General features: G+C 67.7%; 52 protein-coding genes, 1 rRNA gene and 1 pseudogene (2 of these 54 only partly in view). 24 read left to right on the top strand and 30 right to left on the bottom strand.

What is annotated here, in order from left to right; all coding sequences use genetic code 11:
- The 3 genes from I4484_RS18490 to ilvC all read right to left on the bottom strand — a co-directional run.
- Positions 1–1,467, bottom strand: a 16S ribosomal RNA gene (locus tag I4484_RS18490); it reaches 73 nt to the left of the window's first position.
- A 706-nt stretch (positions 1,468–2,173) separates the two neighbouring features.
- On the bottom strand, positions 2,174–3,052 hold the full coding sequence (pssA, locus tag I4484_RS18495) for a CDP-diacylglycerol--serine O-phosphatidyltransferase (RefSeq protein ID WP_197448644.1): 879 nt from the start codon (positions 3,050–3,052) through the stop codon (positions 2,174–2,176).
- A 152-nt stretch (positions 3,053–3,204) separates the two neighbouring features.
- Positions 3,205–4,221 carry a ketol-acid reductoisomerase gene (gene ilvC / locus I4484_RS18500; protein ID WP_197448645.1) on the bottom strand — a complete coding sequence of 339 codons (1,017 nt, stop codon included), beginning with the start codon at positions 4,219–4,221 and terminating at the stop codon, positions 3,205–3,207.
- 181 nt (positions 4,222–4,402) lie between these two features.
- Here ilvC and ilvY point away from each other — a divergent pair, with 181 nt between their 5' ends.
- Positions 4,403–5,290 (top strand): HTH-type transcriptional activator IlvY, encoded by an 888-nt coding sequence (gene ilvY, locus I4484_RS18505; protein WP_197448646.1) that lies wholly within the window; start codon positions 4,403–4,405, stop codon positions 5,288–5,290.
- A 75-nt stretch (positions 5,291–5,365) separates the two neighbouring features.
- Here ilvY and ilvN read toward each other — a convergent pair whose 3' ends face one another.
- The 5 genes from ilvN to rluD all read right to left on the bottom strand — a co-directional run bounded on the left by ilvN (position 5,366) and on the right by rluD (position 12,497).
- The gene (ilvN, locus tag I4484_RS18510; protein ID WP_111415356.1) at positions 5,366–5,857 is read right to left on the bottom strand and encodes an acetolactate synthase small subunit; all 492 of its coding nucleotides are present in this window, start codon (positions 5,855–5,857) and stop codon (positions 5,366–5,368) included.
- Positions 5,857–7,581: an acetolactate synthase 3 large subunit gene (locus I4484_RS18515; RefSeq protein ID WP_197448647.1), complete on the bottom strand. Its 1,725-nt coding sequence runs from the start codon at positions 7,579–7,581 to the stop codon at positions 5,857–5,859. The genes ilvN and I4484_RS18515 overlap by 1 nt, the downstream gene beginning before the upstream one ends.
- Positions 7,582–8,054: 473 nt before the next feature.
- Entirely contained in the window at positions 8,055–10,634 is a 2,580-nt protein-coding gene (gene clpB, locus I4484_RS18520) for an ATP-dependent chaperone ClpB (RefSeq protein ID WP_197448648.1), read from the bottom strand.
- Positions 10,635–10,773: 139 nt separating this feature from the next.
- Positions 10,774–11,529, bottom strand: coding sequence for a peptidoglycan editing factor PgeF (gene pgeF, locus I4484_RS18525; RefSeq protein WP_197448649.1), 756 nt, complete (start codon positions 11,527–11,529; stop codon positions 10,774–10,776).
- 8 nt (positions 11,530–11,537) lie between these two features.
- Entirely contained in the window at positions 11,538–12,497 is a 960-nt protein-coding gene (gene rluD, locus I4484_RS18530) for a 23S rRNA pseudouridine(1911/1915/1917) synthase RluD (RefSeq protein WP_197448650.1), read from the bottom strand.
- A gap of 117 nt (positions 12,498–12,614) precedes the next feature.
- Between rluD and I4484_RS18535 the strand changes: the two genes are divergently transcribed.
- Positions 12,615–13,439 carry an outer membrane protein assembly factor BamD gene (locus tag I4484_RS18535; protein ID WP_197448651.1) on the top strand — a complete coding sequence of 275 codons (825 nt, stop codon included), beginning with the start codon at positions 12,615–12,617 and terminating at the stop codon, positions 13,437–13,439.
- 72 nt (positions 13,440–13,511) lie between these two features.
- Here the strand turns inward: I4484_RS18535 and I4484_RS18540 are convergent, their stop codons facing one another.
- Positions 13,512–15,143: an NAD+ synthase gene (locus tag I4484_RS18540; protein WP_197448652.1), complete on the bottom strand. Its 1,632-nt coding sequence runs from the start codon at positions 15,141–15,143 to the stop codon at positions 13,512–13,514.
- Positions 15,144–15,241: 98 nt separating this feature from the next.
- On the opposite strand from I4484_RS18540, the gene I4484_RS18545 reads away from it, so the two are divergent.
- The 3 genes and pseudogenes from I4484_RS18545 to I4484_RS18555 all read left to right on the top strand — a co-directional run.
- The gene (locus I4484_RS18545) at positions 15,242–15,505 is read left to right on the top strand and encodes a PP0621 family protein (RefSeq protein WP_197448653.1); all 264 of its coding nucleotides are present in this window, start codon (positions 15,242–15,244) and stop codon (positions 15,503–15,505) included.
- Between the two features lie 119 nt (positions 15,506–15,624).
- Positions 15,625–16,152 (top strand): GspH/FimT family pseudopilin, encoded by a 528-nt coding sequence (locus I4484_RS18550; protein ID WP_197448654.1) that lies wholly within the window; start codon positions 15,625–15,627, stop codon positions 16,150–16,152.
- Positions 16,153–16,183: 31 nt separating this feature from the next.
- A pseudogene (locus I4484_RS18555) lies at positions 16,184–16,372 on the top strand (DUF3565 domain-containing protein); the annotation flags it as partial.
- A gap of 24 nt (positions 16,373–16,396) precedes the next feature.
- Here I4484_RS18555 and I4484_RS18560 read toward each other — a convergent pair.
- From I4484_RS18560 to I4484_RS18585, 6 genes are all read right to left on the bottom strand, one after another.
- Positions 16,397–16,576, bottom strand: coding sequence for a PLDc N-terminal domain-containing protein (locus I4484_RS18560; RefSeq protein ID WP_159554855.1), 180 nt, complete (start codon positions 16,574–16,576; stop codon positions 16,397–16,399).
- Between the two features lie 105 nt (positions 16,577–16,681).
- Positions 16,682–19,000 (bottom strand): ATP-dependent DNA helicase, encoded by a 2,319-nt coding sequence (locus tag I4484_RS18565; protein ID WP_197451115.1) that lies wholly within the window; start codon positions 18,998–19,000, stop codon positions 16,682–16,684.
- A gap of 8 nt (positions 19,001–19,008) precedes the next feature.
- On the bottom strand, positions 19,009–20,730 hold the full coding sequence (locus I4484_RS18570; protein ID WP_197448655.1) for a VRR-NUC domain-containing protein: 1,722 nt from the start codon (positions 20,728–20,730) through the stop codon (positions 19,009–19,011).
- Positions 20,731–20,773: 43 nt separating this feature from the next.
- On the bottom strand, positions 20,774–21,814 hold the full coding sequence (locus tag I4484_RS18575) for a nitronate monooxygenase family protein (RefSeq protein WP_197448656.1): 1,041 nt from the start codon (positions 21,812–21,814) through the stop codon (positions 20,774–20,776).
- Positions 21,811–22,797, bottom strand: a complete 987-nt coding sequence (locus I4484_RS18580) for a YihY/virulence factor BrkB family protein (protein ID WP_197448657.1) — start codon at positions 22,795–22,797, stop codon at positions 21,811–21,813. Before I4484_RS18580 ends, I4484_RS18575 begins: the two co-directional genes overlap by 4 nt.
- Complete coding sequence (locus I4484_RS18585; protein WP_197448658.1) at positions 22,794–23,333, bottom strand: TIGR02281 family clan AA aspartic protease; 540 nt, start codon at positions 23,331–23,333, stop codon at positions 22,794–22,796. Before I4484_RS18585 ends, I4484_RS18580 begins: the two co-directional genes overlap by 4 nt.
- A gap of 156 nt (positions 23,334–23,489) precedes the next feature.
- Between I4484_RS18585 and I4484_RS18590 the strand changes: the two genes are divergently transcribed.
- Positions 23,490–24,725, top strand: a complete 1,236-nt coding sequence (locus tag I4484_RS18590; RefSeq protein WP_197448659.1) for a homoserine O-acetyltransferase — start codon at positions 23,490–23,492, stop codon at positions 24,723–24,725.
- A gap of 17 nt (positions 24,726–24,742) precedes the next feature.
- Here I4484_RS18590 and I4484_RS18595 read toward each other — a convergent pair whose 3' ends face one another.
- Positions 24,743–25,492, bottom strand: a complete 750-nt coding sequence (locus I4484_RS18595; RefSeq protein WP_197448660.1) for a sulfite exporter TauE/SafE family protein — start codon at positions 25,490–25,492, stop codon at positions 24,743–24,745.
- A complete protein-coding gene (locus tag I4484_RS18600; protein WP_197448661.1) occupies positions 25,489–26,874 on the bottom strand; it encodes an MFS transporter in 1,386 nt (461 codons plus the stop codon). The genes I4484_RS18595 and I4484_RS18600 overlap by 4 nt, the downstream gene beginning before the upstream one ends.
- Before the next feature lie 126 nt (positions 26,875–27,000).
- Between I4484_RS18600 and I4484_RS18605 the strand changes: the two genes are divergently transcribed.
- The 4 genes from I4484_RS18605 to I4484_RS18625 all read left to right on the top strand — a co-directional run bounded on the left by I4484_RS18605 (position 27,001) and on the right by I4484_RS18625 (position 31,418).
- Entirely contained in the window at positions 27,001–28,113 is a 1,113-nt protein-coding gene (locus tag I4484_RS18605) for a PQQ-dependent sugar dehydrogenase (protein WP_197448662.1), read from the top strand.
- Between the two features lie 267 nt (positions 28,114–28,380).
- Entirely contained in the window at positions 28,381–29,742 is a 1,362-nt protein-coding gene (locus tag I4484_RS20935; protein ID WP_234283756.1) for an ABC transporter substrate-binding protein, read from the top strand.
- Positions 29,739–31,001, top strand: coding sequence for a GGDEF domain-containing protein (locus tag I4484_RS18620; protein ID WP_197448663.1), 1,263 nt, complete (start codon positions 29,739–29,741; stop codon positions 30,999–31,001). The genes I4484_RS20935 and I4484_RS18620 overlap by 4 nt, the downstream gene beginning before the upstream one ends.
- Before the next feature lie 69 nt (positions 31,002–31,070).
- Positions 31,071–31,418 carry a hypothetical protein gene (locus I4484_RS18625; RefSeq protein ID WP_197448664.1) on the top strand — a complete coding sequence of 116 codons (348 nt, stop codon included), beginning with the start codon at positions 31,071–31,073 and terminating at the stop codon, positions 31,416–31,418.
- Here I4484_RS18625 and I4484_RS18630 read toward each other — a convergent pair.
- From I4484_RS18630 to I4484_RS18650, 5 genes are all read right to left on the bottom strand, one after another.
- On the bottom strand, positions 31,415–32,647 hold the full coding sequence (locus I4484_RS18630) for a toxic anion resistance protein (protein WP_234283757.1): 1,233 nt from the start codon (positions 32,645–32,647) through the stop codon (positions 31,415–31,417). The genes I4484_RS18625 and I4484_RS18630 overlap by 4 nt on opposite strands.
- Before the next feature lie 79 nt (positions 32,648–32,726).
- Entirely contained in the window at positions 32,727–33,674 is a 948-nt protein-coding gene (locus I4484_RS18635; RefSeq protein ID WP_197448665.1) for a cobyrinic acid a,c-diamide synthase, read from the bottom strand.
- A 72-nt stretch (positions 33,675–33,746) separates the two neighbouring features.
- Positions 33,747–34,445 (bottom strand): extensin family protein, encoded by a 699-nt coding sequence (locus I4484_RS18640; RefSeq protein WP_197448666.1) that lies wholly within the window; start codon positions 34,443–34,445, stop codon positions 33,747–33,749.
- Between the two features lie 12 nt (positions 34,446–34,457).
- Complete coding sequence (locus I4484_RS18645; RefSeq protein ID WP_197448667.1) at positions 34,458–34,634, bottom strand: hypothetical protein; 177 nt, start codon at positions 34,632–34,634, stop codon at positions 34,458–34,460.
- Between the two features lie 100 nt (positions 34,635–34,734).
- Positions 34,735–36,369, bottom strand: a complete 1,635-nt coding sequence (locus I4484_RS18650) for a BCCT family transporter (RefSeq protein ID WP_197448668.1) — start codon at positions 36,367–36,369, stop codon at positions 34,735–34,737.
- Between the two features lie 170 nt (positions 36,370–36,539).
- Here I4484_RS18650 and I4484_RS18655 point away from each other — a divergent pair, with 170 nt between their 5' ends.
- From I4484_RS18655 to I4484_RS18680, 6 genes are all read left to right on the top strand, one after another.
- Positions 36,540–37,535 carry an LLM class flavin-dependent oxidoreductase gene (locus I4484_RS18655; protein ID WP_197448669.1) on the top strand — a complete coding sequence of 332 codons (996 nt, stop codon included), beginning with the start codon at positions 36,540–36,542 and terminating at the stop codon, positions 37,533–37,535.
- Positions 37,532–38,257: an AzlC family ABC transporter permease gene (locus I4484_RS18660; RefSeq protein WP_197448670.1), complete on the top strand. Its 726-nt coding sequence runs from the start codon at positions 37,532–37,534 to the stop codon at positions 38,255–38,257. The genes I4484_RS18655 and I4484_RS18660 overlap by 4 nt, the downstream gene beginning before the upstream one ends.
- Entirely contained in the window at positions 38,254–38,565 is a 312-nt protein-coding gene (locus I4484_RS18665; protein ID WP_197448671.1) for an AzlD family protein, read from the top strand. The genes I4484_RS18660 and I4484_RS18665 overlap by 4 nt, the downstream gene beginning before the upstream one ends.
- A 73-nt stretch (positions 38,566–38,638) precedes the next feature.
- Complete coding sequence (locus I4484_RS18670) at positions 38,639–39,028, top strand: hypothetical protein (RefSeq protein WP_197448672.1); 390 nt, start codon at positions 38,639–38,641, stop codon at positions 39,026–39,028.
- 110 nt (positions 39,029–39,138) lie between these two features.
- Positions 39,139–39,501 (top strand): hypothetical protein, encoded by a 363-nt coding sequence (locus I4484_RS18675; protein ID WP_197448673.1) that lies wholly within the window; start codon positions 39,139–39,141, stop codon positions 39,499–39,501.
- Positions 39,502–39,507: 6 nt separating this feature from the next.
- A complete protein-coding gene (locus tag I4484_RS18680) occupies positions 39,508–39,900 on the top strand; it encodes a cytochrome c family protein (protein ID WP_197448674.1) in 393 nt (130 codons plus the stop codon).
- Positions 39,901–39,905: 5 nt separating this feature from the next.
- Here I4484_RS18680 and I4484_RS18685 read toward each other — a convergent pair whose 3' ends face one another.
- From I4484_RS18685 to I4484_RS18720, 8 genes are all read right to left on the bottom strand, one after another.
- Complete coding sequence (locus I4484_RS18685) at positions 39,906–40,715, bottom strand: ABC transporter permease (protein WP_330932874.1); 810 nt, start codon at positions 40,713–40,715, stop codon at positions 39,906–39,908.
- A complete protein-coding gene (locus I4484_RS18690; protein WP_234283758.1) occupies positions 40,706–41,479 on the bottom strand; it encodes an ABC transporter ATP-binding protein in 774 nt (257 codons plus the stop codon). Before I4484_RS18690 ends, I4484_RS18685 begins: the two co-directional genes overlap by 10 nt.
- Entirely contained in the window at positions 41,476–42,477 is a 1,002-nt protein-coding gene (locus tag I4484_RS18695; RefSeq protein ID WP_197448675.1) for a PQQ-dependent catabolism-associated beta-propeller protein, read from the bottom strand. Before I4484_RS18695 ends, I4484_RS18690 begins: the two co-directional genes overlap by 4 nt.
- Positions 42,465–43,676, bottom strand: a complete 1,212-nt coding sequence (locus I4484_RS18700; RefSeq protein WP_197448676.1) for an ABC transporter substrate-binding protein — start codon at positions 43,674–43,676, stop codon at positions 42,465–42,467. The genes I4484_RS18695 and I4484_RS18700 overlap by 13 nt, the downstream gene beginning before the upstream one ends.
- A 35-nt stretch (positions 43,677–43,711) precedes the next feature.
- Complete coding sequence (locus tag I4484_RS18705; RefSeq protein WP_197448677.1) at positions 43,712–44,389, bottom strand: hypothetical protein; 678 nt, start codon at positions 44,387–44,389, stop codon at positions 43,712–43,714.
- A complete protein-coding gene (locus tag I4484_RS18710; protein ID WP_197448678.1) occupies positions 44,386–45,228 on the bottom strand; it encodes a substrate-binding domain-containing protein in 843 nt (280 codons plus the stop codon). Before I4484_RS18710 ends, I4484_RS18705 begins: the two co-directional genes overlap by 4 nt.
- Positions 45,229–45,271: 43 nt before the next feature.
- On the bottom strand, positions 45,272–45,799 hold the full coding sequence (locus tag I4484_RS18715) for a c-type cytochrome (RefSeq protein WP_197448679.1): 528 nt from the start codon (positions 45,797–45,799) through the stop codon (positions 45,272–45,274).
- Positions 45,800–45,900: 101 nt separating this feature from the next.
- Positions 45,901–47,724, bottom strand: coding sequence for a methanol/ethanol family PQQ-dependent dehydrogenase (locus tag I4484_RS18720; protein WP_197448680.1), 1,824 nt, complete (start codon positions 47,722–47,724; stop codon positions 45,901–45,903).
- Positions 47,725–48,059: 335 nt separating this feature from the next.
- Between I4484_RS18720 and pqqA the strand changes: the two genes are divergently transcribed.
- From pqqA to gfa, 8 genes are all read left to right on the top strand, one after another.
- Positions 48,060–48,131 carry a pyrroloquinoline quinone precursor peptide PqqA gene (gene pqqA / locus I4484_RS18725; protein ID WP_081786101.1) on the top strand — a complete coding sequence of 24 codons (72 nt, stop codon included), beginning with the start codon at positions 48,060–48,062 and terminating at the stop codon, positions 48,129–48,131.
- A gap of 85 nt (positions 48,132–48,216) precedes the next feature.
- Entirely contained in the window at positions 48,217–49,143 is a 927-nt protein-coding gene (gene pqqB, locus I4484_RS18730; protein ID WP_197448681.1) for a pyrroloquinoline quinone biosynthesis protein PqqB, read from the top strand.
- 67 nt (positions 49,144–49,210) lie between these two features.
- The gene (gene pqqC, locus I4484_RS18735) at positions 49,211–49,999 is read left to right on the top strand and encodes a pyrroloquinoline-quinone synthase PqqC (protein WP_197448682.1); all 789 of its coding nucleotides are present in this window, start codon (positions 49,211–49,213) and stop codon (positions 49,997–49,999) included.
- Positions 49,999–50,283, top strand: a complete 285-nt coding sequence (gene pqqD / locus I4484_RS18740; RefSeq protein ID WP_197448683.1) for a pyrroloquinoline quinone biosynthesis peptide chaperone PqqD — start codon at positions 49,999–50,001, stop codon at positions 50,281–50,283. Before pqqC ends, pqqD begins: the two co-directional genes overlap by 1 nt.
- Positions 50,276–51,427 (top strand): pyrroloquinoline quinone biosynthesis protein PqqE, encoded by a 1,152-nt coding sequence (gene pqqE, locus I4484_RS18745; protein ID WP_197448684.1) that lies wholly within the window; start codon positions 50,276–50,278, stop codon positions 51,425–51,427. Before pqqD ends, pqqE begins: the two co-directional genes overlap by 8 nt.
- Positions 51,424–53,895, top strand: a complete 2,472-nt coding sequence (locus I4484_RS18750) for an insulinase family protein (protein ID WP_197448685.1) — start codon at positions 51,424–51,426, stop codon at positions 53,893–53,895. Before pqqE ends, I4484_RS18750 begins: the two co-directional genes overlap by 4 nt.
- Before the next feature lie 150 nt (positions 53,896–54,045).
- On the top strand, positions 54,046–55,155 hold the full coding sequence (locus I4484_RS18755) for an S-(hydroxymethyl)glutathione dehydrogenase/class III alcohol dehydrogenase (protein ID WP_197448686.1): 1,110 nt from the start codon (positions 54,046–54,048) through the stop codon (positions 55,153–55,155).
- Positions 55,156–55,481: 326 nt separating this feature from the next.
- Positions 55,482–55,741: the 5' end (the start) of an S-(hydroxymethyl)glutathione synthase gene (gfa, locus tag I4484_RS18760; protein WP_197448687.1), read on the top strand. Its footprint extends 316 nt past the window's final position; the window shows 260 of its 576 coding nt (coding positions 1–260); its start codon is at positions 55,482–55,484; its stop codon lies off the right edge, out of view.

Below are 55,741 nucleotides of genomic sequence, written 5' to 3' on the forward strand. Positions count from 1 at the left end.
GTGGTGATCGCCCTCCCGAAGGTTAGGCTAACCACTTCTGGTGCAGTCCACTCCCATGGTGTGACGGGCGGTGTGTACAAGGCCCGGGAACGTATTCACCGTGACATTCTGATTCACGATTACTAGCGATTCCGACTTCACGGAGTCGAGTTGCAGACTCCGATCCGGACTGAGATCAGCTTTCTGGGATTGGCTCACTCTCGCAAGTTCGCAACCCTTTGTACTGACCATTGTAGCACGTGTGTAGCCCTGCCCGTAAGGGCCATGATGACTTGACGTCGTCCCCACCTTCCTCCGGTTTGTCACCGGCAGTCTCCCTAGAGTTCCCGACCGAATCGCTGGCAAATAGGGACAAGGGTTGCGCTCGTTACGGGACTTAACCCAACATTTCACAACACGAGCTGACGACAGCCATGCAGCACCTGTCTCTGCGTTCCCGAAGGCACCCCTTCGTCTCCGAAGGGTTCGCAGGATGTCAAGGGTAGGTAAGGTTCTTCGCGTTGCATCGAATTAAACCACATGCTCCACCGCTTGTGCGGGCCCCCGTCAATTCATTTGAGTTTTAACCTTGCGGCCGTACTCCCCAGGCGGTCGACTTATCGCGTTAACTGCGCCACAAAGTCCGCGAAGGACCCAACGGCTAGTCGACATCGTTTACGGCGTGGACTACCAGGGTATCTAATCCTGTTTGCTACCCACGCTTTCGCACCTCAGCGTCAGTGTCAGTCCAGAAGGCCGCCTTCGCCACTGGTATTCCTCCCGATCTCTACGCATTTCACCGCTACACCGGGAATTCTACCTTCCTCTCCTGCACTCTAGCCTGACAGTTCCGGATGCCGTTCCCAGGTTGAGCCCGGGGCTTTCACAACCGGCTTATCAAGCCGCCTACGCGCGCTTTACGCCCAGTAATTCCGATTAACGCTCGCACCCTCCGTATTACCGCGGCTGCTGGCACGGAGTTAGCCGGTGCTTCTTCTGTGGGTGATGTCTTTCCTCCCGGGTATTAGCCGGAAGGCGTTCTTCCCCACTGAAAGTGCTTTACAACCCGAGGGCCTTCTTCACACACGCGGCATGGCTGGATCAGGCTTGCGCCCATTGTCCAATATTCCCCACTGCTGCCTCCCGTAGGAGTTCGGGCCGTGTCTCAGTCCCGATGTGGCTGATCATCCTCTCAGACCAGCTACGGATCGTCGCCTTGGTGAGCCATTACCTCACCAACCAGCTAATCCGACATAGGCTCATCCGATAGCGCAAGGCCCGAAGGTCCCCTGCTTTCTCCCGTAGGACGTATGCGGTATTAGCCTGGGTTTCCCCAGGTTATCCCCCACTACCGGGCAGATTCCTATGCATTACTCACCCGTCCGCCGCTCGCCACCAGGGAGCAAGCTCCCCGTGCTGCCGCTCGACTTGCATGTGTTAGGCCTGCCGCCAGCGTTCAATCTGAGCCATGATCAAACTCTTCAGTTTCAAATCATTGCGGTTCTTGCTCGCCCCTTCCCGAAGAAACGGACGAAAGCGAACCAAACTCGGCTCAAGGTCAAAGCTTCTCAAAAGACCCGAAGGTCTCGACGAGTCGCTTGCCTTGAAATGGTGTGACTTCTCACCACCTCATCGACAAGCGCCCACATGAATTACCTGATCGATTGTTAAAGAGCAGCTCGCTTGCTGTCGTGGCCGTCGATCCCGTGACCGAGGGGCCTCGCCAGCGCCCTGCGAGGAAGGCGTATTCTACTGAAGCGTCGGAGTTTGTCAACTCTCTTCGAGGCCGTCACCGAGGTGATCCTGACCGCGAAGACCCGCCTGAGCCGGCGACCGCAAGCCCGCTTGCGGACTTGCCTTCGAGTGGGGCGCATTCTACCGAATCCACCGTGGGCGTCAAGCGCGAATCTTGCGAAGCGAGTCGAAAAACTCAAAGCATGACAACCACTTATCACTCTTCCCACCGCTGGCCACGTTGCCCGTCGCCGGCAGCGGATGCGTACTTTACGGTTTTCCCTGCGTCCCTGCAAGAGCCGTTTGTAAAAAAATTTCACGACGATGACGGAGCGATGGCGCCACCTGGGCGAGCGGACTATCCACAGCCGCTCGGCGTCGAGGGGTTGTGGATGGTTTTGCGTGAGCGGCGGAGACGACGACGCCCGCACGGGGCGGGCGCTGGCGTCTTACCGCAGGCTCAGCCCTCCGGAGGCGCATGCCTCATCTTGCGCATGATGGCCAGGGTCGGCCCCGAAGCGACGTAGGCACCGAACAGCAGCAGCAGCATGACGGAGGGTTCGACCGAGATCACCACAAAGCCGAGCACGATGGCTAGCAGCACCACGAAGGGCACCGGCCCCTTGAGGTCGATGTCCTTGAAGCTGTAGTAGCGAATATTGCTGACCATGAGCACCCCCGCTGCCGCCACGACGAACATCATCAGCAGCTTGAAGCCGAAGGCTTCGGCATCGAAGCTGTGGAAGGTCCAGACGCTGGCCGCCACGAAGGCTGCGGCAGAAGGGCTCGGCAAGCCGATAAACCACTTCTTGTCGACGCTGCCGATCTGCACGTTGAAGCGCGCCAGGCGCAGCGCCGCACAGGCGACATAAAGAAAAGCCACGACCCAGCCGGTCTTGCCGATGTCCTGGAGAATCCAGGTGAAAGCCACCAACGCCGGGGCCACGCCGAAGGAGAGCATGTCGGACAAGCTGTCGTACTCGGCACCGAAGGCGCTCTGGGTATTGGTCAAGCGAGCCACGCGGCCATCGAGGCCATCGAGTACCATGGCAATGAAGATCGCCACCGCTGCCGCGGTGAAGTCGCCGTTGATGCCTGCCACTACCGAGAAGAAGCCGGCGAACAGCGCCGACGTGGTAAAGAGGTTGGGCAGCAGGTAGATCCCTCTGCGCCGGACCTTCTTGCCATCCTCGATCGATTCCTCAACCACTTCCGTCTCCCGCACGAAGGCAGCGGCCAGATCCTCCTCGTCCGACCGCTCGTCCTTGCTAGTGGCAGGATCTGCCTGGGCGCCATCACGATGGATGTCGTGTTCGGTATTGCGGGAATCCTGACTCATTCGTCTCATCCGTTGCCAGAATGGGGCCACTCGTAGGTGTTGCCTTCATTCTACACGGTGATGCCGAAGCGAAAAGCGCAGTAGCTATCAACCAGATACGACCAGGGCGCGGAAATCCGCGCCCTGGCCTTCAACGGAACGAGTCCAATGACTCAGTTCTTGCTCTTGTCGACCAGCTGGTTGGCGGCGATCCACGGCATCATGCCGCGCAGTTTGGCGCCGACCTGCTCGATCTCGTGTTCGGCGTTCAGACGCCGGCGCGCCGTCATTGACGGGTAGTTGGAACCGCCTTCCTGGATGAACATCTTGGCGTATTCACCGGTCTGGATGCGCTTGAGCGCATTGCGCATGGCCTGGCGGGACTGCTCGTTGATCACCTCGGGGCCGGTCACGTACTCGCCATACTCCGCGTTGTTGGAGATGGAGTAGTTCATGTTGGCGATACCGCCTTCATACATCAGGTCGACGATCAGCTTGAGCTCGTGCAGGCACTCGAAGTAGGCCATTTCAGGGGCGTAGCCGGCTTCGGTCAGGGTCTCGAAGCCGGCCTTGACCAGCTCCACGGCGCCGCCGCACAGCACGGCCTGCTCGCCGAACAGGTCGGTCTCGGTCTCGTCCTTGAAGGTGGTCTCGATGATGCCGCTGCGGCCGCCGCCGATGGCTGCGGCATAGGAGAGCGCAAGCTCCTTGGCCTTGCCGGAGGCATCCTGGTGGATGGCGATCAGGTCGGGAATGCCGCCGCCCTTGACGAACTCGGAGCGCACGGTGTGGCCCGGCGCCTTGGGGGCGACCATGATCACGTCGAGGTCCTTACGCGGCTCGATCTGGTTGTAGTGGATATTGAAGCCGTGAGCAAAGGCCAAGGTGGCGCCTTGCTTGAGGTTCGGCTCGACCTGGTTCTCGTAGATCGCCTTCTGATTTTCGTCCGGCGCCAGGATCATGACCAGGTCCGCGGACTGACACGCCTCTTCGACGGAAGCGACCTTGAGACCAGCCCCTTCGGCCTTGGCCGCAGAAGAGGAGCCCGAGCGCAGGGCGACGGTGACGTCGACGCCGGATTCCTTGAGATTGTTGGCATGGGCGTGGCCCTGCGAGCCATAACCCACGATGGTGACCTTCTTGCCCTGGATGAGGGAGAGGTCGCAGTCCTTGTCGTAATAGACACGCATGGCATTGCTCCTGAAAGCGAAGTGTGAGGTTTCGATTGATGTCAGCGTTGATGGCCACCCGCGCCGTCTGTCGCGGCACTGGGAGTCGGCTCATTCGATGGCACAACCTTAGCGCCACGCGCTCGTTGCGTAAAACGCGATATTTGCAACATTACGTCCCGCATCATGCAATAATGACGCAATGGATATGCGCCCCCTCAAGCAGTTCCTCGCCCTCGCCGATACGCTGCACTTCGGACGCGCCAGCGAGCTGTGCCACGTCAGCCCCTCGACGCTCTCCCGCACCATCCGCCAGTTGGAAGAGAGCCTGGACGCGCCGCTGTTCGTGCGCGATAACCGCCATGTCGCCCTGACCCGCCAGGGCCGGCAGTTCCACGAGTACGCTCGCGAGGCCCTCGCGCAGTGGGAGCGACTGCAGCACGACCTCAGCAGCGCATCGGGAGAACTCGCCGGGGAGATCAGCATCTATTGCTCGGTCACGGCCAGCTACAGCTTTCTCTACGACCTGCTCAGCGATTTCCGCCTGCGCCACCCGCGCATCGAGCTCAAGCTTCACACCGGCGACCCGGCAGAAGCGATGAACCGCGTGCTCGCCGGCGAAGAGGACATGGCCATCACGCCGCGCCCCCGTAGCGCTCCCGGCGCCCTGGCCTTCAAGTCGCTGACCCGCTCGCCGCTGGTTTTCATCGCTCCCGTGGAGCAGGCAAATTGGGTTCCCGCCACCCCGGAATCGCCCTCCGTCGAGCAGTGGCAGGGGGTGCCCATGATCCTGTCCGAGGCGGGTCTGTCGCGGGATTACGCCAATACCTGGTTTCGCGCCCTGGGGGTGTCGCCCACCATCTACGCCCAAGTGGCGGGGCACGAGGCGATCGTCAGCATGGTGGGCCTGGGCTTCGGCATTGGCGTGGTACCGAAGATCGTGCTCGACAACAGCCCCTTGGCGGAGCGTGTGCGGGTACTGCCGGTCAAGCCCGAGCTGCCCTACTACGATGTCGGCCTTTGCGTGCTCAACCGTCAGCTCAAGAGCCCGCTGATCCAGGCGCTGTGGGAAACGGTCACCGAACGCTAGCGACGAAAAAAGCCGCCCCTCAGGGCGGCCTAACACGCTACAGAGGTAGCTTTACGTCACGGGCGCAGTCGCAAATCAGAGCGAGAGGACCTTGTCGCCACGGGCAATACCCGACACCCCGGTGCGCGCCACCTCAAGCACCCCCACCGGCCCCATGGCCTGCAGGAAGGCATCGAGCTTGGGCGCATCGCCGGTGATCTGCACCGTATAGAGACTCGGCGTGACGTCGACGATCTGTGCGCGGAAGATGTCGACGGTCCGCTTGACCTCGTCGCGGGCCGCTCCCAGCGCCTTGACCTTGACCAGCATCAGCTCGCGCTCGATGTGGTTGCCCTCGGTGAGGTCGACCAGTTTGATCACGTCAATCAGCTTGTTGAGGTGCTTGGTGATCTGCTCGATCACCCGGTCGTCACCCACGGTGGTCACGGTCAGCCGCGACAGCGACGGGTCCTCGGTGGGCGCCACGTTGAGCGTCTCGATGTTGAAGTTGCGCTGCGAGAACAGCCCTACCACGCGAGACAGTGCGCCCGGTTCGTTTTCCATGAGAATCGAGATGATATGGCGCATCAGGTCCGCTCCGTCTTGGAAAGCAGCATGTCACGCATGGAGCCCAGCGGCACCTGCATCGGGTAAACGTGCTCGCGCGGGTCGACGATGACATCGACGAACACCAGCTCGTGCTTGTCGGCGAAGGTACGCTCCAGCGCCGGGCGCAGCTCGTCCATCGTCTCCACCCGCAGCGCGGTGAAGCCGTAGGCCTCGATCAGCTTGGCGAAGTCGGGCAGCGACTCCATGTAGGAGTGCGCATGACGCGACTTGTAGTTGAGGTCCTGCCACTGACGCACCATGCCCAGCGAGGCATTGTTCAGGTTGATGATCTTCACCCCACCGCCAAACTGCTTACAGGTGGAGAGTTCCTGCATCATCATCTGGAAGCTGCCCTCGCCGGTGACGCACACCACCTGCTCCTCGGGGAAGTTCTGCTTGATGCCCATGGCCGCCGGAAAGCCGAAGCCCATGGTGCCGAGCCCGCCCGAGGTGATGAAGCGGTTGGGCTTGTCGAACTTGTAGTACTGGGCAGCGAACATCTGGTGCTGGCCCACGTCGGTGGTGACGTAGGCCTCGCCGCGAGTGACCTCGCACAGCGCCTCGATCACCTCCTGCGGCTTGAGCTGCTCGCCCGGCCTGGAAGGCTCGTAGAGCTTGCCGCGGCGCTCCTCGCGCCAGCCGTCGATCTTGTCCCACCACTCCGCCAATGCCTCGGGATGGGCGATCTCCTTGCCCTGCACCAGGCTGATCATCTCGTCGATCACGCTGGCCGCCGGCCCCACGATGGGGACGTCGGCACGCACCGTCTTCGACACCGAACTGGGGTCGATGTCGACGTGGATAATCTTGGCCGTGGGACAGAACTTGGAGGTGTTGTTGGTCACGCGGTCGTCGAAACGCGCCCCGATGGCGATGATCAGGTCGGCGTGATGCATGGCCATGTTGGATTCATAGGAGCCGTGCATGCCCAGCCAGCCCAGACACTGCCGGTCGCTCTGCGGGTAGGCACCGATGCCCATCAGCGTGGTGGTGATGGGGTAGCCGAGCCGCTTGACCAGGTCGGTCAGCCCCTCGCAGGCACGCCCGGTGATGACCCCGCCGCCGGTGTAGAACACCGGCCGCTTGGCCTTGAGCATCATCTCCACGGCCTTCTTGATCTGACCGGTATGCCCCCGCGCCACCGGATTGTAGGAGCGCATCTTGACCTTCTTCGGGTAGACGTACTCGTAGCGCTCGGTGGGTGCGGTCATGTCCTTGGGAATGTCCACCACCACCGGGCCGGGACGCCCCGTCGAGGCCAGATAGAAGGCCTTCTTCAGAACTTCGGGAATCTCGGTCGGGTGCTTGATCGAGAAGCTGTGCTTCACGATCGGGCGGGTCACGCCGATGATGTCGGTTTCCTGGAAGGCGTCGTCGCCGATCAGGTGGCTCATCACCTGACCACACAGCACCACCATGGGAATCGAATCCATGTAGGCGGTGGCGATGCCGGTGACGGCGTTGGTGGCACCGGGGCCGGAGGTGACCAGCACCACGCCGGGCTTGCCGGAGGCTCGCGCATAGCCGTCAGCGGCGTGGGTGGCCGCCTGTTCGTGGCGCACCAGGATGTGCTTGACCTTGTCCTGACGGAACAGTGCATCGTAGATGTGCAGCGCCGCGCCGCCCGGATAGCCATAGATGTATTCGACGCCTTCATCCTGCAGGAATCGGGCAATCATATCCGCGCCGGAAAGCAATTCCACTTGTGTCTCTCCCCTGGAGGTCTCGAGTGCGATCCGCGCCCTTGTTGGGTGGGCACGGATTCGAGTGCGGCGGTATGCCGCTGTCGGCGAGGCCGACACCTGATGCCAAACCCTGGCATTAGGCCCGGTTGGGGCCTGCACTCTCATCACGGCGGATCGCCGCGTCGGGGCATTGGCCAGAAGCGGCGGTTGACCGCATTCCGGTAGTCCTTCGGCGGGTAGAGGCCAGTCGGCCCACCCTTCGCGCGGGGATGGGGGGTTGCCCGCAGGAGTCCGCGCCCGCAAATCAGGAACGCTCAAGATTCCAACAGCCTAGCGGCAGTGTCAACCGTGTTGCGGCTGCGAACGGAAGCACACCGTAAAAAAGCCCGCCGGCGAAGCCGCGGGCGGGCAAGGGGGTTACAGGACGCAACCTATAAGACAGTGTAGTCGCTCGCCGGGCTCTGTACCGGGTAACGCGTTATGACTGTGTATCAGGCGCGAAACACAAATTTGTCGTCCTTCTCCTCGACGTGAATGACGTCGCCCGGCGCGAATCGACCAGCCAGCAGGTCCTGGGCCAACGGGTTCTCGATACGGCTCTGGATCGCCCGCTTCAGCGGTCGCGCACCGAACACCGGATCGAAGCCCGCCAGCGCGAGTTGCGCCATCGCCTCGTCGCTGACCTCGAGCTGCAGGCCGTGTTCGGCCAGGCGCGCGCGCAGACGGTCGAGCTGTATCCCGGCGATCGCCTCGATCTGCTCCTGGCGCAGGGCATGGAACACCACCACCTCGTCGATGCGGTTGATCAACTCGGGACGGAAGTGCGTGCCGACCACGTCCATGACCGCACGCTTCATCTCATCATAGTGCTCGTCGCCACCCATGCGCTGGATGATGTCCGAGCCCATGTTGGACGTCATCACGATCACGGTGTTGCGGAAGTCCACGGTGCGCCCCTGGCCGTCGGTGAGGCGACCGTCCTCCAGCACCTGCAGCAGGATATTGAAGACGTCCGGATGGGCCTTCTCGACCTCGTCGAGCAGCAGCACCGAGTAGGGCTTGCGCCGCACCGCCTCGGTCAGGTAGCCGCCCTCCTCGTAGCCGACATAGCCAGGGGGTGCGCCGATCAGGCGCGCCACGGAGTGCTTCTCCATGAATTCCGACATGTCGATGCGCACCATCGCCTCCTCGGTGTCGAACAGGAAGCTCGCCAGCGCCTTGCACAGCTCAGTCTTGCCCACCCCGGTCGGGCCGAGGAACAGGAACGAGCCGTTGGGCCGGTTGGGGTCGGCGAGACCGGCACGCGAGCGACGCACGGCGTTGGCCACGGCAGTCACCGCCTCGTCCTGGCCGATCACCCGCTGATGCAGCGCCTCTTCCATGCGCAGCAGTTTGTCGCGCTCGCCCTCGAGCATCTTGGCCACCGGAATGCCGGTCCAGCGTGAGACCACTTCGGCGATTTCCTCCTCGGTAACGTTGGAGCGCAGCAGCTTGTGACTCGAGGTGTCGGCCTCGGCCTCGCTGGTTTCGGCGATCTTCTTCTCCAGTTCAGGTATCACCCCATACTGAAGCTCCGACATTCGGCCGAGATCGCCTTGCCGACGCGCCTGCTCCAAGTCGATGCGGGCACGCTCGAGCTCCTCCTTGAACTGCCCCGCCCCCTGGATGCTGGCCTTCTCGGCCTTCCAGATCTCGTCGAGATCGGCGTACTCGCGCTCGAGCTCGTCGATCTGCTCCTCGAGGCTCTCGAGGCGCTTCTTCGACGCCTCGTCGGTCTCCTTCTTGAGGTGCTCGCGCTCCATCTTGAGCTGGATCAGCCGTCGGTCGAGGCGGTCCATCTCCTCGGGCTTGGAGTCGAGCTCCATGCGGATGCGTGAGGAGGCCTCGTCGATCAGGTCGATGGCCTTGTCGGGCAACTGGCGGTCGGTGATGTAGCGGGTCGAGAGCTTGGCCGCGGCGATGATGGCGCCGTCGGTGATGTCGACCTTGTGGTGCACCTCATAGCGCTCCTTGAGGCCGCGCAGGATCGCCACGGTGTCCTCCTCGGAGGGCTCGTCGACCAGCACCTTCTGGAAGCGCCGCTCGAGTGCGGCATCCTTCTCGATGTACTTGCGGTACTCGTCGAGGGTCGTCGCCCCCACGCAGTGCAGCTCGCCGCGGGCCAGCGCCGGCTTGAGCATGTTGCCGGCGTCCATGGCGCCCTCGGCCTTGCCGGCGCCGACCATGGTGTGCAGCTCGTCGATGAACAGGATCACCCGGCCCTCTTCCTGGGCGAGCTCCTTGAGCACCGCCTTCAGGCGCTCCTCGAACTCGCCGCGGAACTTGGCCCCGGCCAGCAGCGAGCCCATGTCGAGCGACAGCACACGCTTGTCCTTGAGCCCTTCCGGCACCTCGCCGTTGACGATGCGCTGGGCCAGCCCCTCGACGATGGCGGTCTTGCCCACGCCGGGCTCGCCGATCAGCACCGGGTTGTTCTTGGTGCGCCGCTGCAGCACCTGGATGGTGCGACGGATCTCGTCGTCGCGGCCGATCACGGGGTCGAGCTTGCCGTCGGCGGCACGCTCGGTGAGGTCGAGGGTGTATTTCTCCAGCGCCTCGCGGCTCTCCTCGGCGTTGGGATCGTCGACCCGCTCGCCGCCGCGTACGCTATCGATGGCGCTTTCCAGCGCCTTGCGGGTCACCCCGGCCTGGGTCAGCAGCTTGGTCACCGCATGCCCCATCTCCAGGGCAGCCAGCAGCACCAGCTCGCTGGCGATGTACTGGTCGCCGCGCTGCTGGGCCTCGCGGTCGGTCAGGTTAAACAGCTTGACCAAGTCGCGCGAGGGCTGCACCTCGCCGGTGAACTGGCCAACCTTGGGCAGGTCGTCGAGGTGCCCCGCCAAGGTATCGCGCAGCCGCGCGGCGTCGCCGCCGGCCTTCTGAATCAGCGCCTTGATGCCGGTGTCACGGGCATCCAGCAGTGCCAACAGCAGGTGCCCGGGCTCAAGCTGGTTGTGGCCCCGCCCCACGGCCAGGGACTGGGCGTCGGCCACGGCGTTCTGCAGCCTGGCGGTGAACTTGTCGAAACGCATTCGCTTTCCTCCATCGGGGTGGCGGCGCGTTCGGACGCGCCGCTTGGCCCTGTCATATCGTATTGACAGATTCAATGGAGTCAGCTTGGCCGGCTTTCAAGTCACCGGCCAGGGAAAGGATGCGGCAGCTTGACGCGGATCAACGTAGCCAGATCACGCTGGCCAAGCGCCCGGTCCTGCCGTCGTCGCGACGATGGGAATAGAAGCGCGACTCGCAGGCGGTGCAGAAGTGGCCGCCGCTGATGTGGGCGACGCCGAGCCGCTCCAGGCGCAGGCGGGCAAGCTTGTAGAGGTCGGCCATGTGGTGGCCCAGACGATAGGGGCTGGGATCGAATGCGGCGGCGGCCTCCGGATGCACGCCGACGAAGGCCTGCTGCACCTCAGGCCCCACCTCGAACTGGGCGTTGGAGATCGCCGGCCCCAGCCAGGCCATCAGCTCCTCTGGCGGGGCGGCGAGCGCTGCCACCGTGGCCTCGAGCACCCCGCCGGCCAGCCCTCGCCAGCCGGCATGGGCCACGCCGACCCGGCTACCCTGGCGGTCGCAGAAGAACACCGGCAGGCAATCGGCGGTCAGTACCACGCAGGCATGGCCGCGATCGAAGGCCACCGAGGCGTCGGCCTCGGGCATGCCGTCGCTGTAGCCCGACTGCACCCTGGCACCGTGCACCTGCCTGAGCCACAGCAGCGGCCGCTCGTCCTCGAGCTCATTGCCGATCAGACGCCGGCACAGCGCCACGTGAGCGGGATTGTCGCCCAACTGGTCGGCCGGGTTGAAGCAGGCGAACTCGCCTTGACTCGGCCCGGTCTCGCGCGTCGTGACGAAGGCGCCAACGCTGGCAGGCGCCGGCCAGTCGGGCTCGATCAGGGTCGGTTGCAGATGGGGGGCGTCGCTCATGGGACTCCTCAGCGCATGGCCTCGTGGTCGTCACGCAGGTAGTCGATCAACAGCAGCAGGTCGTCGGGCAACGCGGCGCGGAACTCGACCGGCTCGCCGCTGCCGGGGTGCAGGAAGGCCAGCTTCCTGGCATGCAGCGCCTGGCGCGGAAACTCCCGCAGCAACGTCTTGAGCGCCTCGCCGGCCCCCGCCGGCAGCTTGAGCCGCCCACCGTATACCGGATCGCCGATCAGCGGGAAGCGCCGATGCGCCAGGTGCACGCGGATCTGGTGGGTGCGGCCTGTCTCGAGCCGGCAGCGCACGTGGGTATGGGCTCGGAAGCGTTCGACCACGCGATAGTGGGTCACCGCCGGCTTGCCGCTGGCGTGTACCGCCTGGCGCTTGCGGTCCTTCGGGTGCCGGCCGATGGGGGCGTCGACCGTGCCGCCGGAGGTCATCACACCGACGCAGACCGCATCGTACTCGCGCGATACCGTGCGGGCCTGGAGCTGTTCGACCAGGGCGGTCTGGGCGGCCAACGTCTTGGCCACCACCATCAGCCCCGTGGTGTCCTTGTCCAGGCGATGCACGATACCGGCCCGCGGCACCACGGCTAGGCCCGGACAATGGTGCAACAGCGCATTGAGCAGGGTGCCGTCGGGATTGCCCGCAGCCGGGTGCACCACCAGCCCCGCCGGCTTGTCGATGATCAGGAGCTCTTCGTCTTCATGGACCACGTCGAGCGGTATCGCCTCGGGCTCGAAGCGTTTCTCCTCCTCGAGTTCGGCGGCGAGCTGCAGCCATTCGCCGCCGGCCATCTTGTCCTTGGGCTTGCCCGGGCGACCATCGACGGTCAGCGCCCCCTCTTTGATCCACCCCTTGAGGCGCTCGCGGGAATGGTCGGCGAAGAGCTCGGCGGCGGCCTGGTCGAGGCGAGAGCCGGCCAGTGAGACGGGCACGCGTTGCTGGGCTTCCACGGTCTGGGGCATAGGGGGGTATCGCTGTCGGCATCCTCGGACTGCGTTTTCACGCGAGGTGCTTTATAGTGGACGGGTTACGGTCGATTCTACCACGGCCGACACGGCTTGTTAGACACGAGGATCACGATGCGCGTTTCCCCCATCGCCACACGCCTTATCGCTCTGCTCCTGGCCGCCACCCTGGTCAGCGGCTGTGCCGGCAGGTCTGCCACGGAAGAAGAACAGGACGAATTCGAAGGCGTCGCCGAGCAGCAGCTCTACGACGAGGCGCGCGATGCGCTCGAGGACGGACGCTACACCACCGCCATCTCGCGTCTCGAGGCCATCGATACGCGCTATCCGTTTGGCCGCCATGCCGAACAGGCCCAGCTCGAACTGATCTACGCCTACTACGAGACCAGCGACTGGGAAGCCACCCGCGCCGCCGCCAGCCGCTTCATTCGCCTGCACCCGACGCACCCGCAAGCCGACTACGCGCTCTACATGCGCGGGCTGGCCTCATGGCAGGCGGGGCGCTTCAGCCTCGAGCGCCTGCGCCTGATCGACATCTCCAAGCGTGACCTCGGCGCCTCGCGTGACGCTTATACCGACTTCCGCGAGCTGGTGTCGCGCTATCCGGACAGCGAATACGCTCCCGATGCCGAACAGCGTATCGTCTACCTGCGCAACGTGCTGGCACGCCACGAGCTGCATGTCGCCGATTTCTACCTGCGCAAGGGGGCCTATCTGGCCGCCGTCGAGCGCGGCCGCTGGGTGGTCGAGAACTACCCCGAAGCCGAGGCCACCCGCGACGCGCTGGCGGTGATGGTCGAAGGCTACCTGGGACTCGACATGCGCGACCGCGCGCGTGAAGTGCTGCAGGTACTGATTCAGAACGATCCCGGCAACGATCGCCTGCGTGGCCGCACTTTCCAGCCGCAGCACGTGCGCGCGGAGTCGCTCTCCGCCTGATTCACCCATCGGCCCGAGACGAAGAACCCGCGAGCCTGCTCGCGGGTTCTTGCGTTTGGCCTGCCAGTGTCGTCAGTCGCCGGGCTGCCAGCCGTTGACGATGGGGTAGCGGCGGTCGCGACCAAACCCACGCGGCGTCACCCGCACGCCAACCGGCGCCTGGCGTCGCTTGTACTCGTTGCGATCGACCAACCTGACCACCTGGTAGACGTCGTCGCGCTCGAAGCCGGCCGCAATGATCGCCTCGGCGCTCATGTCGCCCTCGATGTAGCGTGCCAGGATGGCGTCGAGGGTGTCGTAGTCGGGCAGCGAGTCGGTGTCCTTCTGGTCGGGTGCCAGCTCGGCGGAGGGCGGGCGCGTGATGACACGTTCGGGGATCGCCGGCGACTGGGTGTTGCGCCAGCGGGCCAGGCGATAGACCCAGGTCTTGTAGACGTCCTTGAGCGCATTGAAGCCGCCCACCATGTCGCCGTAGAGCGTGGCATAGCCCACCGCCATCTCGCTCTTGTTGCCGGTGGTCAGCACCATCAGGCCTTTCTTGTTGGAGATCGCCATCAGCAGCACACCACGACAGCGCGACTGCAGGTTCTCCTCGGTGGTGTCGCGCTCGGTGCCGGCGAAGGTGTCGGCCAGGGTGGCCATGAAGGCGTCGACCATGGGCTCGATCGGCAGCACCTCGTAGTGCACGCCGAGCAGCCGCGCCTGCTCGGCGGCGTCTTCCTGGGAGATGTCGGCGGTGTAGCGATACGGCATCATCACCGCATGCACCCGCTGCGGCCCCAGCGCGTCCACCGCGATGGCAAGCGACAGGGCCGAGTCGATGCCGCCGGAGAGCCCCAGCACCACGCCCTGGAAGCCGCTCTTGTTGACGTAGTCGCGCACGCCGCTGACCAGCGCGCAGTAGAGGCTCTCCTCGGGCGCCTCGGGGGCTTCGATCTCCCCCTCCTGCGGCACCCATCCGTCTGCCTCTTTGACGAACTGCACCGGCATCAGTCCCGCCTGCCAGTAGGGCGCCACTACCCGCACCTGGCCGCTTGCGTCGACGCAGGCCGAGCCGCCGTCGAAGACCAGCTCGTCCTGGCCGCCGATGGTATTGACGTAGACCAGCGGCAGCGCCACCTCGGCGGCTCGCTGCTCGAGCAGGCGCAGGCGCTCGGCCGGCTTGTCCTGGTGATAGGGCGAAGCGTTGAGCGTGACGAGGATGTCCGCTCCGTCATCGCGGGCCGCCCGCACCGGGCCCCCGTCCCAGATGTCTTCGCAGATCAGGATGCCGAGCCTGGCGCCCTTGTGCTCGATCACCAGACTCTGCTCACCGGTACTGAAATAGCGGCGCTCGTCGAAGACCTGGTAGTTGGGCAGCGCCTGCTTGGCGTATTCACCGATCCACTCGCCGTTGTAGAGCAGCCCGGCGAGGTTGTAGCCGAGCCCTTCGCGCCGGCCGGGATAGCCGATGATCACCAGCACGTCGCGGGACATTTTCGCCGCCATGCGGGAACGCGCCTCGCGCAGGCGGGTCTCCATTGAAGGGCGCAGCAGCAGATCCTCGGGGGGATAGCCGCTCAGGAACAGCTCGGGGAACACCACGATGTCGGCACCATGTTCGATGCGCGCCTCGCGAACGGCTTCGATGGCACGATCGGCGTTGCCGGGGATGTCCCCGACCAACGGGTCCAATTGCGCCATCACCAGCGTCAAATCTTGCATGGGCGTAGAAATCTCTTGAGAATCCGAGGTCACTGTATTGTCCCGCAAGGGCGTCCGGCTGGCAAAGCCGCTAGCCCCCACCTGGGAGACGAACGAGGATGAACCTGTTGCTCATTCGGCTGATCATCTTCGCCGTGTTGTTCTTCGCCGGCCTCAAGCTCTATCGCATGTACCGCGAATGGAAGCTTGACCACGAGGAGCGGCTCGAGGGCGAATCGCACCAAGAGGGCGGCCAGATGGTGCGCTGCGCCTGGTGTCAGGTGCACGTCCCCGAGACCGATGCCCTGCGCGACCAGGGAGAGTGGTTCTGCAGCAGTGCCCATCGCGACCGCTTCCTCCAGGAGCAACGCCCCGAGGAGTAGACCGTCAGGCGATGACGGCAATCGCCTACAAACTCTATCGGTAATGGCTGATAGACGCCGCGCCGGTCTCGACTAGAGTGAATGCCTCATGATCAGGGGAATCCCTCCAGGAGAGCTTCATGGACGCGGCTCACGCCTCGCCTAGCGCCGCCCTGCGCCAGCGCGGCCTCACCCTCATCGAACTCCTCGTGGTCATCGCCGTGGCCAGCGTGCTGCTGGGCTGGGCGGTTCCCGGGCTTCAGGCGATGAGCGCCCGCCACGAAGTGACCGCCGAAGCGCATCGACTGCGGGTGGCACTCTCGCTGGGGCGCAACACGGCCATCACCCGGCGCACCCCGGTGATCGTCTGCCCCAGCCCCGACCACAGGCGCTGCGTCATGGACGACTGGAGCGCCCCGTTGGCCATCGTCCTCGGCCCCCTGGCGGGAAACGAATTTTCCGAGAGCGCCCTGCTGCGAGTGATCGAGGCCAACCGCGGCGTTCGTGTCAGCTATCGCCAGGATGGCAAGCCGGTACGCTATGGTGCCCTGGGGCGGCCAGCGGGGCACAATGGCACCTTCCGCATCTGCGGTCGCCACGAACAGGGCGCCCAACTGGTGCTCAGCAACTTCGGGCGGGTGCGTGCCGGCAGCGCCATCGACTGCTGAGCGCACTGCGTCGCTCGCTATAGGAGGCTGCATGCGCCGTGCCATCGTGGGTTACCATCAGGACGAAGAAAACCACTGGGTCGCCGAACTCGAATGCGGCCACAACCAGCATGTCCGCCACCAGCCGCCCTGGGTCGAGCGCCCCTGGGTCACGACGGAGGCCGGCCGCGTTTCGCGCCTCGGGCTCGCACTCGAATGCGTCAAATGCGACCGCGGCGAGCCGCCGGACAACCTCGGGGCATCGCTACCCCTTGGGCCCCATCAGCAGCCAGATGATCAGGCCGACCAGCGGGAAGACCAGCAGCACGATGATCCACAGCAGCTTGGCGATGGGCCCGGCCGGACTCTTGGCCACCTTGACGATGGCCCAGACCAGGATGATCAGCCAGATCAGACCCAGCAGGCCGCCTACTTCGATTCCCATTCGACATCTCCTTGTCCAGCAGTAGGTGCTGATTCAAGAACTAGCACGCAGCGTCACGAGCAACAATCCGAAACTGTAGCGTTATGTGAATCAAGGTAGCGCGCTTCACGCCGTTCGCCACCATTCGGGTAACAGCTGACGCACCTCGTGCCGCTGGAAGCGATCGTCCATCAGCACCAGCGTGCCGCGATCCTGAGGGCTGCGGATCACCCTGCCGGCGGCCTGGATCACCTTGATCAGTCCCGGGATGCGATAGGCATAGGCGTCGCCACAGCCGAAGCGCGACTCCAGCCTGGCCTTGAGCGCCTCGTTGAAGGGATCGAACGGCGGCAGACCCAGGGTGGCGATGAAGGCGCCGATCAGCCGCTCGCCGGGCAGGTCGATGCCCTCGCCGAAAGCCCCGCCCAGCACCGCGAAGCCGATGCCCTGCGCACCCGGCTGAAAGCGCGCCAGGAACGCATCGCGCTCGGCTTCACGCATGCCGCGGGATTGGCTCCAGCAGGGCAGCTCGGGGTGGCGGCGTGCCAGCCGCGCCTCCACGGCCTGCAGGTAGGCGAAACTGCTGAAGAAGGCGAGATAGAGACCGGGGCGGCGGCGGTACTGGCCGGCCAGCTCGTCGACGATGGGGTCGAGCGAGGCCTCGCGGTCACGCAGGCGCGTCGAGATGGCGCCCTGGATGCGCACCTCGAGCTGCTCGGCGCGAAACGGCGAGGCGACCGACAGCCTCACGCTCTGGCCGGGCACGCCCAGCAGGTCACGGTGGTAGGCCACCGGTGACAGGGTCGCCGAGAACAGCACGCTGCTGTGCGCCTGGGCGAAGCGCGGCGCCAGGAAATCCGCCGGGATCAGGTTGCGCAGGCCCAACACCGCGCGACCGCGACCGTGCCGGGTCAGGTCGCACAGCGAGTGCTCGCCGAACGACTCGGCCAGGCGACAGAAGCCCAGGGCCTCGAACAGCCGCTCCTGCAGGAGCGGGTCGGCGCCGCCCGGGTGCTCGGCCAGATAGTCGGTGATCGCCGCAGCCGCCTGCTGCAGGGCGCCGACGAACCGCGCGGGCAGGTCGTCGAGGACGCGGTAGGTCGGCTGGCCCGCCTGGCCCTCGTCGGCGCCGCCCTGTTCCCGCACCAAGGCCTGCCATTGGCGCATCAGCCGCCCGAGGGGCTTCACCAGCGGCGCGGGGGCACTGCGGTGCAACTGGCCGAAGGCGCGCTGGTGCAGCTCACCGCTGTACATGCCGCGGGCCCGCTCCACCAGGTTGTGCGCTTCGTCCACCAACAGCGCCAGGCGCCAGCCATTGGCCTGGGCCAGGCCGTACAGCAGCGCCGACGCATCGAAGTAGTGGTTGACGTCGCCCACGCAGACGTCGCTCCAGCGTGCCAGCTCCTGCCCCAGGTAATAGGGGCAGATACCATGCTCGCGCGCCACCTGGCGCAGCGCCTCACGATCGAGCCAGCCCCGCGCGACCGCGGCCTGACGGGCGCTGGGCAAGCGGTCGTAGAAGCCGGCGGCCAGCGGGCAGGCATCGCCATGACACGCCTTGTCGGGATGCTCGCAGACCTTGCTGCGGGCGGTCAGCTCCAGCACCCGCAGGGGCAGATGCCGCTGGCGGTCCCCGGCCCCTCCTCCGCCCTGGCCGGCGGTCCCCAGCCGGGCCAGGGCATCCAGCGCCAGGCGCCGCCCCGGGGTCTTCATGGTCAGGAAGGCGAGCCGATCGATGCCTTGGCGCGGCATCGCCTTGAGCGTGGGAAACAGCGTGGCCACGGTTTTGCCGATGCCGGTCGGGGCCTCGGCCAGCAGGCAGCGACCGGTGGCTGCCGCCTTGTAGACGCCCTCGGCCAGCTCACGCTGCCCGGGACGAAACTCGGCGTGGGGGAAGTCCAGGTCGGCTAGGGCGGTGTCGCGCGCCTGGCGATGCTGCGCCTCCTGCTCGGCCCAGCCCAGGAAGCGCTCGCACTGGGCCTCGAAGAAGGCGGTGAGATCGGCGGCGCTGGCCGTCTCGGTGAGCAGTGTCTCGCGCTCGCTGCCGATGTCGAGGTAGACCAGCGCCAGGGTCAAGGAGTCGAGCCCTCGTTCGGCGCACAGCAGCGCCCCGTAGACCCTGACCTGGGCCCAGTGCAGGGCGCGCTGGTTGGCGGCCATGCGCGACAGGTCGCCGCGATGGGTCTTGATCTCCTCGAGCCGGTTGTGCCGCGGATCATAGCCATCGGCCCGCCCGCTGACGAGGAGGCCGCGGTGACACCCACTCAGGACGATCTCGCGCTCGTAGCCCTCTTCGCGGCGCCCCGTCACCAGGGCATGGCCGGCGATACCCTCACGGGCACTGGGCGAGGGCGTGAAGCGGTGGTCGAGGTCGCCCTCGCGGGCGGTGAAGTCGCACAGTGCCCGCACGGCCACCCGGTAGCGCGGCGTTGCGGCATGCGCCATGGCAGCGCTCACGACGCCGCGTCCTGCTGCCAGGTCACATGGCAGACCACGGCGTCGATCCCCTGCGCACGGAAGAACGCCAGCCAGCGGCGCTGGTTGTCCTGCAGCCTGTCGCCGGGGCCCTTCACCTCGATCAGTCGATAGCGGGGCTCGCCACCGGGCAGGAACTGGATCAGGTCGGGCAACCCGGCGCGATTGGCCCTGAGGTCGGTCAGCAGGCGCTCGAAGCAGGCGCGCAGGTGGGCGGCCGGAAGGCAGGCCAGTGCCTGCTCGAGCAGCGCCTCGTCAAGGGCCTCCCAGTGCACGAAGGGCGATGCCAGCCCACGTTTCTCTCGCCAGGCACGCCAGATCGCGTCGCCGTGGGTACCATCGTCGAGCCGCGCCAGGCAGGCCTCGAAGCGCTCTCGGCGGCGGGCCACGAAGTCGTCGTGGTGAAGATCCGCGGGGCCAGCGTGGAACGGGTGGAAGAAGGCGCCGGGCAGCGGCGCGAACAGCGCCGGCCAGCAGAGCAGGCCGAACAGGCCCGTCATGAGCGTGTTCTCGACATAGTGCACCGGGGCCTCAGGACGGCTCAGGTACTCGGCCACGGCCTGCTCGACGCCCGACGAGCCGATGCGCGGCAGGCACAGGTCGAGCCGCTGCGGCGCGACGTCGGGCTCGCGGCCCGGCGGTGCCAGCCCCAGCCGGCGGCACAGTCTGGGCAGCAGCCGCGCCAGCGCCTGGGTCTCCTGTTCGCCTAGGTCCGATCCCCAGGCCCGACTGGCCAGGGCATGGGCCTGGCGATGCTCCCCCCGCCGCTCCAGCAGCCGCAGGCGGCGTATGCGCGCCTCTACCTGCCCCCCCGGCCCGTCACCGCTCTCGGCATAGAGCCGCAGGGCCAGCGTCTCCTGACCGTGACGCTCGGCGGACTGGCCCAGCAGGAACGCCAGCCTGCCTCGCCGCTGCGCCAGCCAGGTATTCTCAGCCGGCACGACCGGCATCTCGTCCACCAGCGCCGCGGGCGACTCCCCCTGCTCCAACCGCTCACGCAGCGCGTGCAGCGCCAGGTAGGCGTCCACCTCCTCGCGATGCTGGAAGGCCCGTGAGCCGGGCGTCAGCTCGACTCGCTCGAAGCGCTGCAGACCGAGCTCGGTGAGCACGAACTCGGCCCAGTCCTGGCGCAGGTTGCCGAAGAACATCAGCCGCAGCCGATCGCACCAGGGCATCACGGTCAAGCGCACGATGCTTTCGCCGCTCAGCCTCTCGCCGGCTTCCGGCCACCATTCGGCCAGCCGCTGCACCTGGGTCAAGCGCGGCTGCAGCGTCTCCTGCAGGACCGCCTTGCTCGCCCTGGGCGTCAGCCCGACGGCGGCGATCTCCGCGGCCAGCGCTCGACGCAGCTCGGCCAGGCGCAGCAGATGAAAGAGTTCGGCGAGGCCCAGCGGCGGATCCGCCTCGACCCAGCCGCCCTCGACGAGCGGGGTCAGCGCACGCTGGGTATCGCCGACCTCCGGGTAGCAGAGCTTGGCACTGCGGAAGAGCTCGCCCTTGCGCATCACCATGCGTACCAGTAGCGCCTGGGACGGCTGCGGCAACGCCTCGAAATCGGCCACCAAGGCGCGCTCCACCGCAGTCAGCAGGTCGCCGTGGCGTTCGCCCACCCAGCCTAGCACGAAGCGGAAATTCGCCAGGTAGTAGAGGGGGTCGTCGAGCGAGGCGGTGACCGGCGCAGGGCCTGAAATACTGTTCATGCATCCATGATATCAGTCCTGCGCCGCCCCGCCAGCCCCGCCGTCAGTGCAAGCCTGCGGCGAGTGCGCGCACTACCTCCGCGGCGGGCACCTCGCGGCAGGCGCTGGCGTTCTGCCCGGCCCACAGCGGCGAGAAGTCGGCGCTGCCCGCCGCCTCGGCGGCGCTACGCAGCGGCGCGATGGCGGCGGTGGCCAGGGGAAAGGCAGGCGCCACGTCGCCGAGCGGGCCGAGCTCGCGCATCAACCGAGTGACGATGCCGCGCGCAGGCCGCCCGGTGTAGAGGTTGGTCAGGGCGGTGTGGCGCGCCGCCTCGCTCATGAGCGCCCGGCGGTGCAGCGCCGAGGTAGTGGCCTCGGGGCAGCACAGGAAGGCGGTGCCGACCTGGACGGCCGCGGCTCCCAGCGCCAGGGCGGCTGCCACGCCACGGGCATCGGCGATGCCGCCGGCGGCGATCACCGGCAGCGAGACGGCGGCCACCACTTGCGGCAGCAGGGCCAGGGTGCCGAGCTGGGTGGTGACGTCCTCGCTGAGGAACATGCCGCGGTGGCCGCCGGCCTCCACTCCCTGGGCGATCACCGCGTCGACGCCGCGTGCCTCGAGCCAGCGCGCCTCCTCGACCGTGGTGGCGGAGGAGAGCACCTTCGCGCCCCAGCCCTTGACCCGCTCGACCAATGCCGGCTCGGGCAGGCCGAAGTGGAAACTGACCACTTCGGGGCGAAACGGCTCCAAGGCGTCACAGGCCGCCTGGTCGAACGGGCGTCGCCCCGCCCCCGCCGGCACGCCGTCGATGTCGAGTCCGTATTCGGCGTAGTAGGGGGCCAGCGCCTCATGCCAGCGCGCCTGCCGCGACTCGTCCGGCACCGGCGGCACGTGGCAGAAAAAGTTGACGTTGATCGGTCGCGTCGTCGCCGCGCGGATACGGCGCAGCTCCTCACTCATCGCCTCGGGTGCGAGCATGGCGCAGGGCAAGGCGCCAAGGCCACCCGCCGCGCTCACCGCCACGGCCAGGTCGCCGCCCTGCACGCCAGCCATCGGCGCCTGGAGTATGGGAAGCTCGATGCCGAGCTGTCGGATCAGGCTCATGGGTCCTCTCCCTGGTGTCGTTGACGTCGCCACGGCCGCTTCCGGCCCAAGCTATCGGCGGCATAGGCACCCCGCTCCCCCATGGGCCGGGACGCCCCCACCGTGGTGTCGCGCCGGGTCTGGCGCTCCATTTCAGCGTTGATCTCGGCCCCCAGCAATACGACGTACGACGAGAGCCAGAACCACAGCATCAGCACCACCACGGCCCCCAGCGAACCGTAGAGCTCGTCCATGCTGGCAATCTGGCCCACGTAGAGCGACAGCCCCCCCGAGCCCAGCAGCCACAGCAGCGTCGCCGTCACGGTCCCCATGCTCACCCACTCCCAGCGTGGCGAGCGGCGGTAGGGGCCGTAGCGGTAGAGCACAGCGATAACGAACATCATCAACGGCAGCAGCGCCGGCCAGCGCAGCCACTTGATCAGGGTGACCAGGGGGCCGTCCAGGGCGAGCCAGCCGATGGCGAGGGGATAGAGGGCGACGAACACCGTGGCCGCCAGCGACATCAGGATCAGGCCGAGGGTAAGGGCGGCCACCACCAGCATGCGATGCACCAGACCACGCCGGTCCTCCTCGCCATAGACCACGTTGAGCCCTACCATCAGGCCGCGCACCCCCTTGGAAGCGAGGAATATCGCCACGGCCAGACCGAGCAGGGCCGTCAGACTCAACCCGGTATCGGTATTCTCGCTGACCTCCCGGGCCTGCTCATGGATCAGCCGGGCCCCTCCCGGCGGCATGAAACGGCTGATCTCGCCGATCTGGCTGGCCACCTCTGCCGGATCGAAGGCCAGCGCCCACAGCGAGATGACCGCCCCGATGGCCGGGAACAGCGAGAGCAGCGCATAGAAAGCAATGCCGGCCGCCAGCATGTTGACGCGATCGTGCGAGAGCTGCGCCTTGACTCGCCACATCACGTCCAGCCATCCCGGGCCGGGTATCTGGTGGGGATTGTCGGCTCGCCTGCCGCGCCAGAATTTCCTCATTCGCCTCCTCGGGACGGCTGCGCCGGGCGCAGAACCATGCGGGTATCCCGTATCTCGATGTCGAACCGGTTGAGGAAGCTCATGCCCAGCAGGGCCACCTCCCCCTCCAGCCCGGGGCTGATGGAGCCACGCACCTGGCTGGCGGTGAAGCCCCCCAGGCTGACCTCGTCGAGCCAGGTCAGGTCGCCGCGCACGCGTCCATTGGCGGTGTTGAACCATGCCGAGCCCGCACGCTCCAGGCCCAACTGCTCGGCCAGCCTCGCCGACACGGCGACGTAGGTGGCGCCGGTATCGAGCAGGAACTCGACCGGTTCGCCGTTGATACGCCCCGTGGCCAGAAAGTGCCCCGAGCGGTTGCGCTCGAGCACGATCGGCTCTTCCGTTCCGCTCACGGTGGTGATCAGGTGGGCATTCGGGTTGCGCTGGTTCTCGAGGAAGCCGTGGAACCACCAGCTGCCGAAGCCGATGAACGCCACCCAGAACAGCAACATCATGCCCATTCCGGCGCGCCGGATCGAACCGCATTCATGCTGCATCGACTCCCCTCCTGACCAAACGCGACGATGCTTTGACACCCTCGGTTCCGCTGTCTGTACTGAAGGGCGGCAAGTTTCCTTAGCCAGTGAAACCGCGACATGCGCCGAAGGCAACGCCCGTCGGCCATGGCTTCAACAAGAACAAGGATAAGCCCCATGCGTGAGAGCATCGAATCTTCGACCCGGTTGGCTCGCCGTCATTCCCCCAGCGCGAGGCGCCTGGCCGCCCCCCCACTCGTCGCTCTGCTGCTGTGCGCCAGCGCCTCGGCGCTGGGCTGGGACGAGCTGGTGGAGAAACAGGTCTTCGAGATGGAGACCTACACCAGCACGGGGGGCGAGACCATCGCCCCGCTGCGCATCGGCTGGGAGGCCTACGGCGAACTCAACGAGGCGAAGGACAACGCCATCCTGATTACCCACTTCTTCTCCGGCACCAGCCATGCCGCCGGCCGTTACGCCGAGGATGACGCCGCGCCCGGTTACTGGGACGCCATCATCGGTCCCGGCAAGCCGCTGGACACCGACGAATACTACATCATCGCCTCGGATACGCTGGTCAACCTCAATGCCCACGACCCCAACGTGACCACCACCGGACCGGCCACCACCAACCCGGAGACCGGCGAGCCCTGGGGCACCGACTTCCCGCTGGTCACCATCCGCGACTTCGTCGAGGTGCAGAAGGCCCTGCTCGAGAGCCAGGGCATCGAACGACTGCACGCGGTGATGGGCGCCTCCATGGGAGCGCTGCAGGCCTACGAGTGGGCCAGCGCCTACCCCGAGCGGGTCGAGCGGCTGATCCCGGTGATCGGCGGCGGTGTTTCCGACCCCTGGCTGCTCGCCACCCTGGGCGCCTGGGCCGCCCCCATTCGCCTGGACGCCAACTGGAACGGCGGCGACTACTATGACGGCGAGCCACCGCTGGACGGCCTGCGCGAGTCGCTCAAGCTCGTCACCCTCAACGCCAACCACTGGCAGTGGGCCAACGCCACCTTCGACCGCAGCTGGGCCGACGAGGATGCCGACCCGACCCGCGAGCTCGAGGCACGCTACGCCATTGAGCAGACCCTCGACGACATCGCCGCCTCGCGGGCCGAACTGGCCGACGCCAACCACCTGCTCTACCTGGTGAAGGCCAACCAGGCCTTCATCACCGGCCACGGCGACAGCCTCGAAGAGGGGCTGGCGCGCATCGAGGCGCCCACGCTGATCCTCTACAGCGAGGACGACCTGGTCTTCGCGCCGCAGGGCGTACGCCAGACCGCCGAACTGATCGAGGCCGACGGCACCGAAGTCGAACTGGTCTCGCTGGAGGGCAATCGCGGCCATCTCGACGGCGTGGTCGCCATCGACCAGGCCGGCGATCGCATCCGCTCCTTCCTCGCCGAATGAGGTCCCGCTCCCTGGCATCAGCCCGCCAGGGAGCGCACCAGCAGATAGGCACCCATGGCCAGCAGACCGCTGAGGAAGACCCGCCGAAAGGTGGACTCCGAAAGCCGTTGACGCAGCCGCTGGCCGAGCTGCATGCCCACGATGGCCGGCACCACCGCTCCCAGAGAGAGCACTCCCAGCTCCACACTGAGCAGACGCTGTTCGCCCATGGAGAAGCCCAGCGCCGTGGTGGTCGCGACAAACAGGACGCCCATGGCCTGAATCAGCATGTCCCGCGGCAGCCCGAGGGACTGCAGGTAGGCCACGCCGGGAAATACTGAGGAGCCCGTCATGCCGGTCAGCATTCCAGTCAAAGCGCCATTGACCGGCGCGGCGTAGCGGCCACGGCTGACCAGCGCAGCAAGGCCAAGGTTGAACAACCCGGCGAGGGCATAGAAGGCGAGCAGCACCCCCAGCAAGCCGGAAAGCCAGCGCACGTCGACCCTGGCCAGAATGCCGACCCCCAGCCACACGGTCACCACCGAGGCCAGCAGGAAGGGCCACAGCAGGCGCAGGATCTGGCGCAGGTAACCGCCGACCAGCGCCTGCCACACATTGGTGACGATGGTCGGGACCAGTAGCAGCGCCATGGCCGACGGCAGCCCCACCGTGGCCGCAAGCAAGGCCAGCGAGACCGTGGGCATGCCCATGCCGATCACGCCCTTGACCAGACCGGCGACGACGAAGGTCGCCGCTACCAGCACCAGCAGCAAGGGATCCAGGCTCATCGCACGGCGCTTCCCGCCGCGGCGTGGCCGTTGCACCGCTCCCACTCGGCCGCCGCCTGCTCCCCCCGGGCCTGGTTCACCGCCAGGCAGATCAGCATGGCAACGACGAACAGTACCGCGCACAGCAGGATCGAAGCCTGCAGCCCCACCACCGACTGCAGCAGCCCCAGGCCGACGATGCCGAAGACGCCGGCCAGCTTGTTAGCCAGCCCCCAAAAACCGAAGAACTCGGCGGCCTTGCGCGTGGGCGAGAACAGCCCCACCAGGGCACGGCTGGCCGACTGGCTTGAGCCAAGCGAAAGTCCGGCCAGGCAGCCGACGACCAGAAACAGGTGTTGGGCCTCCCACTCCAGCCCCAGGCTGGCGTTGAGCCAGGCGGTCACCTCGGGCGTGGCCCAGATGGCGAGTATCGCCGCCACCCACAGCAGCAGGGTCAACTGGTAGGTGAACTTGGTGCCGATCCGGTCCTGGAGGAAGCCGAAGCCCAGCGCGCCGGCCGCCGCGGTGACCTGCACGATGATGAACATGACGTTGCGAATCGATTCGTCCCAGCCGATCACCTGGGCACCGTAGATGAAGGCGAAGGCGATGATGATGTAGACCCCGGCCATGGAGAACAGCAGTGACACCAGAAAGACGCCCAGGTCGCGAAAGCGCCGCAGCTCGTGCAGGGTGGTGGAGACGCGCTCCCAGGCGATTTCGCGGTAGGTTTTGACATGCGGCTGTGGGTCGCCGCGCTCCTTCACCCAGAGGAAGGTGGGAATGGCAGTGATCAGGAAGAACGCCGCCGCGAAGGGCCCCACCCAGCGGATGCGCTCGAAGTTCTCGGCGCTGGCCTCGCCCAGTGCCACCAGGGTGAACCCGGCGGCAAACAGGCCGCCGACGTAGCCCAGCGCCCAGCCGAAGCCGGAGATCTTGCCGAGGTCCTGGGGCGGGCCGAGGTCGGGCAGGAACGCCGCAATGAAGGACTCGCCCATGGAATAGGCGTAGTTGGATACCACGATCAGCAACAGCCCCAGCAGCACATAGCCGGGAGCGACGAAATAGAGCAGCGCGGTGGCCACCACGGTGGCGATGTAGCTGACGAACAGGAAACGCTTCTTGGCCGCCCGGTAGTCCATCACCGCCCCGCACAGCGGGCCGGTGACCACTACCAGCAGGTAGCTCACGGCCAGAGCCAGGCTCCATAGCAGGTTGGCCAGGCGGAAGCCGTCGCCGCGATCACCGACGATGACGGTGGTGAACAGCTCGCCGAACACCACGGTGATGATCAGCAGCGTATAGGCCTGGTTGGCGAAGTCGAACATCGCCCACCCGAAGATCTCCCGCTTCGACGCCCGCGGCCTGGGTGTCGTACCGCCAACGGCCGGTATCACGCTCATCTGTGCCTGCCCTCCTCGCCCTGCCCCCGGATTGCCAGCGCCTAGCCTACCAGCATATCGGGACAGGCATGACGACTTGGCGGCTTTCACTACACTGGGTACTACATTCCGGACTGGAGGCAGGCAATGGAACGCTTGAGTGCTATCCCCCTGGTGATGCTGGCCGCGGCATCGGCGCATGCCGAAGAGCTGACCCTGAGCACCGAACATCAGGACTTGCGGCTGGTACCCGTGGCAGAAGATCTCGAGCAGCCGTGGGGCGTGGCCATACTGCCCGGCGACCTCTACGTGATCAGCGAACGCACCGGACAGATCCAGACGTTCTACAACGGCGAACGGCAAGAGGTCGAAGGCCTGCCCGGCATCCATGTCGAGGGCCAGGCAGGCCTGCTCGACATCGCCGCCTCCCCCGACTACCCCGACACCGGCTGGATCTACTTCACCTACTCGAGCGGGGATGTAGACTCCACCGCCACGGCGCTGGCACGGGGCCGCCTGGCCGGCGACCGTCTGGTCGACGTGGAGGAGCTGTTCGAGCAGAACCGGCGCTCGGAGCCCAGCACCTACCCCGGCTCGCGGCTGGCCTGGATGGGCGACGACACCCTGCTGATGTCCGTCGGTGACCGCGGCACACCCGGCCGGGCCCAGGACACCCAGGATCACGCCGGGTCGATCCTGCGCCTCGATCCACAGGGCCTGGCCCCCGAGGACAACCCGCTGCTCGAAGAGGCCGGCTACCTGCCGGAGATCTACTCCTGGGGGCATCGGCGCGTGCTGGGGCTGGCCGTTGACGAAAAACGCAGCAACGTCTGGGCCGTGGAAAGCCGCAGCAACGGGCATGACGAACTGCTGCTCCTGCAACGCGGCCGAAACCACGGCTGGGCAGATGAAGCCGAAGACTCGGAGGTGCTGGTGGAGGACGCCGGCAGCGGGCTGTTCAACGAGGAGGACGTGGTCGAGCCTGCCTACCGTTTTGCCGAAGACGTGTCACCATCGGGCCTGGCCGTGGTCAACGGCGCGCACTACCCGCAGTGGGAGGGCAACCTGCTCGTCGGCGGGCTCGAGAGCGAACAGCTCTATCGCTTCGAGGTAAATGGCGGCGAAATCGCGGAGAGGGAAGAGCTCCTGGACGAGCCACAAGGGCCGGTACGCGAGGTGCGCCAAGGCCCGGATGGCTACCTTTACGTGCTCATAGGCGACGAGGACGGCACGCTCTATCGGCTCGAACCCGAGGAGTGAGCGCGCTCCACGCCATGCGGCCAGCCCACGCTGACGGGCAGCCTGACTGTTCACATGGCGTATCGTTCGCCAGCGTGGAGTAGGCTGTTCTTCACTTCTCGCCATGCCACGGGCATTATCATTGTTAACCTGGGTTAAGCAGGTTTGTCCTGCGTTGGGCTTCGTCCAGAGATGGCCTGGGTAAGCCAGCGCAGGCAACCGGCTCAGAGCCGTGGCCGACGCCGCCTTGCGGGAGGCCAGAAGAATAAGCAGGCAGAGGCAGGGCGCATGAAGAAATGGCTGATGCTGATGTTAGTGTTGCTCCCGTTTCCGGCAGCAGGCAGCCTGGAAGGGCTGACCTTCATCACCGAGGAGTACCCCCCCTACAATTATCGGCACGACGATCGCCTCGAAGGTATCTCCATCGAGCTGCTCGAACGGGTCTTTGCCGAAACCGATACCGAGCTCTCCCGTGACGACGTGCTCTACTATCCCTGGGTACGTGGCTACGATACCGCCCTCTCCGAGCCGGGCACGGTACTCTTCTCCACCACGCGCACCGAGCAGCGTGAAGCGCTGTTCCAGTGGGTGGGGCCCATCGCCACCGACCGGGTCACGCTGATCGCCCGGCGCGACAGCGACATCCAGCTGAACGACATCGAGGACGTCATCGCCGGCGGCTATCGCATCGCCGTCATCCGCGAAGACATCGGCGCCCAGCGGCTGCAGGAAGCCGGGGTACCGGAGGCCCAGATCCATGCGGCGATCTCCAACGTCAGCGCCTTGCGCATGCTCGAGCGTGGCCGGGTCGACCTGTGGGCCTACGGCGAAGACGTGGCCTTCTGGCTGATGCAGGAGGAGGGGCTGCCCACCACCGACTTCGTTCCCGCCCTGACCATCAGCGAATCCGACCTCTACTACGCCCTACACCGCGACACCGATCCCGCGCTGGTGGCCCGAATGCAGGCGGCGCTGGATCGCTTGCGCAAGCAGGGCGTCGTCAGCGAGATCCTCGGCGGCACCATTGCCTTCAATACCGAGGAGTACCCACCCTACAACTACCAGGACGGCGACGGCACGATCACGGGGAGCGCCACCGAACTCCTGCGGGCAGCGCTGGATGACGCCGAACTCGAGGCCGACTTCCGCCTGCTGCCCTGGGCCCGCGCCCTGACAGAGGCCCAGCTGCGCGAACGCCACTGCGTCTACTCGACCACCCGTACACCCGAGCGCGAGTCGCTGTTCACCTGGGTGGGGCCGCTGGTATCGAGCACCTGGGCCGCCTTCGTCCTCGACGGGGCCGAGATCGAGGCCGACTCGCTGGACGACCTGGCCGACCTCCGCGTAGGCAGCTTTCGCGAGGATGCCGTCGGGCAGTACGCCGCCAGCCAAGGGGTCAACATCGTGGTTGCCAGCGCCGAGCGCGAGAACATCGGCCGCCTGCAGGCCGGGCTGATCGATGCCTGGGTCACCGGCGAGCAGACCGCCCAGCTCCTCGCCGAGGAGGCCGGCCTGTCGCTGCGCCGGCTGTTCGCCTTCAACGAGGTCGATCTCTACCTGGCCTGCCACCCCTCGGTTCCCGACCAGTTCATCGCCCGGCTGCAGGCGGCTCTCGATCGGGCGCGGGCCGTCGCAGAGGCGCGCCAGTGAGCCTAGCGCCCGGCAGTCAACCCGGCCGGCGCAGCCTGACCGCCAAGCAGGCCGGCCTCACCCTGGCCATCGCCCTGCTGCTCAGCATCCTGGCCGGCGTCATCGAGCTGGCCCTCGATGCCCGTTCGATGCGCCAGGAGATCGTCAGCGACACCCGCTACCGCCTCGACCTGGTCCACGGCACCGCGGCGGAAGCCGCCTTTCAGCTCAACCCCGAGCTGGCGGCCCAGGTCATCGACGGGCTGTTCAACGGTGGCCGCGTCGCCAGCGCCGCCATTACGGACGATTTCGGTCGCACCATGGCCGCGCGCCAGCGCGAGTCCGGCCCCGTCTCCGGTTGGGTCGCCCATGCCCTGTTCGACGATATCCTCCACTACCGGCGCACGCTGCACTACCAGGCGGGTTCCGACAACCCGCCCCAACCGATCGGCGAACTCGAGCTGACCCTGGCGCTCGACCGCCTGGCACGCGACTTCACCGATCGCAGCCTGCTCATCTTCTCGTTGGGCGTCGCCAAGGCGCTGGCCATCGCCGCCCTGCTCGCCCTGGTGTTCCATTGGTTCGTGACCCGCCCCCTGCTGCGCGTGCATGCGGCCATCGTCGACACCGACCCGCGCCAGCCCGGGCGCTGGCCGAAGCCCGCCATGGGGCGACATGGCAGCGACGAACTGGGGCATCTGGTGGACAGCGTCGACCAGCTGCTCCAGGCCTTCCAGCGCGGCCTCGACCAGCGCGACCAGCTCCACCAGATTTCGACCATGGATGGCCTGACCGGCATCGCCAACCGTCGCCACTTCGACACCTTCATCGAGCGCGAATGGCAGCGGGCCCGGCGCAACGGCCACGCCCTCTCGGTGATCTTCATCGATATCGATCACTTCAAGGAGTTCAACGATCACTATGGCCACGTCGCCGGGGACGACACCCTGAGGGCCGTGGCCGAGGCCCTCGCCGGGGTGGTGCACCGCGCCTCGGACCTGGTCGCCCGCTACGGGGGCGAAGAGTTCGTCTGCGTGCTGCCCGACACCGACCTGGAGGGCGCCCTGCGAGTGGCCGGCCGGATCCACGAGCGGATCCGTGCCCTCGACATCCCGCACGCCCACTCGACCCTTGCCGGCCGTGTCACCGCCAGCCTCGGGGTGGCCAGCAGCAGGCCGGCACACGACGACACCGGCATCGAGGAGCTGATGGCCCAGGCCGACGGCCAGCTCTATCGTGCCAAGCACCAGGGCCGCGACCGGGTGGCCGCACAGACCTGAGCACGACCGCGGAACCGGCCCGGCGGCGGGGAATCGATAGGAGTAGCATCAGCCGGAGGCGGAGTAGCCATGAACAGACGCGATGAGTTCGTCGAGCAGATGAAGGCCCGACTGGACGAATGGAACGCCGAGATCGACGCACTGGCCGCCCGCGCGCGCAAGGCGGGCGCCGAGGCGCAGACGCGGTACCACGACGATATCGAGCGGCTGCGACGACGCCGCGACGAGACCCGCCGGCGGCTCGAGGAGCTGCAGTTTGCCAGCGAAGCGGCCTGGGATTCCCTGCAGCAGGGGCTCGACGATGCCTGGGAGCTGATGCGCAAGGCGCTGCGCGACGCCCAGCGACACGAGCCGCCGCCCAGGGACGTCGACGACGAGGACGCCGGCGGGCCCCGCTCGCCCGGGGGCTCGCCCTAGGAGGGACGCTCCCTGCGCGCCTGCTCCGGCGAAGATTCGTCGTCTGCCGAAGCGGGCGCCTGGACCTCGCTGCCGCGCTGCAGCCTGTCGACCGCCGCACCTCCCTGGCGCGCCAGCTGGGCCAGGCGGTCGATCTGGGCGTCGAGCTGGGGCAGGGCCTCTTGACGGTAGCGCGACAGGTCGTCGATGGCACCCAGCACGTCGTCGAAGGCCTGCTCCAGCGCCTGCATGTCGAGCTGGGCCGAGGCGGCCCGGGTCTGGATCTCCACCCCCTGCTGGCGCAGCGTTCTCGCCGTGCCGGCGATCATCTCCGAGGTGGTGGTATTGAGCGACTCGACGCGGTCGAGCACCAGGCGCTGGTTGGCCAGCGCCAGCGCCACGGCCACGGCCACGGTCAGCGCCGAGACGGTGACGTGGATCGCGCGGTCGACACCGCGAATCAATTCGCGGTTGTTGCGGATGATCACCTCCAGCGCCAGCACGCCCTGCTGGCTGACCGCCTGCTGCTGCTGCAGGTCGACGATGCGCTGGCGCAGCGGGAACAGCAGTTCCTCCTCGATGAAGGCACGCTGCGGGTGGGCGTCGCCGAGCCGCTCCAGCGCCTGCGCCAGGCGCCGGTCGATCAGGCGCCCCAGGTCGATCTGGCGCTGCAGTCGCCCCAACAGCTGGCGCAGGCTCTCCTGGTCGTCGCTGAGCGTGATGTTGTCGCGCTGCAGCAGGTCGCGCCCTCCCTCCAGGTCGGCGATGATGGCGTCGAGCGCCTGCTGGGCGTTCTCGAACTTGCGGAAGTAGCGCTGCACGCGGCTGCCGGCGCCGGGTATGCGCGACAGCAGGCGGTCGAACGGTCCCGATGCCAGGCGATGCTGATGCGGGTCGAGATCCTGCATGTGCCCGCGCAGGTCGATCAGCGCCTTGGCCACCGGCCCGCCCTCGTCGCCCTGGTGGGCCAGCTTGCGCAGCGGCGCCTGCAACATCTCGCTGTGATGCGCCGCCTGCTGCTGCAGCTCGAGCCCCATTTCATCCACCGCGCGGCGCTGGCGGTCGAGGGCGGCGCCTTCGCTGGCCAGCACCTCGTCGACGAACGACGCCGCCAGTTGCTCGAGCTCGGGGTCGTCGACCACGATCTCCTCGCCGCCATGCGCCTCGGGAGCGATGTCCTCGAGCTCGCTGGCGATCTGTTCCACCGGTGGCAGCGAGAGCGGCGAGCCACGTTCGGACGATGGTTTCATAAGCGCTTCCCTCTTCAGGCTCTTTCCCACACCTTAGCAAGCCAGGCCGGTGCTTGGCTCAACGCCGTCGGCGAGAGCCTCAACGTCGTTCCTGGCGGCTGTAGCGCTCCGCCCCCTCGATGAAGCGCCGCAGCTCCTCCAGCGCCCGGTCGGTGGCGAGGGTGGCCTGCGGGCGCCCCGTCTCGATCCGGGCCAGCGCCACCGCCGTATCGTCGAGCAGCGTCAGCGCCGATTCGTTGCGCGCCACCAGGCGACGCAGGCGGCGATCGGTCTCCTCGATCAGCTCGAGTCGGCGCTTGAGCGCGATGCGCTCCTCGACGGACAGCCGACGCTGCTCCTGGGCCAGGCGTCGGCGCACGTAGTCGCCGTCCAGCCCCATCACGCCACGCGCCTGGGCGGCCATGGAGGTGAAGGTATCCACCGCCCCGAGGCAGACCTCGGTGATCAGGCCGCGTGAGCGCTCGAAGGCCAACTCGCTACGGTCGAAGCGCGCCGTCAGCAACTCCATCACATGGGCGTAGCGGGTGTAGAAGCGATCGACCTGGCTCGCCAGGTCGGCACGCTTCACGTCGAGCAGCCCCTGCTTGGCCCGGCACAGCGACAGCACCAGCTCGTCGGCCCCCACCGGCGGCCGTGCCGGGTCCAGCTCGGCCACGCCGGTCTCCCGCGCGGCACGCTCCTGCTCGGCGCGCCGCCGCTCGCTCTCGGCCGCCAGCCGCTCCTGCAGTCGGCGCTGATGACGTCGCGCGCGCCAGCGCCGCCAGCCGCGCTCCACGGGCAGCGATACCCCCACCGCCACCAGTCCGGCGAGCCAGCCGCCCAGGCTCGGCCCGAAACCGCCCCACAGCGACGTCAGCCACAGCACCGTACTGATGAAGGGCACCAGCAGGCAGTAGCGAAACAGCACCTGCAGACGATTGGGGTTGTCGTTGGCGAGCGCCAGGCGCGGGTTGGCCAGCCCGACCAGGCACCACGGCAGGCAGGTGACGAACAGCCCATAGGAGAACCCCTGCAGAAATTCCAGCATAAGCCTCGTGCGCCAACGGGTGGATGCCTCTGAGTGTACGGGGGCCGTCGACGGCGTGCGAGCCCGACCGCCTCAGCGGCACATACGGAAGCCGCGCATGCCGAAGTGGAAGTGGTCGGCATGGGCGCGGTTGTAGGCCGGGCCCAGCACGTTGCCGAACAGGTCGCAGGCACCGTCGCGCGCGTCACGCAGGAAGGCGCCTCGCGCGTCTTCGCCCCCCCAGTGCTCGCGCAGGGTGATGCGGCGCCCGTCCTCCAGGCGAAAGGACGCCACGTCGAGGGCCTCTGCCGTGGCGTGCTCGCTGCGCCGGCCGTCCGCACGGCCATAGACGTTACGACAGGCGAAACTGCCGTAATGCTCGACGCGCGCCACGCGGCTGCCGAAGTGGGCCTCGGCCGCCGGCTGCAGACGCTGGCGTTCGTACATGACCCAGGCCAGCGCCAGCGGGCAGCTCGCGACGAAGCTGGCGTTGAATTGGATCTCGCCGCCATGGATCCGCACCACGTTCTCGAGCGGACAGCCGGGCGCCGGCTCGTGGTCGTCCAGTGGCGTCATCCGCAGCGCCCCCTCAGGTGCCGTATCGAGCGCCGTCAGGCAGGCCTCGCGGTCACCGGCCAGGCGCTGCAGCTTCCACTTGGTCACCGGCGTCAAGGCGTCGCCGACGCTCAGCGGCTTCCATGGGTGCCAGTGGGAGGGAATACGCGCCTCGAACTGCCACCAGGCCGCCACCGCGGCAGCCATCAGCACGACCAGCACCAGCAATGAACGCATCTCGCCTCGACGCTACAACAACAGATGCAGTACCAGGGCCACGCCGCCCACCGTCAGGGCCGTGAACACGGCGATGTCCACCGCGCGGTCGAGCCAGCGGTCGAAGCGGTCGTGACGCCCGCGGCCCGGTTGCCGCCGGCGGGTGGCGCCTCGTGGAAGCGCCCGTCGGCGTGAGCCGATGAGAGACATTGGTTGACGTCCGGTTCCCCATTCCTCCCAGAGCTTACGACCTGCGCCCGTGCCTGGCTACCGGCAATCGACGCCCCGGCGCCGCAAGGGGAGGCGGACGCTAACCGCCTTCGCGCCGATTGATGCGCCGATTGATCACGTTGGGCGCACGCCGCAGACGCTCCTGCTCCCCCAGCGCCTCGGCCTCGAAGGCGTCGGCCCCCACTGGTGTCTCGCCATGGCGGCGATAGAGCTGGGTGAGCATGGACTGGCGGTCGGCTCGCAGCTCGCGGACCAGCACCACGATCATGCCGTAGAGGATGAAGGTGAAGGGCAGCGCCGAGAGTACCGCCGCCGACTGCAGCCCGGTCAGCCCCCCGGCGACGATCAGGGTGAGACAGATGGCGGCGATCAGCACGCCCCAGATTACCCGCTTGAACAGCGGTGGGTTGATCGAACCGTTGTCGGTCATCTGCGCCACGATGTAGGAGGCGGAGTCGGCCGAGGTCACTAGGAAGATGAAGATCAGCAGCATGGCGATCACCGATAGCACGCCGGTGAAGGGCATGAGCTCGAACATCTCGAACAGCGCCACGGTGATGTTGTCCTCGGTGGCCGCCGCCAGCCCGGCGTCGCCGGCCAGCTCCATGTGCAGGGCGGCGCCGCCGAACACGCCGATCCACAGGCAGGCCAGCAGCGGCGGCACGATCAGCACGCCGAAGACGTACTCCTGGATGGTGCGCCCGCGCGACACGCGCGCCACGAAGGTACCGACGAAGGGCGACCAGGCGATGACCCAGGCCCAGTAGAAGATGGTCCAGTTGGCCGCCCAGGTGTTGTCGGAAAACGGCGAGATACGCAGGCTCATGCCGATGAAGTTCTGCAGGTAATCGCCGATGCCAAGGGTGATGGTCTCGAGGATCATCACCGTGGGGCCGGTCACCAGCACGTAGAGCATCAACCCAATGCACAGGATCATGTTGAGGTTGGAGAGCCGGCGGATGCCCTTGTCCAGCCCCGACCAGGTCGAGGCCATGTAGGCCAGGAACATCGCGAGCAGGATGACGAACTGCCACAGTCCGCTCTCGGGCAGGCCGAACACGGCGTTGAAGCCGCCATTGAGCTGCAGCACGCCCAGCCCCAGCGAGGTCGCCACTCCCATGACGGTGGCCACCACGGCGAACACGTCCAGGGTCGGCGCATAGGGCCGCACCCGCGGGTACTTGGCGGCGATCGACGACAGCACCGACGAGACCAGCCCGGCCTGCCCCTTGCGGAACTGGAAGTAGGCGATGATCAGCCCCACCACCGAGAAGGCCGCCCATTGGTGGATGCCCCAGTTGAAGTAGCTGTACTGGATGGCATAGCGCGCCGCCTCGGTGCTCTCGGCGGGCACATCGGCGTAGGGTGGCTCGACGTAGTGCAGCATCGGCTCGGCCATGCCGTAGAACACCAGCCCCACGCCGAAGCCGGCCGCCAGCAGCATGCTGACCCAGGAGAAGAAGCTGAAGCTCGGCGTGCTGTCCTGAGGCCCGAGGCGGACCTTGCCGTACTTGCTGAGGGCCAGGGCCAGCAGGAAGATGACGAAGCCGAATACCGAGAAGAGGTAGAACCAGCCGAACAGCCGCGTGACGGCGCCGAGCGCGGTATCGGCGGCGGCAGCGAATGCCTCGGGAAAACCGGCACCGGCTGCCACCAGCGCCAGGATGATCAGGGCTGATGCGGCAAAGACCCGCTGCCCTCCGTGATTGGCCATAAGGCGCTCCTCGTTCCGTCCTTGGACGCCCTCATCCTAGCAGCCCAACCCCGACGCCACACAAATCACTGGCATCGGTGCCCTTCCTGACCATAAAACCATTGCATCGAGGCGCCGACGCGACGATTCTGGAGAAACCAAGCAGGCTAAGTTTCCGACGAGTCTCGAACATGTCCCGACTTTCCGATACCCCGCTTTCCGTGCTCGACCTGGCACCGATCCGCCAGGGCGGTACCATCGCCGACAGCTTTGCGGAGAGCGTGGCACTGGCACGGCTGACCGAACGCCTCGGCTTCACCCGCTACTGGCTGGCCGAGCACCACAGCCTCGACGGCATCGCCAGTGCCGCCACCGCGGTGCTGATCGGCCATATTGCCGGCGCCACCTCGCGCATCCGCGTGGGCAGCGGCGGCATCATGCTGCCCAACCACCCGCCGCTGGTCATCGCCGAGCAGTTCGGCACCCTGGAGACCCTCTACCCGGGCCGCATCGACCTGGGGCTGGGGCGCGCCCCTGGCTCCGACGCCGCCACCATGGCCGCGCTGCGCCGCGACCCCTACGCCGGGGCCGAGAACTTCCCCGAGCTGCTCGCCGAGCTGCAGGGCTTTCTCGACGACGAGCAACCCGGCCAGCGCGTGCGTGCGGTGCCCGGCCAGGGCACCCGGGTGCCGCTGTGGCTGCTCGGCTCCAGCGGCTACAGCGCCCAGCTCGCCGCCCGCGAGGGGCTGCCGTTCGCCTTCGCCGCCCAGTTCGCCCCGGGCTACCTGCACGAGGCGTTGCGCCTTTATCGCGACAACTTTCGCCCCTCGGCACGGCTCGAGCGCCCCTACGCCATGGTCGGGCTGCCGGTGATCGCCGCCGAGGACGACGCGCGCGCCGAGTGGCTTGCCTCTACCACCCGCCAGAAATTCCTCGGCATGGTGCGCGGCCGCCGTACCCGCTCGCTGCCGCCGGTCGATACCCTCGACTGGACGCCGATGGAGCGGGTCCAGGTGGAGCAGTTCCTCGGCGCGGCAGTGATCGGCGGGCCCGACACCGTGCGCGAGGGGCTCGAGCGCTTCCTCGAGCAGACCGGCGCCGACGAGCTGATGCTCAACAGCGACCTCTATGCCCACGACGACCGCCTGCGCAGCTACGAGATCGTCGCCGAGGTGTGGCGCCAATGACCACGTCCACCCCCGGGGCCCGGCTCGATCTCGCCGGCGTCCTCGCCGGCATCCGTCGCATGGCGCCGCTGTCGCTGTTCGTGGTGATCTTCGGCCTGGCCTTCGGCGTGGCGGCGCTGTCGCGCGGGCTCTCGGGCCTCGAAGCAGTGCTGATGAGTGCGCTGGTGTTCGCCGGTGCCTCGCAGTTCGCCGCCCTGGAGCTGTGGGGCCCCGAAATTCCGCTGCTGCCGCTGGTCGCCACCACCTTCGCCATCAACGCCCGCCACCTGCTGATGGGGGCCGCCATCCAGCCGTGGCTGGCGCATCTCCCTCCGGCACAGCGCTACGCCAGCCTGGTGGTGATGAGCGATTCCAACTGGGCCATGGCCGCCGCCGATCGCCAGCGGGGCGAGACCAACGTCGGCATGCTGGTGGGCGGCGGCATCGCGCTGTGGCTGACCTGGCTTGCCGGCACGCTGCTCGGCGTGCTCTTCGGCAGTGGCATCGACGAGCCCGAGCGCTTCGGCCTCGACGTGATCATGGGCTGCTTCCTGCTGGCGATGCTGGTGGGCGGACGACGCGACCTGTCGATGCTGTTGCCGTGGAGCGCCGCCGCGCTGGCCGCGCTGGCCGCCATGGCCTGGTTGCCGCCTCACTCCCATGTGATCGTCGGCGCCCTGGCCGGCGGACTGGCCGGCCTGCTGGTTTCGCCCGGGCACGGAGAGCGGGAGGCCGCCGCATGAGCCTGCCCTCGACGCTGGTGGGAGCGGTCGTCGCCATCCTCCTCATGGCGCTAGTCACCTACATGACCCGCGCCGGTGGTGTGTTCGTGATGGCGCGGATTCCCATCGGCCCCAGGGTGGAGCGCTTCATCAACGCCATGGCGGGCTCGGTGCTGGTAGCAGTGATCACGCCCATGGCCTTCCAGGGCGACTGGGGCGCACGCCTGGCGCTGGTGGCCACGCTCGCGGTGATGCTGGCCACGCAGAAGACGCTGGCGGCGATCAGCGCCGGCATCGCGACCGCAGCGCTGTGGCGGCTGCTCGCATAGGGGAACGATCCCCGGCCCGTAGCCTCAAAGGGACAGCCATTCCGCACGCCGCTTGGCGGCGCCATCATCGGAGATGCTCATGTTCGACAACGACCCGCGCCGCAACGCTGCCTGGCAGGCGGCCCAGCAATGGCGCTCCCGGGCGCGGCAGGCCCCTCGCGGCCCCTTGGGTGGGCTCAAGCTCATCGTCACCTGGCTACTGTTCGGCCTGCTGCTGATCGTCGGCACCGTGCTCGGCCTGTTCTTCCTGCTGCTGGGCTGGGCCATGCTGCCGATCGTGCGCTACCGCATGAAGAAGCGCCTCGAGCAGATCCGCGCCGAGCAAGCCAAGGACGCCGGCGGCGGCTACCACTACCGCGAGACCCACTACCGCGAGACCCGCTATCGAGGGAATCCCGGAGCGGGCGAGCATGAGCTGCTCGAGGGCGACTACGAGGTGCGCGACGATGAGCGCAGGGGATGACCGCCCGCCTCACGGCGCGAAGTCGACAAGCCACGCTATGCAGTGGAAAAGGTAGCCGGACTGCCATACCTTGAGCCATACGATCCCGAATGCTTCCGGAGACAACAACAATGCCTCGACTTCGGACGACAGCGGCCGGCGCGCTGCGCCAGACGGCGCTCGCCTGCCTGCTGCTCCCCCTCGCCGCGGCGAGCCTGGCCAACGACTACCCCACCGAGGCACGCGTCGACTACGTGCTGGGCTGCATGGCCTCCAACGGCAACGATTACCTGACCATGCAGAAGTGCGCCTGCAGCATCGACGTGATCGCCGAGCATCTGCCCTATGCCACCTACGAGCAGGTCGAGACGGTGCTGGGCATGCAGGACCAACGCGGCGAACTCGGCGTGCTGTTCCGCACCGAGCGCGGCATGCAGGACCAGGTCGACGCTCTGCGTCAGGCCCAGGCCGACGCCAACCTGCGCTGCTTCTGAGGCCACGTGACGCGCCCCCGCCGCTCCTTCGGCCTGCCGCCGATCGGCCTCGCGCTGGCGATGCTCGTCATCCCGACACCGGGCATCGCTGCCGAGCTTGCCGAGGGCGAGCGCCTGTTCCGTTCGCAGTGCATCGGCTGCCACAGCATCGAGCCCGGCCGGCACCTGGCCGGGCCCAGCCTGCACGGCGTGTTCGGCCGCGCGGCCGGCAGCCTCGCGGACTTCGACTACTCGCCGACGCTGCAAGAAGCCGAGCATGTGTGGAACCGCGAGACCCTCGACGCCTTCCTCGCCGGGCCCGATGCCTTCCTGCCTGGCACCCGCATGGTGCTGTGGGGGCTCGACGAACGCTCGCGCGGCCGCATCATCGACTACCTGGAGAGCGTCGCCGAGCCCTGACGCACTCAGTCGCCGCCGCCCCCCTTGCGTGCCAGCAGTCCCCGGGAAGGGTTATAGCCGAGAATCGCCAGCGCCAGCAGCAGCGCCGCCACCGCCACGCTGATCGTCACCGCCTCGGCGTTGAAGCGCTGGTACATGGCGAAGCGGATCATCTCCACGGCATGGGTGAAGGGGTTGAGCGCGGCGATCTGGTAGACCAGGTAGCTGCCCTCACGGATGCGCCACAGCGGATAGAGCGCCGAGGAGAGGAAGAACAGCGGGAAGATGACGAAGTTCATCACCCCGGCGAAGTTCTCCAGCTGGCGGATGAGGGAAGAGAGCAGCAGCCCCAGCGCACCGACCATGAACCCCGTCACCAGCAGCGCTGGCAGCACGTAGAGGTAGCCCAGCGGGGGCGCCTGGATGCCGTAGGCCCAGGCGATGGCGAGGAACACGTAGACCTGCACCACCGAGACCAGGGTGCTGGCCAGGAGCTTGCACAGCAGCAGGTACCAGCGCGGGAAGGGGCTGACCAGCAGCACCCGCATGCTGCCCATCTCGCGGTCATAGACCATGGACAGCGAGCTCTGCATGCCGTTGAACAGCTGGATCATGCCCACCAGCCCCGGCACGATGTAGACCTCGTAGAGGATGTAGGTCTGGTAGGGCTCGGTCATGGCGACACCCAGCGCCATGCGAAAGCCGGTGGCGAACACGAACAGCCACACCAGCGGCCGCACCAGCGCGGCCAGGAAACGGCTGCGCTGGTGCAGGAAGCGCAGCAGCTCGCGCCCCACCACGCCGCGCAGGCAGTGCAGCCAGGGCATCACTTGCATGCGGCCTCCTCGTCCCCGACCAGCAGATCGAAGGCTTCGCCCAGGGTCTCGACGCCGAGCCGGGCGGTGAGCGCCTCGGTGCGCTCGTCGGCCAGCAGCTTCCCGCGGTGCAGCACCACGACCCGGTCACCGGGGCGTACCTCGTCGATCAGATGGGTGGCCCACAGCACCGCCACGCCCTCCTCGGCGCACAGCCGATGGGCATGCTCGACCAGCTCGCGGCGCGAGGCGATGTCGAGCCCCACGGTAGGCTCGTCGAGCAGCAGCAGGCGCGGCCCGTGCATCAGGCCACGGGCGATCTCCACCCGCCGCCGCTGGCCGCCGGAGAGGCGCCGCACCCGCGTGCGCCGCTGATCGTCGAGGCCTACGCGCTCGAGCTGCGCCAGCGCCCGGGCCTTCGCCTCGCGCCGCCCCATGCCGTGCAGGGCGCCATGGTAGGCGAGGTTCTGCGCCACGCTGAGATCGAGATCCAGGGTCGGCTGCTGAAACACCACGCCGATGCGGGCGTGGGCCTGCACCGCCTGGCGACGCACGTCATAGCCACCGATGCGGATCTCGCCCTGGCGGCGGTCGTGCAGCCGCGTGATCAGCGAGAACAGCGTGGTCTTGCCGGCGCCATTGGGGCCGAGCAGCACGACGAACTCCCCGGCCTCGACGCTCAGGGAGACATCATCGAGCACCCACCTGTCGCCGTAGGCAAAGCTCAGCTGGCGGATCTCCAGGGCAGGCACCGCTTCGCCATGCCGAACGTTGGCGTCGCTCACGGCTCGACGATCACACCCCAGGGGAAGCGTCCCACCGGGATCGACTTGACCGCCCGCAGGCCGTCCACCTCGATCATGGTGACGTCGCCGCTGACGCCGTTGGTGGTGTAGAGCCGGCTCTCGTCGCCGTTGAGCGCCAGGTGCCAGACCCGCTGGCCGACCAGAAGGTAGTCGAGCACCTCGTAGCTCTGCTGATCGATCACCGCCACCCGGTTGGAGGGCCCCAGGGCGACGAAGGCATAGCGCCCGTCGGAGGTCAGCGCGACGCCTACCGCCTGCACGGTTTCCCGCGGCACCCCGGGCACGTCGAAGCGGATCACGTGCTCGACATCGAAGCTCTCCTCCATGTCGAGGATGGAGACGGTGCCGGCAATCTCCGACGAGACCCAGGCCTTGCGGCCATCGTGAGTGAACTCGGCATGCCGCGGCCGAGCCCCCACCAGGCGATGATGTACCGCCTCCATAGCCTCGAGGTCGATGATGTGCGCCATGTTGGAGGTCTCGCTGGTGGAGATCAGCCAGCGCCCGTCGGGGCTGATGCCAAGCCCCTCCGGCTCGACTCCCACCGGGATCTCGGTGACCAGGGTGCGCCGCTGGTAGTCGAGCACCGAGACGATGTTGTCGTCCTCGTTGGAGACGTAGACGTGGGGGCGGTTGGGGTCGACGCGGATCACCTCCGGATCGTCGCCCGCGGATTGGCTGCGCACCACCTGCAGCGTCTCGAGGTCGATCATGTCGATGGATTCGTCGTCGCCCACCGCCACGAACAGCTCGCTGCCGTCGCTGCTGAAGGCCATGGCGCGGGGACGGCGGCCGACGCGGATGGTTTCCACGACTTCCAGGGAGTCGCCGTCGATCACCGAGACGGTGTTGTCCTTCTCGTTGGAGACGAAGATCCGCTCCGCCTGGGCACTCGCGGGCAACAGCGTCAGCGCCCCCAGGACCAGCCCGAGCAGGCCATGCTCGAGCCTCGTTTCGCGGCGATTCAGAAGCGGCATGTCGATTCCCCCTCGTCGGCGCCCAGCGAATCGAGCGGCGTGCGTGAATGCAGGTAGCCTTCCTGCGGCGACACCGAGGCCACCATGCGCGGCCCGGTGATCAGGATCGGCTGACGAAGCTGGTGGTTCCATCGGCGATAGCTGACCGGCAGGCCCAGGTAGCCGGCCAGCTCGAACTCCTCGCCGAGCAGGTAGTCGAGGATCGCCTGGCGCTCGACGGAACCGGTGCGCGCCGCCGCCTCGCCCAGCGAACGCACCGCCAGCCAGGCGCCAAAGTCGCGCGGCGTCATCCAGCGCTCGGCGTGCTCCTCGAAACGGCGCTGCAGCTGCACCGCTCCCCAGGACTCGTGGGCGCGGTGCCAGGGCGTGGCGATCAGCCCCTGGGTGCCGACCACCGGCCGCGGCAGCCAGGTCTGGTAGGGGAAGTACTCGCCGAAATAGTCGGTCTCGTCGGCGATCACCAGCACGTCGTGTTCGGGCAGCTCCTGCACGAACACCGGGATCTCGCGCTGGATGGCATGAAAGCCCCCTTCGGCGCGGCGCGCCATGGGGTCGTAAGGCCACTGCCGATCGCCCACGATGCGGTGGCCGTAGCGCTCGGCGGCGGCGCGCAGCGCCTCGGCCAGGATCCGATCCTCCTCGGTGTTGCCGTAGACCAGCGCCCAGCGATCCCACCGCTTGAAGCCGAGGAACTGGGCCAGGGCATCGGCCAGCATGCGCCGGCTGGGGGTGGTGTGGTAGAGCGCGGGATGACACGCCTCGCCGCGCAGCGCGTCGTCCGGCGAGCCGGCGTTGAACACCACCCGATCGCCGCGCGCGGGATGTGCCATCAGCTCGCTCACGGCTTCGCCGGGCAGGCCGCTGACAATCCACTCCACGCCCTGTTCGACCAGCGCCTCCAGCGCCGCACCGACGTCGCCGCCCTGGGCCACTTCCGCCTCGTGCAGCACGAACTCCTGCCCCAGGAACTGCGCCGAGGCGTTGTTGTCGCTGATCCCCAGGCGGGCGCCCTGCACGCCTTCGTCGTCGAGCACGGGGTCGAGCACCGAAAGCGGCTCCCGGTCGTCGGGGCGCTCCATGCCCAGGTAGCCCACGACGATGGGCTCCAGCGTCTCGGCCGCCAACAGCGCCGGCCAACCCAGGCCACAGGCCAGCCCCCCCAGCGCCAGCCAGCGAAGGGAACGCGGTAATGTGCTCATGCGTGCTCCTCAGGCAGCCTGCGCTGCTGCCGTTGTCATGGGTTCTCACCACCTGGCTCGGGCATGTGCGCCATGATCTCCCGGACCATGCGGGACAGCCGTTCTTCCAGCAGGTAGGGCTGGTCGCACATGGCCGGCAGCGCCTGCTGGCGATGCTGGAAGGTGCGCTGCTCCCAGAACAGCGCCTCGGAGAGCCGCTCGGCCTCTGCTGCGTCGGTCCCCTCCTCGGCACGGCGCTGCTCCAGCTCGTCGACCATGTCCGAGATCGCCTCCAGGCGTGCGAGCTGGGCGCGGGAGGCACGGCGAATCCCTTCGATGGTGCGCCGACGCTCACGGTTGGTGAGCTCGAACAGGCCGGCGAAGAGCAGCGTCAGGCGCCGCTCCACCTCCTCGTCATTCGCGGCCTCCTCGTCCAGCGTTTCGACGAACTCACGTACCCGCGCCAGCGCCTGGTCCACCGGAGTCGAGCGCGAGGTGGCGAAGCGCGCGACCCGGCCGACCTCCTCATCCTCCCACCAGGCCTGCTCCAGCTCGTCCGGCGATGGCCCGGTCCACAGAGTGCCCCAGGCCAGCTCGGGAATCAGACGCTGCACGCAGGGCCAATCGGGCGGCCCCGCCGCGGCGCGCTGGGCCTCGACCGGGGCCACCCCCGCCAGGGCCAGGCCCACGGCGACGCCCAGCGACAGCAGGGACACACGATGCGCTCCCCTCATGAACCCTCTCCCTGGCCAGCTTCGATCAATCGGCCACGCCGGTCGAGCAGCGGCACCCCGTAGTCGGCGAGGATGGCGTCGATCTCCGCCTGGTGGCGGTCAATGAAGTCGTTGATCCAGTCCTTCCAGTGGGGCTCGCCGTGCCTGACGCCCATGGTGATGCGGTAGTCGAGCTGGGCACCCGTGTCGTCGTCGACCAGCGGAATGACCTCAAGCGGCGGGTCCTGCCGGGCCGCGTAGTAGCCGGCCAGCGGCCCCCACAGCACGGCACCGTCGGTATGGCCGCTGACGACGTCCTCGATGGCGTCGCGCACCGGTGCGCGCACCCGGGTATCGACCATCAACGGGTAACCTTGTATCCGCGCCCCGCTGCGGCGCAGCGGCACCGCCGGCGGGGTCTCGGCCACCACGCCGATGCGCCGCCCCTCGAAGGCCGGGTCGCTCAGGCGGGTGACGTCGAGCTCGGAATCCTCGGGCACCACCAGGGAGTACACCGAGCGGTAGTAGGGGTTGGTGTTCTGCACGAACTCGTAGCCGGCCGGCGTGCCCATGATCAGGTCGCAGACGCGCAGCTCCAGGGTGTTGCGCACGAAACCCATCACCTGGGGCGCCCAGACGTAGGTCAGGGGCACCCCCAGGTCTTCTGCCATCATCTCGGCGATACGATTCTCGAAGCCCTCGCCGGCCTGGTTGCTGAAGGGGAGATTGTTGCCATCGGCACAGACCCGCAGGGCCTCGCGCTCCTGGCGTTCCGGGGGTTCGGCGACGGCGGTACTGGCAGCGACCAGGCCCAGGATCAGCATCGCGGTACGCACGCTTTGACGGCAGGCAGCTCTCATGCATCCTCCGCTGGCGGAAATGACACGGCGAACGGAGCCCCGTTCACTCGGCGTTCGCTTCCTCGGCGGCCTCGGCCTCTTGCTCCCCTGCCACGCCGTTTGCGTCGCTCTTCGCGTCCGGCTCCTGCATCGATTCGATGATCTCGGGGCGACCTCGCCCCAGACCGCCCTCGCCGCGTGCGCGCAGGTAGCTGAATATCTTTGGAATATTGCCCATGACGTTGGGATCGTCGGCAAAGGAGGGCATCACCTGGCCGGGCTGAACCTCACGCCCCGAGGCGATGGTGCCGGCGAAATTCTCCCAGCCACGCCGCTCCACGGCGCGAACAAGGTTGGGCGCAAAGGAGGAGCCCAGGCCATCCGGCCCGTGGCAGGCCATGCATACCCGGGTGTAGATGAGGTAGCCCTCGTAGGTGTCGGGGTCGACCTTGCCGTCCTCGACGACGAAGGCCCCGGGCGCCTCGCCGGTGACGCGATGCTCCTCGGCCAGGCCGGCCTGGACCAGCCCCAGCGTCAGCAGGGCGGCGAACGTGGGAAGAATACCGTGGCGGGCACGTGCGAATAGCGTCATGCAGGTCTTCCTTCTACAGCGGACGCGCCGTAAGCGACGACGCCGGAAAGACGAGGTTGGGCAGGTATGGCAGCGCCATACCCGCCCGATCATGTACCGACTCAATCCGGTAGCGCGAACACCGTCAGCACACCGCCGAGCTTGGTGTAGTCACCCAGCGCAGAGAAGGCACTCACCGCGCCGAGCCCGTCCTCGGGGTTCTCCAGACCGGCCGCCAGGCCGATGCCGGCCCAACCGCCGACCCCCGAGAGCACAGCCACGTACTGCTTGCCTTCGTGCATGAAGGTGTTGACGTTGCCGATGATCCCGGAGGGGGTCTTGAAGCGCCACAGCTCCTCGCCGCTCTCGATGTCGACGGCCTTCACGTGCCCTTCCAGCGTGCCGTAGAAGGCCAGGTCACCGGCGGTAGCCAGCGCCCCGCTCCACACGGCGAAGCGTTCATCGATCTCCCACACGGTCTCGCCGGCGACCGGATCCCAGGCGATGAAGCTGCCCATGCGCCCTTCCATGCTGCCGTTCTGGGTCGGCGCCGGCATCATGGTCAGCGTCGCGCCCACGTAGGGCTGGCCGGCCACGTACTCGGCCTCGAAGGGCTCATAGTTCATGCAGATGCGGTTGATGCCGGCATAGATCAGCCCGGTGCGCGGCGAGTAGGCGCTCGGCTGCATGTTCTTGGCCCCCATGGCGGTGGGGCAGATGTCGGTGGTGTTGACGTTCACCCCCTGGCGGTAGGTGCTGTACTGCTCGTTGACGTTGGGTCGGCCGGTCTCCATGTCGTAGTCGTCGGCCCAGTTGGTCTCGGGCGCGAACTTCTCCGCCACCAGCAGCTCGCCGGTCTCGCGGTCGAGCAGGAAGCCGAAGCCGGTGCGGTCGATGATCGCCAGCCCCTTGCGCTGCTCGCCCTCGATCTCGACGTCGATCAGCTGGTTCTCGTTGACCCCGTCGTAGTCCCACTCGTCGAAGGGCACCTTCTGATAGACCCACTTGACCGAGCCGTCGTTGGGATCACGAGCGAACACGGTGATGGCCCACTTGTTGTCGGCCGGCTCGCCGTCCTTGGTACGCTGCTCGGGGTTCCAGGTCCCCGGGTTGCCGGTGCCGTAGTAGATCAGGTCGAGCTCGGGGTCGTAGGTGATCCAGCCCCAGGGCGCGCCGCCGCCGCGCTCCCACTCGCCCTCGGGCCAGGTGGAAACGCCGAGGTCGGCCTCGCCGATCGGCTCGCCCAGCATGGTGGTGGTCTCGGGATCGATCAGCACCTCGTCGTCCGGCCCGGTGGAGTAGCCGCGCCACACCTGCTCGCCGGTCTCGACGTCGTAGGCGGTGAGGTGGCCGCGGATGCCGTACTCGCCGCCGCTGACACCGATCAACACCTTGTCGTGCACCACCAGCGGCGACATCGTGTTGGTCTCGCCGACGGTGTGGTCGCCGTTGCTGACGTCCCACAGCAGCTCGCCGGTCTCGGCATCCAGCGCGATCAGGGTGTTGTCGGCCTGGCCGAGGAACAGGCGGCCATCGGCGTAGGCCAACCCGCGGTTGACCGTGTCGCAGCACATCACCGGTATGACACGGGAGTCCTGGTCCGGCTCGTAGCTCCAGATCACCCGGCCCTCGTCCTCCAGGTCGAGGGCGAAAATCTTGTTGGGGAAGGGGGTGTGTATGTACAGGCGGCCGTCGCCGACATAGAGGGGGCCACCCTCGTGGCCGCGCAACACCCCGGTGGAGAACTGCCAGACCGCGCGCAACTCATCAACGTTGTCGCGGTTGATCTGGTCCAGCTCACTGAAGCGATTGCCCTGATAGTTGCCCAGTTGGGTCGCCCAGTACTCCGGGTTCTGCTGGAGTTCGAGTTGATTCTGGTTGGCGTGCGCCACCGATATGGCCATCAACCCCATGGCCGCAATTGCATAACCTGTCTCCCTAAGCATGGCGTGGTCTCCGTCTCACTGAAGGTGTGCCTGGGGAAACGGCACATCTTGTATCGTTGTGTTTCAGCTATTGACACTGTGAAGGTCTAGCACAACTTTCCGCGGCCACAGGGAAAAAGGCGTAATTTGGGCATCGCTTAAAGCTCAAAAGACTATTGCCTCTTGGCAACAATCCCTTCGCTTCGCCAGGTAAGCCGCATCGCAGCGGCGTTTCAAAGGGTTTCCGTCGCCCTTCCGTCCGGACTTATTCGACTTAGGTCGAAAGGCAGTCGCGCCGTTCGCTGCTTTACTGGAAGTGCATGCCATCAAATCCACCCCAATGTGGAGGGGCTCCTATGTGGACCAAGCCTGCGTATACCGATCTCCGTCTCGGTTTCGAAGTCACGCTGTACATCTCCAACCGCTGAACTCAGGGCATGAGGCAGCATCGACCGGCTGACGCTCTCCTCGGGCGTCAGCCGTCGTTCGTTTACACCGGCAACGGAGCCCTGCATGCACGTACTGGTTCTGGGCGCGGCCGCCGGCGGCGGCTTTCCCCAGTGGAACTGCAACTGCTCGCTGTGCCGCGGCCTGCGCGAGGGCCGCATCGACGCGACACCCCGCACCCAATCGTCGATCGCCATCAGCAGCGACGGCGAGCGCTGGCTGCTGTGCAACGCCTCGCCCGACATCCGCGCCCAGCTGGCCGCCAACCCTGAACTCCATCCGCGCCGGATCCCCCGCGACAGCGGTATCAGCGGCGTGCTGCTGGTGGATGCCCAGATCGATCACGCCACCGGCCTCTTGTCGCTGCGCGAGGGCTGTCCCTTCGACGTGTGGTGCACGCCCAACGTGCACCAGGACCTGAGCAGCGGCTTTCCTCTGTTCACCATGCTGGAGCACTGGGGCGGCCTGGCCTGGCGTCCCATCGCCATCGACGAGGCCCATCAGGAGGCCGAGTTCGAAGTCCCGGCCTGCCCCGGTCTAGCCTTTACCGCCGTGGCGCTGACCAGCAACGCACCGCCCTACTCGCCACGCCGCGGCGCCCCCACACCGGGCGACAACATCGGCCTGCTGATCGAGGACCGCGCGCGCGGCACGCGGCTGTTCTACGCCCCCGGGCTCGGCCGGCTCGACGAGCGGGTGCGCGGTTTCCTGCGCCAGGCCAACTGCGTACTGGTCGACGGCACCCTGTGGCACGACGACGAGCTGATCCGTGCCGGCGTGGGACAGGCCACCGGCACCGACATGGGCCACCTGGCGCTGGCGGGCAGCGGTGGCTTGCTGGAGGCGCTGGGGGAACTGCCCCGGTCGACTCGCCGAGTGCTGATCCACATCAACAACACCAACCCGCTCCTCGACGAGCGTTCGCCGGAGCGGGCCGTACTGGATGAGACCGGCATCGAGGTCGCCTTCGACGGCATGCGCCTGGAGATATGAACCGACCCCTGACTCCGACGTCACAACGATAACGATCACTCCGCCACGCAAGGGAAGGAAGCGCCTCATGAGTTCCATCGCATCCCCTTTCGCTGCCTCGACGAGCGAACTCGCCCCCCCGCCCCTCTCTGCCGAGGCCTTCCGCGACGCCCTGCTGGCCAAGGGGGCCTACTACCACATCCATCACCCCTACCAGGTCGACATGGCCGAGGGGCGCGCCACGCCGGAACAGATCCGCGGCTGGGTCGCCAACCGCTTCTACTACCAGGTGATGATCCCGCAGAAGGATGCCGCGCTGCTGGCCAACTGCCCCGATGCCGCCACCCGCCGCCGCTGGATCCAGCGCCTGCTCGACCACGACGGTCGCGATGACGACGCCGGCGGCATCGAGGCATGGCTGACCCTGGGCGAGGCGGTCGGGCTGACCCGCGATGAACTGTGGGCCCAGGAGCACGTGCTGCCCGGCGTGCGCTTCGCCGTCGACGCCTACGTCAACTTCGTGCGCCGGGCGAGCTGGCAGGAGGCGGCGATCTCGTCGCTGACCGAGCTGTTCGCCCCCCAGGCGCACCAGAGCCGGCTCGACACCTGGCCGGGTCACTACCCCTGGATCGACGAGGCCGGTTACGGCTACTTCCGCAAGCGCCTCAAGGAGGCCCGACGCGACGTCGATCATGGCCTGGAGGTGGCGCTGGCGGTGTGCACCACCGCCGCCGCCCAGCAGCGCGCCCTGGAGATCCTGCAGTTCAAGCTCGATGTGCTGTGGAGCATGCTCGACGCCATGACCCTGGCCTACCAGCTCGGGCGCCCGCCCTATCACAGCGTGACCGACCAGCGCGTTTACCACCGGGGGCTTTGATGGCTATGATCGACTCGACCAGCGTCTATCGCCTGCGCCCCGGCTGGCGCCTGCAGTGGGAACAGGCCCAGGGCCGCCACGTGCTGCTCTATCCCGAGGGCATGGTGCAGCTCAACGACAGCGCCGGGGCCATCCTGGCCCAGCTCGACGGCCGGCGCGACGTGGCCGACGTGGTGGCGAACCTGCAGGCCCGGTTTGCCGATGCCCCCGCCGCGGAGATCGAACGGGACGTGCACGACTTCCTGCTCGACGCCGCACGACAAGGGTGGATCCAACATGACTGACCGTACCCACACCGCTGCCGTCAACGGTGCCACCGGCGCCCCGCTGTGGCTGCTCGCCGAGCTGACCTACCGCTGCCCGCTGCAGTGCGCCTACTGCTCCAATCCGCTCGACTTCGCCGCGGTGAAGGAGGAGCTCGCCACCGAGGAGTGGCTGGACGTGCTGGCCCAGGCCCGCGCCATGGGCGCGGTGCAGATGGGCTTCTCCGGCGGCGAGCCGCTGGTGCGCCAGGACCTCGAGACCCTGGTGGCCGAGGCGCGCCGGCTCGGCTTCTATACCAACCTGATCACCTCCGGGCTGGGGCTCGACGAGGCGCGCATCGCGGCGCTGCACGCGGCCGGCCTCGACCATATCCAGATCAGCCTGCAGGCCTCCGACCCGGACGTCGCCGCGGCGGTGGCCGGCTCGCCCAAGGCCCACGCCAGGAAACTCGCCATGGCCCGCGCGGTCAAGGCCGCCGGTTACCCGATGGTGCTCAACGTGGTGCTGCATCGTCACAACATCGACGAGCTCGACGCCATCATCGCCCTGTGCGACGAGCTGGGTGCCGACGCCGTGGAGCTGGCCAACTGCCAGATGTACGGCTGGGCGCAGCTCAATCGCGAGGGGCTGCTGCCGAGCCGCGAGCAGCTCGAAACGGCCGAGGCCACCACCGCGCGCTGGCGCGAGCGGCTGGCGGCGCAGGGGCGCGACATGCGCCTGCTGTTCGTGGTGCCCGACTACTACAACGACCGTCCCAAGGCGTGCATGGGCGGCTGGGGGGCGATCTTCATGACCGTGGCGCCCGACGGCGCGGTGCTGCCGTGCCACAGCGCACGGATACTGCCGATGACCTTTCCCAACGTGCGCGAGCGGCCGCTGCGCGAGATCTGGTACGACAGCGAGGCCTTCAACCGCTACCGCGGCGATGGCTGGATGCGCGAGCCGTGCCGCCGCTGCGACGAGCGCCACCGGGACGTCGGCGGCTGCCGCTGCCAGGCCTACCTGCTCACCGGTGACGCCGCCGCCACCGACCCGGTCTGTTCGCTGTCGCCGGAGCACCACCGGATCGAGGCCGCCCGCCATCAGGCCGAGGCCGGCGAGCGCTCCGTTACCGGCCTGACCCCGCGCAACGTGCACGAGTCACGGGTGTTCTGCCGCGCATGAACGCCCCATTCCCCATACCCGACGACGAGGCTGCCCGGCGCGCGGGGCTGTCGCCGGGCAGCCGGCTGCACGAGGCCCGCCTGGCCAACGGCTTGGCGATCGCCGCCGCCGAAGTGCCCGACGCTCGCCAGCAGCGCCTGGTGGGTGTGGTGGACGTGGGCTATCTGGACGAACCCGACGACTGCCGCGGCCTGGCGCACCTGCTCGAGCATGCCCTGTTCCTGGGCTCGACGGGGTTTCCCCGGGCAGGCGAACTGGCCGGCTGGATCGGCGAGCGCGGCGGTCGCTACAACGCCCGCACCGACGAGACCGCGACCGACATCCACCTGCACCTGTCGCCCGGCGATGCCGACGAGGGGCTGGCCCGACTGGTGGACATGCTGGCCCGCCCACGCTTCGATCCCGATCGCATCGCGCATGAGGTGGCGGTGATCGATGCCGAATTCCACGCCCGGCTGGCCGACCCGATGCTGCACCGGCTGGCGGCCCTCGGCCGGCTCTGCCGCGAGGGGCATCCCGCCCGGCTCTGCCACGCCGGCCATCGCGATACCCTCGACGACGACATGCCCCGACTAGTCGGCCGGCTCACCGACTTCCACCGCCGCCACTTCCATGCCGAGCGCATGGCGCTGGTAATGCTGGGCCCGCTGCCGCTCGAAGCACAGCTGGATCTGCTCACGCGGCATGGCGCAGCGCTACCGCCGGGCGACACGCCGCCGCCACAGCGGGCCTGGCGTTGGGGCCCGCCCGGCGGCGTGGCCTGGCATACCCCCGCGCCCAAGGCCGGCGCCTCGTCGCTCGAACTCATCTGGCCACTGCCCGAGGAGACGGCCGCCCATGCCGACTGGCTCGCGGCCGTGACGGCCCGGCTGGCCGACGGCCGCCTCGCCGCCACCCTGCAGGCCGCCATCGAGCTCGACCGACTCGCGGTCACGCTCACGCCGGAGGGGATGGGCCGTGCACTGGCCCTGCGCCTGGCGCCGGCGCCCGACCTGGAGTCGGTGCAGGCGATGCTGAGCGCCTGTCGCAGCGCGATGGAGCACGCGCTGGCGACACCACTGCCCACCCCGCCCGCAGCGACCGCGGACCTCGACGCCTGGCCCCGGCGGCACGGCGTCCAGTTGGCTGCCGGCCACGATCTCACCCGCGCTGCGGCCGACACCCCTGTCGAGCCGCCGCGGGCCTGGCTGGCGCCCGGGCAGTGCCGGCTGCTGTGGCAGTCTCCCGCCACACCGCACCGCTGGTCGACGCTGGTGGAAACCGGCACCGCCTGGCGCATCCAACCACCGCCGAGCGAGAACGCGCCGCTGCCCTGGCGGGCACCGCCTGCGCTCAACGTGCGCCCGCTCGGCCCGGATACCGGCGACCCGGCCCCGCGCCGGCCGCGCCATGACGAACGGCTCAGCCTGTGGTGCGGTGAGCCGATACGCCTGGCGGACGCCCCGGCGGCCAGCCTCTGCCTGGGCTGGCCCGCACCCGCGGCGCACCAGGCCGCCCGGCTGGCCCAGTGGCGGCGGAACCTTCTGCCGCTGCGTCAGGCCGCCGCCAGCCAGGGCATGCGCATTCATTGTGCGGGAGATGTCCGCGGCGACTGGCTGATCGCCACGGGCACGGCCGAGCGCCTCGACGCCCTGGTGGAGCTGGCCGTGGCCTGCTGGCCGGAGCGGGCGAGCCCGCGCGCGGACGATCAACCCACGGGCCTGCTGGCCCAGCGCCTGCTGACCCTGCTCGAAGCCTCGACGCTGCAGGTGGCACGCGCCGACGCGATGCCGGTGCTGGGCTGGTTGAGCGGCCATGGCGACAGCGGGGCGACCGAGGCGATGATGCACCGCCTCGCCGAACGTCTGTCGGCGGGCCCGCCAGAGGCGGCCGAGCCGTCGCCCCAAGAAGCGAGCGACGACACCCTGCAGCTACCGCCCCAGGGCGGCGACCACGTCGCGATGCTGGAAGTCGCCGGCCCCGACGACTCGCCGCGCAGCCGATGGCTGCTGCGCCTGCTGGCGCAGTGCCACGATGCCGCCTTCCATCACGAGATGCGCCAGCAGCGCGGCCTGGGTTACGTGGCAGTGGTGCGCTATCGCGAAGCCTCGGGCTTCCCGCGGCTGGGCTACGTGGTGCAATCCCCGCACACCGAGCCGGGTGCGTTGCGTCAGGCCATTGCCGACTTCCTGACCCGGCAGGGCGAGGCGCTGGCGCGCCTCACCGCAGCGGAGATGGAGCGTCGCAGGCGCGGCCTGCTCGCCCACGCCGGCCGCCCCGAGACGCAGGCCGAAGCCATCGCCCAGCTGTGGCAGGCGCTGCGCCGCCAGGCCTCCCTGAGCCCTCCGCCGCTGCCCTGGCAGCCGCTGCCCTGGGAGGCCGAGGCGCAGGCGCTAGCCTCGCTCCCCGCCGAGGCGCTTCTCTCCCTGGCGAGCGACCTCGCCGCGGGCCGCCTGGTGCAGCGCTGGTGGCTCCACACCCCCCAGTGAGCCCGGCGCTTCCCCTCGAATGTTGCCAATGGGCAACTCTGTTGTGTCGCCACGTCACAATCCGTTCGTTCCGGCTCACCTAGACTGACAGCAGCGTCGACCCTTTCACGGCCTCATGCGGCCCACGACAACAACCCAGGGAGACCCGTCATGAAATCACGCGCCGCCGTTGCCATGGCCGCGGGCCAGCCCCTCGAGCTCACCGAAATCGATGTCCAGGATCCCAAGGCCGGGGAGGTGCTGGTGCGCATCGCCGCGACCAGCGTCTGCCACACCGACGCCTTCACGCTGTCGGGCGCCGACCCGGAGGGGCTGTTCCCCTCGGTGCTGGGCCACGAGGGGGCCGGCATCGTCGAGGCGGTGGGGCCGGGCGTCACCAGCGTCCAGCCCGGCGATCACGTCATCCCGCTCTACACCGCCGAGTGCGGCGAGTGCAAGTTCTGCCGCTCGGGCAAGACCAACCTGTGCCAGGCGGTGCGCGCCACCCAGGGCCAGGGGCTGATGCCCGACGGCACCTCGCGCTTCTCGCTCGACGGCCAGATGCTGCACCACTACATGGGCTGCTCGACCTTCAGCGAGTACACCGTGCTGCCCGAGGTCTCGCTGGCCAAGGTCTCCAAGGAGGCACCGCTGGACAAGATCTGCCTGCTCGGCTGCGGGGTGACCACCGGCATCGGCGCGGTGCTCAACACCGCCAAGGTCGAGCCGGGTTCCACCGTCGCCGTGTTCGGCCTCGGCGCCATCGGCCTGGCGGTGATCCAGGGCGCCCAGATGGCCAAGGCCAGCCGCATCATCGCCATCGACGTCAACCCCGACAAGTTCGCGCTGGCCAAGCAGTTCGGCGCCACCGACTTCGTCAATCCCAAGGAGCACGCCGACCCGATCCAGCAGGTGATCGTCGACCTGACCGACGGCGGGGTCGACTACTCCTTCGAGTGCATCGGCAACGTCAACGTGATGCGCTCGGCGCTGGAGTGCTGCCACAAGGGCTGGGGCGAGTCGGTGATCATCGGCGTGGCCGGGGCCGGCGAGGAGATCTCGACGCGGCCGTTCCAGCTGGTGACGGGCCGGGTGTGGCGCGGCTCGGCGTTCGGCGGGGTGAAGGGGCGCAGCGAGCTGCCCGGCTACGTGCAGCGCTACATGGACGGCGAGATCAAGATCGACGAGTTCATCACCCACGACATGCCGTTCGAGCAGATCAACGAGGCGTTCGAGCTGCTGCATGCGGGCAAGAGCATTCGTACGGTGCTGCACTATTAACAGGCGCCCGGTGCCGCGCCCATGACAGGCGCCCGGTGCCGCGCCCATGACAGGCGCCGCGCCAAGGACAACGGCGCAGGCGTCAGAAGCCAGGAGAGAAGCGATACACGTCCCAAGCTGTGCCAATGATAACAATGCCCAAGGGCAAGGAGGCACTCATGAGCCTGATGGACATGATCCAGCGCTGGTTCGGCGGCAAGCCCGCCCCACCGAAGGCCGCGTCTGGCAGTGGAACGAGAACCACCTCGGCAACGAGCGCATCCCGTACGCCGCCTCCCGCGGCAGCAAGCCCCTCGACAACGACGACACAGGGGAGTCGATCCACCATGAGCCACCACAGCGTTCACATCCATCCCGCCGTCGACGACGGCGTCAAGCGCGGCAGCGAGAGTTTCACCGGCGGCAAGCTCTACTGCCACTGCAGCAGCAATCAGGTCGAGGTGACGGTCGACGCCCAGTGTGCCCACAACCATGTGTGCGGCTGCACCAAGTGCTGGAAGCCCGAAGGCGCGCTGTTCTCGATGGTGGCCGTAGTGCCCCGCGACAAGCTGCGGGTCACCGCTCACGAGGAGAAGCTCGAAGTGGT

It is taken from the genome of Halomonas sp. SS10-MC5 (assembly GCF_015992245.1).
GTDB classification, from domain to species: domain Bacteria; phylum Pseudomonadota; class Gammaproteobacteria; order Pseudomonadales; family Halomonadaceae; genus Halomonas; species Halomonas sulfidoxydans.

What these genes read in the sequence shown, in the direction of transcription:
- pssA (WP_197448644.1), bottom strand. Translation starts at nt 3,052, where the DNA reads ATGAGTCAGGATTCCCGCAATACCGAACACGACATCCATCGTGATGGC.
- ilvC (WP_197448645.1), bottom strand. Translation starts at nt 4,221, where the DNA reads ATGCGTGTCTATTACGACAAGGACTGCGACCTCTCCCTCATCCAGGGC.
- ilvY (WP_197448646.1), top strand. Translation starts at nt 4,403, where the DNA reads ATGGATATGCGCCCCCTCAAGCAGTTCCTCGCCCTCGCCGATACGCTG.
- ilvN (WP_111415356.1), bottom strand. Translation starts at nt 5,857, where the DNA reads ATGCGCCATATCATCTCGATTCTCATGGAAAACGAACCGGGCGCACTG.
- clpB (WP_197448648.1), bottom strand. Translation starts at nt 10,634, where the DNA reads ATGCGTTTCGACAAGTTCACCGCCAGGCTGCAGAACGCCGTGGCCGAC.
- pgeF (WP_197448649.1), bottom strand. Translation starts at nt 11,529, where the DNA reads ATGAGCGACGCCCCCCATCTGCAACCGACCCTGATCGAGCCCGACTGG.
- rluD (WP_197448650.1), bottom strand. Translation starts at nt 12,497, where the DNA reads ATGCCCCAGACCGTGGAAGCCCAGCAACGCGTGCCCGTCTCACTGGCC.
- I4484_RS18535 (WP_197448651.1), top strand. Translation starts at nt 12,615, where the DNA reads ATGCGCGTTTCCCCCATCGCCACACGCCTTATCGCTCTGCTCCTGGCC.
- I4484_RS18540 (WP_197448652.1), bottom strand. Translation starts at nt 15,143, where the DNA reads ATGCAAGATTTGACGCTGGTGATGGCGCAATTGGACCCGTTGGTCGGG.
- I4484_RS18545 (WP_197448653.1), top strand. Translation starts at nt 15,242, where the DNA reads ATGAACCTGTTGCTCATTCGGCTGATCATCTTCGCCGTGTTGTTCTTC.
- I4484_RS18550 (WP_197448654.1), top strand. Translation starts at nt 15,625, where the DNA reads ATGGACGCGGCTCACGCCTCGCCTAGCGCCGCCCTGCGCCAGCGCGGC.
- I4484_RS18560 (WP_159554855.1), bottom strand. Translation starts at nt 16,576, where the DNA reads ATGGGAATCGAAGTAGGCGGCCTGCTGGGTCTGATCTGGCTGATCATC.
- I4484_RS18565 (WP_197451115.1), bottom strand. Translation starts at nt 19,000, where the DNA reads ATGGCGCATGCCGCAACGCCGCGCTACCGGGTGGCCGTGCGGGCACTG.
- I4484_RS18570 (WP_197448655.1), bottom strand. Translation starts at nt 20,730, where the DNA reads ATGAACAGTATTTCAGGCCCTGCGCCGGTCACCGCCTCGCTCGACGAC.
- I4484_RS18575 (WP_197448656.1), bottom strand. Translation starts at nt 21,814, where the DNA reads ATGAGCCTGATCCGACAGCTCGGCATCGAGCTTCCCATACTCCAGGCG.
- I4484_RS18580 (WP_197448657.1), bottom strand. Translation starts at nt 22,797, where the DNA reads ATGAGGAAATTCTGGCGCGGCAGGCGAGCCGACAATCCCCACCAGATA.
- I4484_RS18585 (WP_197448658.1), bottom strand. Translation starts at nt 23,333, where the DNA reads ATGCAGCATGAATGCGGTTCGATCCGGCGCGCCGGAATGGGCATGATG.
- I4484_RS18590 (WP_197448659.1), top strand. Translation starts at nt 23,490, where the DNA reads ATGCGTGAGAGCATCGAATCTTCGACCCGGTTGGCTCGCCGTCATTCC.
- I4484_RS18595 (WP_197448660.1), bottom strand. Translation starts at nt 25,492, where the DNA reads ATGAGCCTGGATCCCTTGCTGCTGGTGCTGGTAGCGGCGACCTTCGTC.
- I4484_RS18600 (WP_197448661.1), bottom strand. Translation starts at nt 26,874, where the DNA reads ATGAGCGTGATACCGGCCGTTGGCGGTACGACACCCAGGCCGCGGGCG.
- I4484_RS18605 (WP_197448662.1), top strand. Translation starts at nt 27,001, where the DNA reads ATGGAACGCTTGAGTGCTATCCCCCTGGTGATGCTGGCCGCGGCATCG.
- I4484_RS20935 (WP_234283756.1), top strand. Translation starts at nt 28,381, where the DNA reads ATGAAGAAATGGCTGATGCTGATGTTAGTGTTGCTCCCGTTTCCGGCA.
- I4484_RS18625 (WP_197448664.1), top strand. Translation starts at nt 31,071, where the DNA reads ATGAACAGACGCGATGAGTTCGTCGAGCAGATGAAGGCCCGACTGGAC.
- I4484_RS18630 (WP_234283757.1), bottom strand. Translation starts at nt 32,647, where the DNA reads ATGAAACCATCGTCCGAACGTGGCTCGCCGCTCTCGCTGCCACCGGTG.
- I4484_RS18635 (WP_197448665.1), bottom strand. Translation starts at nt 33,674, where the DNA reads ATGCTGGAATTTCTGCAGGGGTTCTCCTATGGGCTGTTCGTCACCTGC.
- I4484_RS18640 (WP_197448666.1), bottom strand. Translation starts at nt 34,445, where the DNA reads ATGCGTTCATTGCTGGTGCTGGTCGTGCTGATGGCTGCCGCGGTGGCG.
- I4484_RS18645 (WP_197448667.1), bottom strand. Translation starts at nt 34,634, where the DNA reads ATGTCTCTCATCGGCTCACGCCGACGGGCGCTTCCACGAGGCGCCACC.
- I4484_RS18650 (WP_197448668.1), bottom strand. Translation starts at nt 36,369, where the DNA reads ATGGCCAATCACGGAGGGCAGCGGGTCTTTGCCGCATCAGCCCTGATC.
- I4484_RS18655 (WP_197448669.1), top strand. Translation starts at nt 36,540, where the DNA reads ATGTCCCGACTTTCCGATACCCCGCTTTCCGTGCTCGACCTGGCACCG.
- I4484_RS18660 (WP_197448670.1), top strand. Translation starts at nt 37,532, where the DNA reads ATGACCACGTCCACCCCCGGGGCCCGGCTCGATCTCGCCGGCGTCCTC.
- I4484_RS18665 (WP_197448671.1), top strand. Translation starts at nt 38,254, where the DNA reads ATGAGCCTGCCCTCGACGCTGGTGGGAGCGGTCGTCGCCATCCTCCTC.
- I4484_RS18670 (WP_197448672.1), top strand. Translation starts at nt 38,639, where the DNA reads ATGCTCATGTTCGACAACGACCCGCGCCGCAACGCTGCCTGGCAGGCG.
- I4484_RS18675 (WP_197448673.1), top strand. Translation starts at nt 39,139, where the DNA reads ATGCCTCGACTTCGGACGACAGCGGCCGGCGCGCTGCGCCAGACGGCG.
- I4484_RS18685 (WP_330932874.1), bottom strand. Translation starts at nt 40,715, where the DNA reads ATGCAAGTGATGCCCTGGCTGCACTGCCTGCGCGGCGTGGTGGGGCGC.
- I4484_RS18695 (WP_197448675.1), bottom strand. Translation starts at nt 42,477, where the DNA reads ATGCCGCTTCTGAATCGCCGCGAAACGAGGCTCGAGCATGGCCTGCTC.
- I4484_RS18700 (WP_197448676.1), bottom strand. Translation starts at nt 43,676, where the DNA reads ATGAGCACATTACCGCGTTCCCTTCGCTGGCTGGCGCTGGGGGGGCTG.
- I4484_RS18705 (WP_197448677.1), bottom strand. Translation starts at nt 44,389, where the DNA reads ATGAGGGGAGCGCATCGTGTGTCCCTGCTGTCGCTGGGCGTCGCCGTG.
- I4484_RS18710 (WP_197448678.1), bottom strand. Translation starts at nt 45,228, where the DNA reads ATGAGAGCTGCCTGCCGTCAAAGCGTGCGTACCGCGATGCTGATCCTG.
- I4484_RS18715 (WP_197448679.1), bottom strand. Translation starts at nt 45,799, where the DNA reads ATGACGCTATTCGCACGTGCCCGCCACGGTATTCTTCCCACGTTCGCC.
- I4484_RS18720 (WP_197448680.1), bottom strand. Translation starts at nt 47,724, where the DNA reads ATGCTTAGGGAGACAGGTTATGCAATTGCGGCCATGGGGTTGATGGCC.
- pqqB (WP_197448681.1), top strand. Translation starts at nt 48,217, where the DNA reads ATGCACGTACTGGTTCTGGGCGCGGCCGCCGGCGGCGGCTTTCCCCAG.
- pqqC (WP_197448682.1), top strand. Translation starts at nt 49,211, where the DNA reads ATGAGTTCCATCGCATCCCCTTTCGCTGCCTCGACGAGCGAACTCGCC.
- pqqD (WP_197448683.1), top strand. Translation starts at nt 49,999, where the DNA reads ATGGCTATGATCGACTCGACCAGCGTCTATCGCCTGCGCCCCGGCTGG.
- pqqE (WP_197448684.1), top strand. Translation starts at nt 50,276, where the DNA reads ATGACTGACCGTACCCACACCGCTGCCGTCAACGGTGCCACCGGCGCC.
- I4484_RS18750 (WP_197448685.1), top strand. Translation starts at nt 51,424, where the DNA reads ATGAACGCCCCATTCCCCATACCCGACGACGAGGCTGCCCGGCGCGCG.
- I4484_RS18755 (WP_197448686.1), top strand. Translation starts at nt 54,046, where the DNA reads ATGAAATCACGCGCCGCCGTTGCCATGGCCGCGGGCCAGCCCCTCGAG.